The sequence below is a fragment of the Paracandidimonas soli genome (assembly GCF_004342005.1).
Classification (GTDB): domain Bacteria; phylum Pseudomonadota; class Gammaproteobacteria; order Burkholderiales; family Burkholderiaceae_B; genus Paracandidimonas; species Paracandidimonas soli.
Genome location: NZ_SMBX01000007.1, coordinates 112,211 through 168,774 on the forward strand (window position 1 = coordinate 112,211; position 56,564 = coordinate 168,774).

Annotated in this window: 54 protein-coding genes (2 of these 54 running past the window's edge); 21 read left to right on the forward strand and 33 right to left on the reverse strand. The window is 63.1% G+C overall.

The features are described 5' to 3' along the window. The 7 genes in view from EV686_RS13775 to EV686_RS13805 are tightly spaced (at most 5 nt apart) and all read right to left on the reverse strand, a layout consistent with a single transcriptional unit that may run on beyond the window. On the reverse strand, nt 1-300 hold the beginning of the coding sequence (locus EV686_RS13775) for an SRPBCC family protein (RefSeq protein WP_132477530.1). 321 nt of this gene lie to the left of the window's left edge; only the first 300 of its 621 coding nucleotides appear in the window; the start codon lies at nt 298-300; the stop codon falls past the left edge of the window. Next, on the reverse strand, nt 290-1,447 hold the full coding sequence (locus EV686_RS13780; RefSeq protein ID WP_132477531.1) for an FAD-dependent oxidoreductase: 1,158 nt from the start codon (nt 1,445-1,447) through the stop codon (nt 290-292). Before EV686_RS13780 ends, EV686_RS13775 begins: the two co-directional genes overlap by 11 nt. Then, nucleotides 1,444-2,538 (reverse strand): DODA-type extradiol aromatic ring-opening family dioxygenase, encoded by a 1,095-nt coding sequence (locus tag EV686_RS13785; protein ID WP_132477532.1) that lies wholly within the window; start codon nt 2,536-2,538, stop codon nt 1,444-1,446. Before EV686_RS13785 ends, EV686_RS13780 begins: the two co-directional genes overlap by 4 nt. Next, on the reverse strand, nt 2,535-3,035 hold the full coding sequence (locus EV686_RS13790; RefSeq protein ID WP_243650892.1) for a (2Fe-2S)-binding protein: 501 nt from the start codon (nt 3,033-3,035) through the stop codon (nt 2,535-2,537). Before EV686_RS13790 ends, EV686_RS13785 begins: the two co-directional genes overlap by 4 nt. Next, nucleotides 3,019-3,894: an FAD binding domain-containing protein gene (locus tag EV686_RS18990; protein WP_132477533.1), complete on the reverse strand. Its 876-nt coding sequence runs from the start codon at nt 3,892-3,894 to the stop codon at nt 3,019-3,021. Before EV686_RS18990 ends, EV686_RS13790 begins: the two co-directional genes overlap by 17 nt. Further along, nucleotides 3,891-6,245: a xanthine dehydrogenase family protein molybdopterin-binding subunit gene (locus EV686_RS13800; protein ID WP_165972614.1), complete on the reverse strand. Its 2,355-nt coding sequence runs from the start codon at nt 6,243-6,245 to the stop codon at nt 3,891-3,893. The genes EV686_RS18990 and EV686_RS13800 overlap by 4 nt, the downstream gene beginning before the upstream one ends. Nucleotides 6,246-6,250: 5 nt before the next feature. Next, the gene (locus EV686_RS13805; protein ID WP_132477535.1) at nt 6,251-7,246 is read right to left on the reverse strand and encodes a Bug family tripartite tricarboxylate transporter substrate binding protein; all 996 of its coding nucleotides are present in this window, start codon (nt 7,244-7,246) and stop codon (nt 6,251-6,253) included. 217 nt (nt 7,247-7,463) lie between these two features. Between EV686_RS13805 and EV686_RS13810 the strand changes: the two genes are divergently transcribed. Further along, nucleotides 7,464-8,195 carry a GntR family transcriptional regulator gene (locus tag EV686_RS13810; protein ID WP_132477536.1) on the forward strand — a complete coding sequence of 244 codons (732 nt, stop codon included), beginning with the start codon at nt 7,464-7,466 and terminating at the stop codon, nt 8,193-8,195. A gap of 113 nt (nt 8,196-8,308) precedes the next feature. On the opposite strand, the gene EV686_RS13815 is transcribed toward EV686_RS13810, so the two are convergent. From EV686_RS13815 to EV686_RS13825, 3 genes are read right to left on the reverse strand one after another with little or no spacing between them, the layout of a single operon-like run. Beyond that, on the reverse strand, nt 8,309-8,686 hold the full coding sequence (locus EV686_RS13815) for a RidA family protein (protein ID WP_165972615.1): 378 nt from the start codon (nt 8,684-8,686) through the stop codon (nt 8,309-8,311). Between the two features lie 32 nt (nt 8,687-8,718). Beyond that, nucleotides 8,719-9,687, reverse strand: coding sequence for a tripartite tricarboxylate transporter substrate binding protein (locus tag EV686_RS13820; RefSeq protein WP_132477538.1), 969 nt, complete (start codon nt 9,685-9,687; stop codon nt 8,719-8,721). Between the two features lie 8 nt (nt 9,688-9,695). Continuing rightward, nucleotides 9,696-10,619, reverse strand: a complete 924-nt coding sequence (locus EV686_RS13825; protein ID WP_132477539.1) for a fumarylacetoacetate hydrolase family protein — start codon at nt 10,617-10,619, stop codon at nt 9,696-9,698. Nucleotides 10,620-10,831: 212 nt separating this feature from the next. Here EV686_RS13825 and EV686_RS13830 point away from each other — a divergent pair, with 212 nt between their 5' ends. Continuing rightward, nucleotides 10,832-12,130 (forward strand): NAD(P)/FAD-dependent oxidoreductase, encoded by a 1,299-nt coding sequence (locus EV686_RS13830; RefSeq protein ID WP_132477540.1) that lies wholly within the window; start codon nt 10,832-10,834, stop codon nt 12,128-12,130. A gap of 24 nt (nt 12,131-12,154) precedes the next feature. On the opposite strand, the gene EV686_RS13835 is transcribed toward EV686_RS13830, so the two are convergent. The 3 genes from EV686_RS13835 to EV686_RS13845 all read right to left on the reverse strand — a co-directional run bounded on the left by EV686_RS13835 (nt 12,155) and on the right by EV686_RS13845 (nt 14,884). Beyond that, nucleotides 12,155-13,003: a VOC family protein gene (locus tag EV686_RS13835; protein WP_132477541.1), complete on the reverse strand. Its 849-nt coding sequence runs from the start codon at nt 13,001-13,003 to the stop codon at nt 12,155-12,157. Nucleotides 13,004-13,100: 97 nt separating this feature from the next. Further along, entirely contained in the window at nt 13,101-13,880 is a 780-nt protein-coding gene (locus EV686_RS13840) for an aspartate dehydrogenase (protein WP_132477542.1), read from the reverse strand. Next, on the reverse strand, nt 13,877-14,884 hold the full coding sequence (locus EV686_RS13845; RefSeq protein WP_132477543.1) for a Bug family tripartite tricarboxylate transporter substrate binding protein: 1,008 nt from the start codon (nt 14,882-14,884) through the stop codon (nt 13,877-13,879). The genes EV686_RS13840 and EV686_RS13845 overlap by 4 nt, the downstream gene beginning before the upstream one ends. Before the next feature lie 170 nt (nt 14,885-15,054). Here EV686_RS13845 and EV686_RS13850 point away from each other — a divergent pair, with 170 nt between their 5' ends. Continuing rightward, the gene (locus tag EV686_RS13850; protein ID WP_132477544.1) at nt 15,055-15,714 is read left to right on the forward strand and encodes a GntR family transcriptional regulator; all 660 of its coding nucleotides are present in this window, start codon (nt 15,055-15,057) and stop codon (nt 15,712-15,714) included. Nucleotides 15,715-15,763: 49 nt separating this feature from the next. Here EV686_RS13850 and EV686_RS13855 read toward each other — a convergent pair whose 3' ends face one another. Next, nucleotides 15,764-16,672 carry a LysR family transcriptional regulator gene (locus EV686_RS13855; RefSeq protein ID WP_132477545.1) on the reverse strand — a complete coding sequence of 303 codons (909 nt, stop codon included), beginning with the start codon at nt 16,670-16,672 and terminating at the stop codon, nt 15,764-15,766. A 147-nt stretch (nt 16,673-16,819) separates the two neighbouring features. On the opposite strand from EV686_RS13855, the gene EV686_RS13860 reads away from it, so the two are divergent. The 8 genes from EV686_RS13860 to araD all read left to right on the forward strand — a co-directional run bounded on the left by EV686_RS13860 (nt 16,820) and on the right by araD (nt 24,417). Then, on the forward strand, nt 16,820-17,584 hold the full coding sequence (locus EV686_RS13860) for an RraA family protein (RefSeq protein ID WP_132477546.1): 765 nt from the start codon (nt 16,820-16,822) through the stop codon (nt 17,582-17,584). A 194-nt stretch (nt 17,585-17,778) separates the two neighbouring features. Beyond that, nucleotides 17,779-18,759, forward strand: coding sequence for a Bug family tripartite tricarboxylate transporter substrate binding protein (locus EV686_RS13865; RefSeq protein WP_243650893.1), 981 nt, complete (start codon nt 17,779-17,781; stop codon nt 18,757-18,759). A 120-nt stretch (nt 18,760-18,879) separates the two neighbouring features. Further along, nucleotides 18,880-19,086: a tautomerase family protein gene (locus EV686_RS13870; RefSeq protein WP_132477547.1), complete on the forward strand. Its 207-nt coding sequence runs from the start codon at nt 18,880-18,882 to the stop codon at nt 19,084-19,086. Next, on the forward strand, nt 19,083-19,895 hold the full coding sequence (mhpD, locus tag EV686_RS13875) for a 2-keto-4-pentenoate hydratase (protein ID WP_132477548.1): 813 nt from the start codon (nt 19,083-19,085) through the stop codon (nt 19,893-19,895). The genes EV686_RS13870 and mhpD overlap by 4 nt, the downstream gene beginning before the upstream one ends. After that, nucleotides 19,892-20,659, forward strand: coding sequence for a 2-keto-4-pentenoate hydratase (locus tag EV686_RS13880; RefSeq protein ID WP_132477549.1), 768 nt, complete (start codon nt 19,892-19,894; stop codon nt 20,657-20,659). The genes mhpD and EV686_RS13880 overlap by 4 nt, the downstream gene beginning before the upstream one ends. 26 nt (nt 20,660-20,685) lie before the next feature. After that, nucleotides 20,686-21,639: an acetaldehyde dehydrogenase (acetylating) gene (locus EV686_RS13885; protein WP_132477550.1), complete on the forward strand. Its 954-nt coding sequence runs from the start codon at nt 20,686-20,688 to the stop codon at nt 21,637-21,639. Further along, nucleotides 21,636-22,658, forward strand: coding sequence for a 4-hydroxy-2-oxovalerate aldolase (gene dmpG, locus EV686_RS13890; protein WP_132477551.1), 1,023 nt, complete (start codon nt 21,636-21,638; stop codon nt 22,656-22,658). The genes EV686_RS13885 and dmpG overlap by 4 nt, the downstream gene beginning before the upstream one ends. Before the next feature lie 31 nt (nt 22,659-22,689). Continuing rightward, on the forward strand, nt 22,690-24,417 hold the full coding sequence (gene araD / locus EV686_RS13895) for an L-arabinonate dehydratase (protein ID WP_132477552.1): 1,728 nt from the start codon (nt 22,690-22,692) through the stop codon (nt 24,415-24,417). Between the two features lie 88 nt (nt 24,418-24,505). On the opposite strand, the gene EV686_RS13900 is transcribed toward araD, so the two are convergent. The 14 genes from EV686_RS13900 to EV686_RS13965 all read right to left on the reverse strand — a co-directional run bounded on the left by EV686_RS13900 (nt 24,506) and on the right by EV686_RS13965 (nt 40,533). Next, entirely contained in the window at nt 24,506-25,462 is a 957-nt protein-coding gene (locus EV686_RS13900) for an NAD-dependent epimerase/dehydratase family protein (protein ID WP_132477553.1), read from the reverse strand. A 9-nt stretch (nt 25,463-25,471) separates the two neighbouring features. After that, nucleotides 25,472-25,882 carry a cupin domain-containing protein gene (locus tag EV686_RS13905; protein ID WP_132477554.1) on the reverse strand — a complete coding sequence of 137 codons (411 nt, stop codon included), beginning with the start codon at nt 25,880-25,882 and terminating at the stop codon, nt 25,472-25,474. Nucleotides 25,883-25,927: 45 nt separating this feature from the next. Next, nucleotides 25,928-26,785: an SDR family oxidoreductase gene (locus EV686_RS13910; RefSeq protein WP_132477555.1), complete on the reverse strand. Its 858-nt coding sequence runs from the start codon at nt 26,783-26,785 to the stop codon at nt 25,928-25,930. After that, nucleotides 26,769-27,902 carry an NADH:flavin oxidoreductase/NADH oxidase gene (locus EV686_RS13915; protein ID WP_132477556.1) on the reverse strand — a complete coding sequence of 378 codons (1,134 nt, stop codon included), beginning with the start codon at nt 27,900-27,902 and terminating at the stop codon, nt 26,769-26,771. The genes EV686_RS13910 and EV686_RS13915 overlap by 17 nt, the downstream gene beginning before the upstream one ends. Nucleotides 27,903-27,912: 10 nt before the next feature. Continuing rightward, nucleotides 27,913-28,878 (reverse strand): Bug family tripartite tricarboxylate transporter substrate binding protein, encoded by a 966-nt coding sequence (locus EV686_RS13920; RefSeq protein WP_132477557.1) that lies wholly within the window; start codon nt 28,876-28,878, stop codon nt 27,913-27,915. A 44-nt stretch (nt 28,879-28,922) separates the two neighbouring features. Next, complete coding sequence (locus EV686_RS13925; protein ID WP_132477558.1) at nt 28,923-31,040, reverse strand: acetate--CoA ligase family protein; 2,118 nt, start codon at nt 31,038-31,040, stop codon at nt 28,923-28,925. Nucleotides 31,041-31,044: 4 nt separating this feature from the next. Next, entirely contained in the window at nt 31,045-32,583 is a 1,539-nt protein-coding gene (locus tag EV686_RS13930; protein ID WP_132477559.1) for an acetyl-CoA acetyltransferase, read from the reverse strand. Next, a complete protein-coding gene (locus EV686_RS13935) occupies nt 32,580-33,299 on the reverse strand; it encodes an SDR family NAD(P)-dependent oxidoreductase (RefSeq protein WP_132477560.1) in 720 nt (239 codons plus the stop codon). Before EV686_RS13935 ends, EV686_RS13930 begins: the two co-directional genes overlap by 4 nt. A gap of 95 nt (nt 33,300-33,394) precedes the next feature. Beyond that, nucleotides 33,395-33,802, reverse strand: a complete 408-nt coding sequence (locus EV686_RS13940; protein ID WP_132477561.1) for a Zn-ribbon domain-containing OB-fold protein — start codon at nt 33,800-33,802, stop codon at nt 33,395-33,397. Further along, nucleotides 33,799-34,977: a thiolase family protein gene (locus EV686_RS13945; RefSeq protein ID WP_132477562.1), complete on the reverse strand. Its 1,179-nt coding sequence runs from the start codon at nt 34,975-34,977 to the stop codon at nt 33,799-33,801. The genes EV686_RS13940 and EV686_RS13945 overlap by 4 nt, the downstream gene beginning before the upstream one ends. 12 nt (nt 34,978-34,989) lie before the next feature. Then, the gene (locus EV686_RS13950; RefSeq protein ID WP_165972616.1) at nt 34,990-35,979 is read right to left on the reverse strand and encodes a Bug family tripartite tricarboxylate transporter substrate binding protein; all 990 of its coding nucleotides are present in this window, start codon (nt 35,977-35,979) and stop codon (nt 34,990-34,992) included. Nucleotides 35,980-36,015: 36 nt separating this feature from the next. After that, nucleotides 36,016-37,278, reverse strand: coding sequence for a CaiB/BaiF CoA transferase family protein (locus EV686_RS13955; RefSeq protein ID WP_132477564.1), 1,263 nt, complete (start codon nt 37,276-37,278; stop codon nt 36,016-36,018). A 1-nt stretch (nt 37,279) separates the two neighbouring features. Further along, a complete protein-coding gene (locus EV686_RS13960) occupies nt 37,280-39,067 on the reverse strand; it encodes a thiamine pyrophosphate-binding protein (protein WP_132477565.1) in 1,788 nt (595 codons plus the stop codon). Further along, complete coding sequence (locus EV686_RS13965) at nt 39,067-40,533, reverse strand: aldehyde dehydrogenase family protein (RefSeq protein ID WP_207901782.1); 1,467 nt, start codon at nt 40,531-40,533, stop codon at nt 39,067-39,069. The genes EV686_RS13960 and EV686_RS13965 overlap by 1 nt, the downstream gene beginning before the upstream one ends. Before the next feature lie 143 nt (nt 40,534-40,676). Between EV686_RS13965 and EV686_RS13970 the strand changes: the two genes are divergently transcribed. Together EV686_RS13970 and EV686_RS13975 are read left to right on the forward strand one after the other, a co-directional pair. Continuing rightward, entirely contained in the window at nt 40,677-41,678 is a 1,002-nt protein-coding gene (locus EV686_RS13970) for a LysR substrate-binding domain-containing protein (RefSeq protein ID WP_132477567.1), read from the forward strand. Between the two features lie 47 nt (nt 41,679-41,725). Beyond that, nucleotides 41,726-43,453, forward strand: coding sequence for an FAD-dependent oxidoreductase (locus EV686_RS13975; RefSeq protein WP_243650896.1), 1,728 nt, complete (start codon nt 41,726-41,728; stop codon nt 43,451-43,453). A gap of 55 nt (nt 43,454-43,508) precedes the next feature. Here the strand turns inward: EV686_RS13975 and EV686_RS13980 are convergent, their stop codons facing one another. Further along, a complete protein-coding gene (locus EV686_RS13980) occupies nt 43,509-44,495 on the reverse strand; it encodes a Bug family tripartite tricarboxylate transporter substrate binding protein (protein WP_132477569.1) in 987 nt (328 codons plus the stop codon). 163 nt (nt 44,496-44,658) lie between these two features. Further along, complete coding sequence (locus EV686_RS13985; protein WP_132477570.1) at nt 44,659-45,738, reverse strand: tartrate dehydrogenase; 1,080 nt, start codon at nt 45,736-45,738, stop codon at nt 44,659-44,661. Nucleotides 45,739-45,843: 105 nt separating this feature from the next. Here EV686_RS13985 and EV686_RS13990 point away from each other — a divergent pair, with 105 nt between their 5' ends. Next, nucleotides 45,844-46,767: a LysR substrate-binding domain-containing protein gene (locus EV686_RS13990; RefSeq protein WP_132477571.1), complete on the forward strand. Its 924-nt coding sequence runs from the start codon at nt 45,844-45,846 to the stop codon at nt 46,765-46,767. A gap of 14 nt (nt 46,768-46,781) precedes the next feature. Here EV686_RS13990 and EV686_RS13995 read toward each other — a convergent pair whose 3' ends face one another. Continuing rightward, entirely contained in the window at nt 46,782-46,997 is a 216-nt protein-coding gene (locus EV686_RS13995; RefSeq protein WP_132477607.1) for an IclR family transcriptional regulator, read from the reverse strand. 138 nt (nt 46,998-47,135) lie between these two features. Between EV686_RS13995 and EV686_RS14000 the strand changes: the two genes are divergently transcribed. From EV686_RS14000 to EV686_RS14010, 3 genes are all read left to right on the forward strand, one after another. Beyond that, a complete protein-coding gene (locus EV686_RS14000; RefSeq protein WP_279389472.1) occupies nt 47,136-48,254 on the forward strand; it encodes an alpha-hydroxy acid oxidase in 1,119 nt (372 codons plus the stop codon). A 123-nt stretch (nt 48,255-48,377) separates the two neighbouring features. Next, entirely contained in the window at nt 48,378-49,547 is a 1,170-nt protein-coding gene (locus EV686_RS14005; RefSeq protein ID WP_165972618.1) for a UxaA family hydrolase, read from the forward strand. 76 nt (nt 49,548-49,623) lie between these two features. Continuing rightward, the gene (locus EV686_RS14010) at nt 49,624-51,147 is read left to right on the forward strand and encodes a UxaA family hydrolase (RefSeq protein WP_132477609.1); all 1,524 of its coding nucleotides are present in this window, start codon (nt 49,624-49,626) and stop codon (nt 51,145-51,147) included. Between the two features lie 60 nt (nt 51,148-51,207). Here the strand turns inward: EV686_RS14010 and EV686_RS14015 are convergent, their stop codons facing one another. After that, the gene (locus tag EV686_RS14015) at nt 51,208-51,822 is read right to left on the reverse strand and encodes an SMP-30/gluconolactonase/LRE family protein (RefSeq protein ID WP_165972620.1); all 615 of its coding nucleotides are present in this window, start codon (nt 51,820-51,822) and stop codon (nt 51,208-51,210) included. Between the two features lie 12 nt (nt 51,823-51,834). On the opposite strand from EV686_RS14015, the gene EV686_RS18635 reads away from it, so the two are divergent. Beyond that, nucleotides 51,835-52,521 carry a cupin domain-containing protein gene (locus tag EV686_RS18635; protein WP_165972621.1) on the forward strand — a complete coding sequence of 229 codons (687 nt, stop codon included), beginning with the start codon at nt 51,835-51,837 and terminating at the stop codon, nt 52,519-52,521. Nucleotides 52,522-52,618: 97 nt separating this feature from the next. On the opposite strand, the gene EV686_RS14025 is transcribed toward EV686_RS18635, so the two are convergent. Then, complete coding sequence (locus EV686_RS14025) at nt 52,619-53,209, reverse strand: phosphatase PAP2 family protein (RefSeq protein WP_132477575.1); 591 nt, start codon at nt 53,207-53,209, stop codon at nt 52,619-52,621. A gap of 262 nt (nt 53,210-53,471) precedes the next feature. Here EV686_RS14025 and mbhE point away from each other — a divergent pair, with 262 nt between their 5' ends. The 3 genes in view from mbhE to EV686_RS14040 are tightly spaced (each overlapping or abutting the next) and all read left to right on the forward strand, a layout consistent with a single transcriptional unit that may run on beyond the window. Then, nucleotides 53,472-55,829, forward strand: a complete 2,358-nt coding sequence (gene mbhE / locus EV686_RS14030) for a hydrogen gas-evolving membrane-bound hydrogenase subunit E (RefSeq protein WP_132477576.1) — start codon at nt 53,472-53,474, stop codon at nt 55,827-55,829. Beyond that, on the forward strand, nt 55,826-56,224 hold the full coding sequence (locus tag EV686_RS14035; protein ID WP_132477577.1) for an MnhB domain-containing protein: 399 nt from the start codon (nt 55,826-55,828) through the stop codon (nt 56,222-56,224). Before mbhE ends, EV686_RS14035 begins: the two co-directional genes overlap by 4 nt. After that, nucleotides 56,225-56,564, forward strand: partial view of an NADH-quinone oxidoreductase subunit K gene (locus EV686_RS14040; RefSeq protein WP_132477578.1) — the 5' portion only. It continues 50 nt past the right edge of the window; only the first 340 of its 390 coding nucleotides appear in the window; the start codon lies at nt 56,225-56,227; its stop codon lies beyond the right edge, outside the window.

Sequence of the window (56,564 nt, forward strand, 5' to 3'; positions counted from 1 at the left end):
GGGCACATCCGACAAGGAAACGCGTACCGTGCCGCTGCCCGATCCCGCCGCCCCCGCGCTGCCCGAACCGGCCAGCACATAGGACTCCAGCTCCCGCACATCCCGTATCTGCAGCTGCGTATCGAAGTTGGCCTTGATGGGTCCGACGGAAACCGTCAGGCCGACTTCCAGCTCTCCCGGCGAGACGACCTTTACCTCCCGGCAGCCCGGAATGCTTCTGCGCAGGAAATCCGGATCGTTCAATGCCTTCCAGACCTCGCCGCGCGAAGCGGCCAGGATCTTGCTTCCTTCAACCAGCATGGCCCCCACCTCCCCCGATTTCGATGCCCGCCGTGCGCAGGCCCCGGTCCGCGATCCGCATGCGGTCGTTGAGCGACTTCACATGGCCGAACGACCAGGTGATCAGCGGACGCATGAAGTCCAGCTTCGTCGGCCACTGCCGGGTGAACGAGTCGTAGCGCCGGGACCATGCCTGCGTCGCATCGGAGATGAAGCGCACATTGCGCTCCCATTCGGACAGCGCGCGCTCAACATCCGGCTCCTTGCGCAAGTGGTGCGCCAGCGCGTAGGCATTGATCAGCGTCAGTCCGGCGCCCTGCCCCAGCGTCGGCGGCAGGCCGTGCGCGGCATCGCCGATGATGGCGACGCGCCCTCGCGACCAATGCTCGCAATGCACGATGCCGTAATTGAACTGCGTCGCATCGGGAACCGCGCCCAGTTCGCGCATCAGGCCCGCCAGCAGCGGGAACCTGCGGCTCCAGTCCTCGACGTCCAGCGGCATGACCCTGGCGGCGCGGTCGGACTCCGGCGCCACCATGTATACATACGTCTGCCCGTCGCCGCTGGGCGTCACCCCGATGCGGCGGTTGCCGGACCAGTGCTCCACGGTCTTGGGCTCGCGCGTGAATTCCCGCGAGTCGATCAGGAAGCGGTCGATGATCGTCGGCAGCAGCTTGAAGCCGGACTTCATGTCCAGCGAAGAGCGAATCGCCGAATTGACGCCGTCCGCCCCCACGATCAGGTCCGCCTGGCACTGCTCGCCGTTGGCCATCTTCAGCACGCCCTGCGGTGTCGCGCCGGCCACCTGGGAGTTCAGCACGACTTCCGCGCCGAAGCCCTTGGCCGCCTCCAGCAGCGCTTCCACCACGACCTGCCGGGGAAACACATGGACCCGCGACAGGCCCTCCAGCTGCCTTTCCTGCCGCACGGAGCCATCGGCGAACTGGATCTGCGCCTTTTCCAGCTTCGTCCCGAGCGGAATCATGCGTTCGAAGATGCCAAGGTCCTCCAGGACTTCGATGCTGTTGTTCTTGATATAGATGCCGGCGCCGACTTCCCTGACCGCATCGTCGCGCTCATGGATACGTACTTTCCAGCCATCCCGCGCCAGCATGGCGCCCATGGCCAGCCCGCCGATACCTCCGCCTGCGATTTCCACCGATTTCATGTTTTGCTCCTGGATAACAATTCCGTATGCCGTTTGGCGCCCGCCGTCAGCAGCGCGTGGATGCCGAACCCATCGCGCAAGCGCTCCTCGTCCAGCACCAGCAATGCCGCGCGCTCGCCATCGCTCAACTCAAACCTGTCGCAGAAGCTCTCCGGAGAGGCCAGATAGGCCCTGGCGGCTTCCGGATTCGTCCTGATCTGGAACACGGCCTCGACAAGTTGCGCGTGCGCCGCGGGCAGCCTCGGATAAATGGGCTGATACGCTTCCTGCGGCGCTTCCGCATCCCATGCCAGCAAAGCATAGGTGTGATGCCAGCTCGGCTCGAACAACTGGTAGAAGGGCTTGCGGTCTCCGATCGCGCCGGCCAGGATCTGCACGGCGCGCAGCTCCACGTTGCCGGTCCTGTCCATTTCGCTGGCGCCTATGCCCGCCAGGAACTGCAGATCGCCTCCGCACATCCGCTCGAACAGGCCGCGATCCGTTTCGACATCGGGATTGGAGTAGTGGCTCGTCCCGGGATAATGCGACAGGCCACCGCTGGCGATCAGCAAGGCCCTGCGCCCCAGCTTGCACAATGCGCGTTCCAGCGCCTGCCCGAAGGCAAAGCACCGCTGCCCGTCCGGCTGCGGCGGTATATAGGAATTCACGAACAGCGCCAGCATCGGCGTGTCGCGGTCGAATCCCATGAATGCGTAGGGGATGGTGAACGCCGTCGGGATCTTGGCCGACAGGGTGAACGCCAGGTCGAAGCCCTGCGTCGACATTTCCGGGACCAGGTCGTACGCCAGGTCGCTGTCCAGCGCCCAATGTCCACGATGCTTGTGCATGCCGTCGGCCGACAGCGCGGCATGCACGCAGAACGGCGGCACGCTGTGCGTGACGAAGTGATCGCCATGGTCATTGGAAAGCACGATCACGCAATCGAACGCCTTCTCCTTGAACGCCTGCCCGATTTCCACCATCGCCTGCTTTACCCGCTCGACCTGCGCGCGATCCTCGGTTTCCGGGACCGACAGCAGCTGCGGCGCATGCGGCAGCGCGACCGCCGCCACGATGCCGGCTGCCTTGCCCGCCTGTTTCGCTGTGCTCATACCGAAGCCTCCTCAACGATTCGATGTTGCTCTTGTTGTTGCGCCACATCCAGGATGGCATCGACGATGCCCTGATAACCCGTGCAACGACAGATATTTCCCGCCATGGCATTGCGCACCGCCGCCTCATCCAGCGCAGCGCCGCTCTCCAGTAGTTCATAGGCGGCCACGAACACCCCCGGCGTGCAATAGCCGCACTGCAGCGCATGGTGCCTGCTGAACGCCTGCCTCAGGCTGTCCGACAAGGCATCATGCAGCCCTTCCAGCGTGACCACGCTGGCGCCTTCGCACGACCTGGCCATGGTCAGGCACGAACGCACGCACACGCCATCGACCAGGACATTGCATGCCCCGCACACGCCATGCTCGCAAGCCGGATGCACCGATTTCGCGCCGGCACGGCGGGCCAGGTCGGCCAGGGATTCCCGATCTTCCGGGCCCAGGCCGCACGGCTCGCCATTGAGATGAATGACCGCGACCTCAGTTTCCATTTCCATGTCTCCTCTCCCCGTCCATCGCCATCCATACGGCATCGAGCAGGTTGTGCGCATGCCGCAGCGCCTGCACCCGCCGCATGTCCGGCACGGCCTCCATCAATTCGTCCGCCGCCGGGGCCAGCAGTCCGTCCCGCAGTTCGGCCTGGCTGCCGGCATCGGCGCGGCTCAGTTGCTCCGAAACGCGCGCCAGCTTCAGCGGCCTGTCGTCGATCGCCCCCAGCCAGCACTCCCATCCGGAGTCATAATTCAGCGCCACCGCAGAGCACATGGCGTATTCGCCGGCCCTGTGGCTCAGTTTGCTGCGCCCCCACGACACAGGATCCACCTTTTCCCGGCCTACCCTGACCCTGACGGCGAACTCGTCGACCGCACAGGTCGTTTCCAGCGGCCCCGCCACCAGCTCCTGCATGCTCACGCGCCGGACGCCTCGCAGGCTTTGCAGTTCCACTTCGCCGTCCAATGCAAAGAACACCAACGGCCAATCTCCCTTCGGATCCGCATGCATCAGGCTGCCCAGCACGGTTCCCCTGGCCCTGACAGGACGGAAAGCGATCTCGGCGGCATGTCGCCGCAGCAATGCCAGGACGGAAGGCTCATTTCCGGCGGCAGGCAGGCGCTCCATGTCGCAATGCGTCACCAGCGCATCGATCGCCAGTCCATCGTCCAGCGCGCACGAGCGCAAGGAATCGACGCCGCCGATATCGACCAGCACATGCGGCGACAGCACGCGGTAGCGCAGCATGGGCAGCAGGCTTTGCCCGCCCGCCAGCACCCTGCCATCGCTACCCAGGCTTCCCAGCTGGCCCAGCACCTCTTCCACGCTGCGCGGACGACGCAATTCCAACGGCGCTATCTTCATGCCGGCTCTCCCGCTGCAAGGATTTTCTCCAGCAGATCGTCGGGCCTGATCGGCACGCTGTCGACCTGGACTCCCAGGCCGTACAGCGCGTTCCTGACCGCATTGGCGATGCTTGCCGCGGGCGCGACCGCCCCGCCCTCTCCCATGCCCTTCATGCCGAACTCCGAGAACGGAGACGGCGTGTTCATATGGATGATTTCGATGCGGGGCACTTCCAGCGTGCTGGGAATGGTGTAGTCGCCGAACGTCACCGACAGCGGCTGGCCGTCTTCGGAATAACGCAGCTCTTCGTACAGCGCCTGGCCTATCCCCTGCGCCACGCCGCCGCGCACCTGGCCGTCGACGATCATCGGGTTGACGACAGTGCCGCAATCCTCGACCACCGCATAGTCCAACACCGACACGACGCCCGTGTACAGATCGACGCGCACATGCGCCGCATGCACGCCATAGGAGAATGTTCCCGTCTCCACCTCCGGCCGATAGGCCGCCTCCTCGGACATGCCCGGCGGAATATCCACCGGCAGCCGATGCAGCTGGACCAGGGATATCTGCGCGATTTCCGCATAGCTCAGCGATGCGTTGTCCGGGCCGGCGAACACGGTCCCCTGCCGGCTGACCTCCGACACATCGCAGGACATGGCGCCGGCGCCGACGCGCTGCGCCTTGGCCACCAGCTTCCTGCAGGCGGCCGCGACCGCGCCGCCCGCCATCACCATAGAGCGCGACGCAACCGATCCCATGCCGTAGGGCGCCTTGTCGGTGTCCCCCTGACGCACGCGGATGGCATGCAGCGGAATCCCCGTCAGCTCCGAGGCGATCTGCGCAAGCGAAGTTTCGTGCCCCTGCCCGTGTCCCAGCGTACCCACGTCCAGCACCAGGCTGCCGTCGAGAGCGAGCGTTGCGCGCGCCGTCTCATGGCCATAGACCAGCGGAGAACCCCGCTTGTGCCATTCGACAGTGCCGTGCGCCGCCTGCTCGACATACATGGCATAGCCTATCCCCTCCCTGAACCTGCCCGTCCCGTCCCCGGCGATCGGCCAATGGCGCTCGGCATGCTCGCGCGCCTTCTGCAGGGCCTGGCCGTAATCGCCCGAGTCGTAGTACAGGCCGGTCGCACTCGTATAGGGAAACGCGGTGGATGGAATAATGTTCTTCTGCCGCACATCCATGGGATGCATGCCGAGCGCATGCGCCACTTCGTCCACGATGCGCTCCATGGCGAAGCACCCTGCCGGGCGCCCCACGCCGCGGTAGGGCCCTACCGGCGTCTTGTTGCTGAAGATGCTGATCGCCTCGAACCGGTAGTTCCGGATGTCGTACGGCCCCAGCATGACGTTGGTCGCCATATTGGCCTCGATCGCGCCCGTCGACGTCCGGCTGGAGTAGGCGCCGGAATCCACGATGACCTTCGCAGCGACGCCATGGATGCGGCCCGACGCGTCAAAGCAGGCCGTGATTTCATGCTCATGCTGCCGGCTGTGATTGGAGCCGACGAAATGCTCGTACCGGTCCTCCGCCCACCGATGCGGCTTGCCGGTCGCCAGCGTCATCGCCGCGACGATCAGCTCTTCCGGATAGAAATTGCTCTTGGCGCCGAAGCCGCCGCCGACGTCCGGCACGATGACGCGGATATCGGACTCCTGCATGCCATGCAGTTGCTCGGCCAGGAACGAGCGCAGCAAGTGCGGACGCTGATGCGATGCGTAGACGATCAGTTGCCCCGTCTTCGGATCCATCATCGCCAGGCAGCCGCGTCCCTCCATGGGGCTTGCCAGAACGCGCTCCATGCGGAATCGCTTCGTCACGCGCCGCAACGCAGGATCATCGAAGCATGCGGCATCGCCTATCGTCCGCCCGAACTGCATGACGACATTGGATGCCAGCATCTCGTGCAGCGGCTGCGTCGGCGAGTGGAACTCCCGCCACGCATCCATGACCGCGGGCAAGGGCGAGATATTTGCCTGCAGCGCCTCTGCGATATCCTCCGCCTCGGCCCGGCTTGCGGCGGCTACCGCCGCAAGCAGTTCGCCAACGTACCGGACCTTGGCGCCGGCCAGCAAAGGCAGCGGCGCGAAGTTGAACTCCTTGCGCAGGAGACGGGATTCGATGGGCCTGGCCACCCCATCGATGCGCGCAGCCGTCCAGACGCAATCCGCATTCACCCAAGACGGCACTTCAATGCCATTCAGCACGCCATGCGCGACAGGGCTGCGCAAGAATGCAACCTCGCGGCAGCCCACGCACTCGATATCCGCGACAAACCTGGCCGCCGCATGCAGATGCCTGTGATCCTCCACCCTGGGCTGCGGAGTGCCGATCACGGAAAAATTGTGCGTCGTCGCTGCCATGGCGCTTATTCCACCTTGATGTCGGCTGAACGGATAATGTCGCCCCATTGTTTCGCATCGTTGTCCATGCGCTTGCGCATGTCGTCCGCGGAGCCGCCCAGCGGCACCAGCCCGATGGCCACGAGGCGTTCCTTGATTTCCGGACGGGCGAGCACGGCGTTGACATGTTCATTCAGCAGGTTGACGACGCTGTCCGGGGTATCCGCCGGAGCCATCAGCACGAACCAGCTGGACAAGTCGACGTCCGGCAGCCCGGCTTCCTTGAACGTGGGTACATCCGGCAATGCGGGGAAGCGCGCAGGCGACGCCACCGCCAGCATGCTCAGCCGGCCGGCGTCGATCTGCGGCTTGGCTGGTCCGTAATTCTCCATGCTGAAATCCACTTCTCCCGAAGCGACGGCGACCACCGAGGGTCCGCTGCCTCGCTGCGGGATATGCGCCGCATCGATACCCGCCTTGTCCTTCAGCCATTCCGCCGCCAGGTGCAATGTGCTGCCCATGCCGGCCGATGAGTAGTTCAGCGCGCCATTGTTCTTCTTGGCGACCCCCAGGAATTCCTGGGCGCTCTTGACGTTGAGCTTCGAACCCACCGTCAGGAACGCGGGCACGTCCACCAGCCCGACGACGGGGCGAAGCTGGGTCGCCGCGTCATAGGGCAGGTTCTTGTAAAGGAACGGGTTGTTGACCAGCGATGTCGTGCCCAGCAGCAAGGTATAGCCGTCCGGCTGCGCGCGGACGACACTGCTCGTGCCGATCTGGGAATTGGCTCCCGCGCGGTTTTCCACGATGACCGTCTGCTTCAGGCGTTCGCCCAGTTGCTCGCCGATCAGGCGAGCCGTCATGTCCGAGGCCCCACCCGGAGCAAACGGCACCACAATGGTGATCGGCGAGGCCGGATATCCCTTCGTTTCGGCGGATGCCGTGCCGCTCATGCCCAGGCCGACGGCCACTGAGCACGCCGCCAGAATAGCCGCACGCCGCGTTTTCCTGATTTCTCGCATTTGTTGTTCCTCCTAGCTTCCGTTTTCCTGATCGTTCTATTGGGGTTTATTGTGCATTGGCGCCTTGCCATCAACACACGTGATATAGAATAAATTATTAAGTATACTTAATCAAGAATTTCTTATCCTAGATCAAGGATTCCTTATTCTTTCTGCCTTTTCCGCGTCTCGTTTGCTACACTGACTGGCGGTATAAACCCTCAACTATAGCCACTGCATGTCTACGTCCAATCTGCACCGCTTGCCTTCCATGGCGCCCGACATCTCCCTATCGGCACAGCTCCAGGCGGTCATCATGGAGGGCATCCAGGTCGGCACCCTTGCCCCGGGCGAGCGCCTGCTCGTCGATGAAGTCGCCGCCTATTTCGGCGTCAGCAAGATCCCGGTCCGGGAGGCCTTCAAGGCGCTGGAAACCAGCGGATGGCTGGAATCCCGCCCCAGGCGCGGCACCTTCGTCAAGGTGCTCTCCACCAAAGAGCTCAAGTCGATCTTCGAGCTGCGCCGCATCATTGAACCGCCCAGCGTCGCCCTGGCGGCCAAGCGCCGCACGCCGGAACAGCTCAAACAGCTGGAGCAACTGGTCGCCGACGGCCAGAAAGCGCTCAAGTCCAACGACCCCATCGCCATTTCCCGCCTCAACAGCGAATTCCACTCGGTGCTGGCAACCGCCGTCGACAACGAACTGCTCAGCAACCTGGTCACCGACCTGGAATTCCGCCTGCGCCGCTACTTCATCGCGGTGGATTGGCGGCAGCGCAGCGAATCCATTTCCCAGCACACCGGCATCGTCGACGCCATCCGGGCGCAGGACGCCGAGCTCGCCGAAGAATTGACGGTGGCGCACCTTGCGCATACGGAATCGCTGGCGTTCGCCTCCATCGACCTGACAGAAAAGCTCAACCGCCAGGCCGACTCCTACCCGGGCGGTCTCGCCGCCGCCATGCGCTAAAGGAAAAACGCCCCAAAGGTTGGATCGGAGTCCAACTTTTGGGGCTGTTCATTTCACCTTGGGCTTTTGCGGGAAAACCGGCGTTAAAAGGCCGCCGGCCTTATGCAGTCACATCAGGCTTCCGCAATGCACTCGATCTCGAGCAGGAACGACGGGTTCCCCAGATCGCAGGCGATCGTGGTGCGCGCCGGGAACTGGCCTTCCTTGAAGTACATGCGGTAGATCTCGTTCATCTTCGCGAAATCCTGCGCGTTCGTCAGGATCACATTGGCCTTGACGACCTTGTCCAGGCTGCTTCCCGCCTCTTCCAGCAAGGCCTTGATATTAGCGACGACCTGGTGCATCTGGGTCTCGAAGTCCTCGGCGATCTGGCGGTCGCCATAGAAGCCAGGCTGCCCCGACACGAAAATGAATCCATTGCTTTTCACCGCAGGCGAGAGCGGCGCCTTGGGCGGCGTCACTTTGTCTGAAGTAATAATCTGCTTTGCCATACCTTCCTCCATAGAATCTAGAATCGAATCGATCAGTTAGCTCCGGCGCCGGAGCTCTTCACAAGCGCCTGCGCGCTCTGCATTTCCGCGGCCAGATATTCCGCAAAATCTTCCGGCGTCATCCCGACCGCCTGCAATCCCCTGCCGTCGAGCAGTTCCCTCACCTCGGGAAGCTTCAGGACCCGCTCGAAATCGCGCCCGAGCTGCTTCACGACGCCGTCGGGCGTCTTCGCGGGGACCACCGCCCCGAACCAGGAATTCGAATTGAAGTCCGCCATGCCCTGCTCCGCGAACGTGGGAACGTCCGGCAGCTTGTCCGCCCGCTGCGAGTCCGCCACGGCAATCGCCTTGAGCTCGCCCGACTGTATGTACGGCAGCACGTCCGGCAGATTGGCGAACATCATCTGGACGTGGCCGCCCAGCAAGTCCGTCAGCGCGGGCGCCTGGCCTTTGTAGGGGACGTGCACCACATCGATCTCGGCCTCGGCTTTCAGCCGCTCCACAGCGAGGTGGGGTGAAGTCCCCGAGCCGAAGGAGGCGAACGTCAGCTTGCCCGGCGCGGCTTTCGCCTTGTCCAGCACCTCCTTCAGCGTGCCGACGCCCACGCCCGGATGCGCAACCAGGACGTGCGGCGCGTAGGCCAGCAGGCTGACGGGAGCGAAGTCCCTGGCCGTGTCGTAGCGCATGTTTTCCTGCAACGCCGGGTTGATGGCGAAACTGTTGGCCACCATGCCGATGGTATGGCCGTCGGGCGCGGACCGCGCCACGTATTCCGTACCGATCATTGTGCCGGCGCCGGGCTTGTTGTCCACGACGACGGCCTGCTTCCAGTCTTTCGACAGGTTCTGCGCCAGCAGGCGCGTCAGGACGTCGAGCGTGCCGCCGGCCGGGAAGGGGACGACGATGGTCACCTGCTTCTGTGGGAAATTGCCGCTGTCGGCCGCGGCGGCGCCAGAGAAAATGGCGGCGGCCAGCAAGCCGATCATCATGCTGTATTTCATGCTCGCCTCTATTCGGTAATGGTGGTCACGAGTTCGCCGATGCCTTCGATGCGGGCGCAGATCCTGTCGCCCGGCTCGAGCGACCTGGGCGGATTCAGGGCCATTCCCACGCCCGACGGCGTGCCCGTCGCAATGATGTCGCCTTCCTGCAGCGTAAACCCTATCGATACTTGGGCGATGATGCTGGGTATGTCGAACAGCAGGTCCGACGTATTGGCTGACTGCCTGACCTCGCCATTGACGGTCAGCTCCAGATCGAGGTTGCCGGGCTGCGAGATCTCGTCCCGCGTCGCCACCACCGGCCCCATGGGGCACGTACCGTCCAGCGACTTGCCCTTGAACCACTGCCCGTGCTGTACCTGCAGGTCCCGCGCCGAGATGTCGTTGACGACGGTGTAGCCGAAGACATGCTCCATGGCATTTGCCGGATCGATGTCCTTGCCGGTCTTGCCGATGACGATGCCGAGCTCGATCTCGTAGTCCAGTAATTTGGTATGCGCCGCATGGCGGCTGACCGCCTGCTTGTGCGCGGTCAGCGTCGTCGGGGGCTTGGTGAACAGCTCGATGGCCTTGGGGAAATCATCCGCCGCGCGGCCGCGCGCCAGGTTGCCCTCGATGATGTGCGCCTTGTAGTTGCGGCCGACGCAGATCACGTTCTTGGGCGGCCTGGGAATCGGTGGCAGGTAGCGCACCTTGTCTTCGTCGAGGCAGAGCTGCGCCTGCTTGCCGGCGGCATCGGCTATTTCCTGCAGCGCCGCCCTGCCGGGATCGCCCAGCGCAATCGCTTCCATGACATCCCTGGGCGCCGGGCGGTCTTGCAGCGCATGCGGCGCCGCCTGCCAGGCTGCCGTGACATCCAGCACTCGGCCATCCGCCAGCAGCATGCCCAGCCTGCTCTTGTCATCCGCACCGGCAAAGGTAAGTAGCTTCACGAGATCTCCTGTATTCCTGTTTTCGTTTTCATGCCGTCAGGACGAGTCCTCGCGGCGCGCTTTCATAGATAAAGTATACTATATACGATAAGCACATGGATTGAAAGCCGGCTTGCATCCAAGTGTTGAGCGCCTACAAATTTATAATATTCATTCATGATCGTATACTATAATTCCAATCATCGAATGAGTGCGCCAAGAGGCAACCGCGAATGCATCAACCTCATCTACTGGGCGAGCCCCTACGGCTGCCCGACTCCCTCTGGGCTGCCACCGCCATTCCCGCGCCTGGCATCAGCCAGCTCACAGACGAACGATCAGCCGATGTCCTGATCATCGGGGCCGGCTTCACCGGCCTTGCGGCCGCCATCGAACTCGGGCAGGCCGGCAAGCGCGTCGCCGTTGTCGATGCCGCGGAACCCGGCTGGGGCGCGTCGGGCCGCAACAACGGCCAGGTCATCGCAGGGCTGAAGCAGGATCCCGATGTCATCGAGGCCTTGTATCCCGGAGACACGGGCCGCAAGCTGGTACGCTTCGGCAGCGAGGCGCCATCCGTCGTGTTCCGGCTGATCCAGGAATTCGGCATCGACTGCGCGGCGAGCAGCAAGGGCTGGATCCAGCCCGCGTTCACCCGGTCGGGCCTGCGCGCCGTCGAGCATCGCTGCCGCGCATGGCAAGAGCGTGGCGTGGAAGCCCGCATGCTGGAACAGGACGAGCTTGCCAGCCTGCTCGGCACCCGGCACTATCAGCGCGGATGGCTGGATCCGCGCGGCGGCTCCATTCAGCCCCTGAGCTACGCGCGCGGACTCGCACAGGCAGCACTATCGCAGGGCGCAAGCATTTTCAGCAACACGCAGATCACCCGGCTGGAGCAACGGAGCGGGCGCTGGCATGCCGAGTCGGACATGGGCGGCATCGAAGCGCCCAATGTCATCGTCGCAACCGGCGCCTACAACAGGCATCTCGTGCCGGACCTGCACACATCCATCGTGCCCGTGCGCACGGCGCAAGTCGCAACCCGCCCCCTGCCCGAAGACATGCGCCGTCAGATATTGCCGCAGGGTCATATATCGAGCGACACCCGGCAACTGCTGACATCGTTCCGGCTCTCTCCCGATGGACGGCTGGTCATGGGCGGCTCGGGCGCAACGGCCGGACTGTCGCATGCGCATATCGTGCCGTTTCTGCACAAGGCGGGGAATACGCTGTTCCGCCACCTCGGCAAGCTCGAATGGGAATATCAATGGAGCGGGTACTTCGCCGTCACCACGGATCACCTGCCGCATGTCCATGAACCCGCCCCCGGCATGCATATTTCCCTGGGCTGCAATGGCCGTGGCATCGCAATCTCCACGGCGCTGGGCATCGAACTGGCGCAACGCGTGCTCGGCGCGCAGTCACTGTCCGTGCCCGTCAGCGATATCCGGTCGATCCCCTTCCATACATTCCGGCACCTGGGCGTTGCCGTCGCCACACGCTACAAGCGGCTGCAGGACACGCTGGGGATATAGACCCGGTCCGCATGCCGCCGGTGCTCAAGCCTGCCGGAAATACAGGTGCGCCCCGCAGGCGTCTTCCGGCTCGACCTTGAGCAGTCCTTCGCCCCGCTCCTGGAAGCGGATGCCGTTTTCCCTCAGCAATGCCGCGGTCGCGCGCGCATCCCGCACCAGCAGCGTGGCGGACGCCAGGTAATCCCGGCCAAGCTGCGGCTGCGCATCGCCCCGGCGCTGCGCCTCGGCCTCGCCGATCAGTTCGATATCCGCTCCTTCGCCGAAGTTGAGCAGGATGCGGTCCGGTTCCCTGCGCACATTGTCGGCGCCGATCAATCGCACATAGGCCGCGGCCGCCGCGTCGAAATCGGACACGACGCCCGCCAGCCTGCCGAATGCGATCACGCCGTTGGGATGATCCATCCAGCCCGGCTGGCGCAGGGTATCCGCCGTCAGGTGCTGGCAGAGATTGGCATGCGTCAGGCCGGGATAAAGATCATGGCCGAGAATGACCGTCCTGAAATGCAGGTCCAGAGTGCGGTCTTCGAGCACCAGCTTGCGATTGAGATGCTTCGGCGGCTGGATGTCGAGACCGCTGTCCAGGCCCGCCTGATAGCTGTCCTGCGCCGACTCCACATTGAAGGCCACGCTATAGAAGCCCTGGCCCTTCTGCAGGAAACTATCCACACCGGCCAGGAACTTGTCCGGATCGCCGATGCCGCGGATTTCCAGATAATCGTGGGGAAACATGATGCACAGGTTTTCCGTCCCCCATTCCTGGTGCCTGCCGATGGGCGGCACGACGAACCCCAGGCGCTTGAACTGCTCCCTGGTCCGCTCCAGATCGCGTACCGCAATGACTGGGTGATCCACTCTTCCAACATTCGCCGTCATACCTGCTCCATCTTCATGCGTCCCCGATCAAGGAGTACCGAGGACAATATAAAACGCTATGCTGCACACAAGCGCGGTCTTCCTTCCCGGCACCGCCTCATCTCTGCAGGACGGTGAAGTTCGATCCCAGCGCGCTCTGCGCAAGGCTGCCGGCCACGATGCGCGAGGAAGGCGAAGACTCCGACAGGCGCAGTCCGCTGATCCTGACGTGGAACTCTCCGAAAGCCCCGCGCACGAACAGCTCGTGGACGTTGGCCGTCAATGCCGGATCCACATGCATTTCCACGCGCGTCTGCTCGAACCCGACGCCCGCCAGCGCAATCGTGCCTGCAAGATTGACGTTCTTGGGAAAGAGCCGTACCGCTTCGCGCGCCGTGCCCTCGAATACCAGGCCGTGTTCAGGCAGAACGCCGTCATAATGCGCCTTGAGCGTGCTGGGCGGCATCGTCCCCCGGTACACCACCGAGTCGATGCCCACATGCCTTGCGGCCGCCAAGCCGTCGATGCCGACGATCGCTCCCGTCGGTATCCGGATCCGGGCGCCCGAGGCGTGCGCAGCCGCCAGCAGCTCCCGCCGCCATGCATCATCGACCAGCGCGCCGACGGACGCCGGCACCAGGTCAACGCCCGCGCGCACGATGGACAAGGCATGCTGGCGCATGGCCTGCTGTCCCGCGCACTCGATCACCACGTCCGGCTTGCGCGCCAGCAGCTCATCCAGTTCCGCGACGAATCTGCCGTCGCCATTGAAACGCGACACATCCCGGACGACATAGCCCACGATCTCCGCAAGCTCCTCGTGCTGCGCGAGATGCGACGTCAAGGCCTGTCCGAGCGCTCCATACCCGACGATGCCGAAGCGAAGCCTGCGGCTCATTGCTTGATGTCTCCGAAGCTTTCGACCAGCGTGCGCTGCTGTTTTGTCTCTTCTTCGAGGAATCCGGCGAAATCCGCAACGCTATTGGGCTCATAGGTGTTGACCCCCAGGGAATCGAGCCGCTGCACGACCTCCGAGCTTTGCATGACCTTGTTGACCGCGGCATTCAGCGCCTGAACGACTGCGTCCGGCGTCTTGGCGGGCGCAAAGAAACCCAGCCACGAATCGAAGACATATCCCTTGACGCCCGCCTCGTCCACCGTCGGCACATCGGGCAGCGACTGGATCCTGTCCTTGGCCGTTACCGCCAGTGCGCGGAGCTTGCCGCCCTTCACCTGCGTGACCGCCGAGCCAGCGCCGGAGAACATCATCTGCACATGGCCTCCCGCCACGTCCGTCTCTGCCAGACTGCTTCCCTTATAGGGGATATGGCGCATCTTCACCCCGGCCATGTGCGCCAGCAGCTCCATGGCAAGATGGTTGCTGGACCCGACTCCGCCCGATGCGTAATCCACTTCGCCCGGCTTCGCCTTGGCTGCATTCAGGATGTCCTGGAGCGACTGGTACGGCGACTGGGGCGGAACCAGCAGCACGTTCGGCAATGCCGCCACCTTTGCGATCGGAGCGAAATCCCGGCCTGGATCATAGGCGACGTCAGGCACGATGAGCGCATTGGTCACGTGGCCCGGCGCGGCAACCAGCAAGGTATTTCCATCCGGCGCGGACTGCGCCACCGAAACGGTACCGATCACGCCATTGGCGCCGGGCTTGTTTTCCACGATGAAGTTGCGCTTGAGCTCGCCGGACAGCTGGACCGCCAGGATGCGGCCTATGACATCGGTATAGCCGCCCGGCGAAAAGGCAACCACGATCCGCACCGGCCTCGTATCCTTTTGCCACTTTTCCAGATCGGACGCCGCGGCTGCCGCACCCGGCATGCCCAGCAGCAAACCCGCCACTGCGCTCATATGCGTCAATAGACTCCTGCGAGAGATCTTTTTCATCTTATGGTTCCTCCTGGGTGGGGGGTGTTAATTTTCATTCAATAAAATACGATGATAATAGATAGTATACTTTTTTAATACAACAGATACATAATGATTACCCTAGGAAGAGACTACCCATTTCATAAATCGTATACTTGACCTCTCGCCTTCAAGTTTTCGAATCCCGTATGCCCACCACCCTCAAGAAGAAAGGCACCGCAGCAGATCGCGCCTATGCGGAATTGCGCAAACGCATTCTGGAGGGCTCCCTGGCGGAAGGCGCGCCGATCCGGCAGGACGAGCTGGCTGCGGAACTCGGCATCAGCAAGATCCCCGTGCGCGAAGCGCTCATGCGGCTGCAGGCCGAGCAACTGGTGACATTCACCCCCAATGCGGGCGCCACGGTTTCCGTCCTGACCGTATCCGACTATGTGGAAATGCTGGACATGCGCCTGGCAATCGAATGCCGGGCCCTTGAACTGGCCGTGCCCAATATGGCAGCCTCGGACATCGCTCTGGCGCGCACGCTCCTGAATGCATACAACGAAGCCATGACGTCGGAGGAATGGAGCGAGCTCAACGCCAGCTTCCACAACTGCCTGTACGCACCCGCGAACCGGCCCCGACTGAACCTGCTGATCAGGCAGGTCCAGGAGCAAATGGGAAAGTTCATGCGCCGGCGCGTCAGCGCCATTGCGGAGCACGAACGCTCGCACATGGACCACATCGCCATTCTCAATGCCTGCGAAGCCAGGGACGTGAAAAAAGCCGTTGCGCTACTGCGGCAGCACATCGAAAACACGCAGAGGGAAGTCCAGGCCTACTTCAGGTCGCAGCAGGCCCGGTAAAAGACCGTCAGGAGGCCGCACAAGCCGGAAAGCGACGGAAATCCGTCCATCAACATGCGGCGCGATCCGCATCCGCAGACTCGATGGTGCGGATCAACGTCAGCATTTCATTCAGCAAGATAGAACGGTCACCCTCTCTATAAAGGCAGTTGAGCTCGATATCCGGTAGCCAGGGCGAATATAGCGGACGATAGACGACATTAGGCAGGCCGAGCCGGGCGGCCGGCGCGGTGGTGATGCATACGCCGAAGCCGGCGGAAACCAGCGACAGGCTGGTCAGCACGTCCTCCACCTCCTGCACGACGTGCAGGCGCCGCTCCTCCCGGCGGAAGGCTTCAGCCACTTTCTGCGCCAGCCCCGACACCGGCAGGTTGGGATAGACGATCATGGGCTGATCCTCCAGCTCCGCCAGGCTCAGCGTTTCATGCGTGCAAAGCGCATGGTTCTTCGGCAAGGCGACCAGCATCCGCTCACGGGCGACCACCTCGACCCGAATGCCGGGCGTGATGGGAACCAGGCGATTGAAGCCGATGTCGATGCGCCGCTCCAGCAGTGCCTCGATCTGCTGCGGCTTGTTCATGGTGTGCAGCCCGAGTTGTACGTCGGGACGCTGGGCATGGAAACTCGTCAGGATCCTGGGTATCACATCCAGCACGCTGGATGTGAACAACCCGATGTCCAGGCGGCCGGCAAGCCCCTGGGCGCTGCGCTGGACGCGCTCCTGGGTGCGCTGCGCCACGGCCAGGAGGTTGGGCGCCTCCTCCAGCAACACTTTCCCAACCTCGGTCAGCTCCACCCCCTTGGGCGTGCGGTGAAAGAGCTGCGCCCCAACGGACTGCTCGAGCGCACGGATCTGCCGCGTCAGCGGCGGCTGCGAGATATGCAGGCGCTCGGCCGCGCGGCCGAAGTTCTTGTCCTGGGCCAGCGCAAGAAAATAGCGCAATTGACGCAGGTTCATGAGCGTTCCTCCCCCGAGGCAGTCGTAATACCTGAAAGGTATTGAGTGACGGTAATTTGGTATTGGACTGATAGTACTGTATCTCCCATCATATGCCTGTTGGTCCATGCAAGCCTATAAAGAGTGGCCAATACGGAGACATAGACTATGGATGCCCATACCCCCAGTAACCAGATCAAACTGCCCGACGGCCTGCTGCAACGGATGTCGCGGATGTCCACCGGATCGCTGTCGATCCAGCTGTTCAAGCGCGGCATCCGCAACTGCTTCCTCGCCAGCCTCAAGCCGCTCAATCCGGCGGCGGCGCGCTTCGCCGGAACCGCCTTCACGATGCGCCTGATCCCCGCGCGCGAAGACATCGACAACTACGAGAACCTGGTGCCCTACCCCTCCGAACGCAACCTGCAATGGAAGGCGGTCGACGCCATCGGGAAAGACGAGGTGCTGGTGGTGGACAGCCGCAACGACTGCAATGCGGCATCGGGCGGCGGCATCCTGCTGACGCACATGATGACCAAAGGCGTAGCCGGCATCGTCACCGACGGCGCGCTGCGCGACGGCGTCGAGATCGCGGCCATGCCGTTTCCCGCCTATGCGCGCGGCATCAATGCAACCACGCGCCTGGCCGGCCACCACGTGGCGGACCTGCAATCGCCGATCGCCTGCGCTGGAGTGCCGGTGTACCCGGGCGACGTGCTGGTGGGAGACGGCGACGGCGTCGTGGTGGTCCCGCGCTATCTCGCCCAGGAAGTGGCGGATGCGGCCGAACAGCAGGATGCCATGGAGCAATGGCTGCAGCAGCGCATCGCGGACGGAGCGCCGCTATACGGCACCTATCCGCCCAACGAAGAAACCCGAGCGCAATACGAAGCCTGGCGGCAATCGCAGAAGCAGGATACGTCGTCAAGCTGACCACGCGCCAAAACGAAGTTTCGACGTAAGTCAAAGCGCAAGCCTCGTCGTTCACGACGAGGTCAAGCGAGGCAGTGTTTTTACGGCGCCGAAGGCGCCCCCATATTGTGGCGAGAAAGCTCCCGACTTCAGGCGGGAGTGACTCACCATCCTCGGCGGCAGGGCCGCCAATCAAAAACATAAGGAGACAAGCCATGAAACACCTTTCCCGCTGGGGAGCCCTTTTGTGCCTCACCATGGGCGCCGCGCTGCCGGCCACGGCATCGGCGGCGGATGTCGCGGATTCCTATCCGCAGCGCCCGGTCACCATCACGGTCGGATACGCGCCGGGCGGAGGCACCGATATCGTCGCCCGCCTGATGGCCAAGGAACTGGCCAAGACGCTGGGCCAGCCATTCGTCGTCGAGAACAAGCCCGGCGCCGCCAACAACATCGCCGTGGACGCCGTCTCGCGCGCCAAGCCCGACGGCTATACGCTGCTGCTCAGTGCGGTGACCAGCGCCGTCAACCAGTCGCTCTACAAGGACCTGAAGTTCGATTTCTCGAAGGACTTCGCACACATTGCCAAGATTTCCGAAGGCGGCTTCTATCTGGTCGTGCCGCCCAACTCGCCCGCGAACAGCCCCAAGGAGCTGGCCGACATGTTCCGCCAGGAGCCCGGCAAGCACACATTCGCCTCGTCCGGCGTAGGCACTTCCATCCACGCGACCGGCGAAATGTTCATTGCCCAAAGCAAGATCAAGGGAATCCATGTGCCTTATCGCGGCAGCTCGTTGGCGCTGACCGGCCTGATGGGCGGCGAGACGGACTATATGTTCGACAACACGGCGCTGCCGCTCATCCAGGGCGGCAAGGTGAAGGCCCTGGCTGTCTCGACCAAGGAGCGCTCTCCCCACTTGCCAGACCTGCCCACGATGCAGGAAGCCGGCTACCCCGAATTCGAGTCCACCTGGTGGTATGGCATTTCGGCGCCCGCAGGCACCCCGAAGCCGATCGTGGACAAGCTCAATGCCGCATTGATGAAGGCATTGCAGGAACCCGAGGTGCGGGTGGCGCTGGAGCGGATCGGCAAAGTGCCGGAGCCCAACACGCCTGAAGACTACGCCACATTCATCGACAACGAACTGGTGCGCTGGAGATCGGTTGTCCAGGCTGCGGGCATGACGGCGCAGTAAGCGCGCCGGCGTATCCCCGACGCATCGCAGCATACCGGGGCCCGGCCATCCGCGCAGGCCGGGCGCTGGCTTCCTGTTCCATTGCCGACTCATTCCCTGTTCATTTTTCGAGGAGCCTTCATGCCCCTGATTCAAATCACCCTGATCGAAGGCCGCGACGGCGAAACGATCACGCAATGCGCCAAAGCAGTGGCGCGCACTGTCCACAACAGCCTGGGCGCTCCGTTGGAAAGCATCCGCGTGGTGGTCAATCAAGTGCCCGCTTCGCAATGGATCGTCGGCGAGCGCAGCAAGGCCGAGATCGATGCCGGCAAGGAGCGTACATGAGCCTGACGCCTGACATCATTGCACAGGCTGCCAAGGCGCTGCGCGACGCTGCCGCCAGCGGCCGCTTCATCGCACCGCTGCGCGAGCAATATCCGCAGATCACCGCAGAGGACGCCTACACCATCCAGGCCCTCAACATCCAGGAACGCATCCAGCAGGGCAGGCGCATCGTCGGCCGCAAGATCGGCCTGACTTCACGCGCCGTCCAGACACAGCTGGGCGTGGACCAGCCCGACTTCGGCGCGCTGCTCGACGACATGGAGTTCGGTGACAGCGAGCCCATCCCGGCAGCCATCCTGCACCAGCCCAAGGTGGAAGCCGAGATCGCATTCGTGCTGGGACGCGACCTGCGCAGCGAGCGGCCCGGCTATGCCGAAGTGATTGGTGCGATCGACTACGCACTGCCCGCCATCGAAGTCGTGGGCAGCCGCATCGCGAACTGGGACATCCGCTTCGTCGACACGGTGGCGGACAACGCCTCCGCCGGCGCCTATGTGCTGGGAGGCACGCCGTATTCGCTGCGCGGCCTGGATCTCCGCCTGGCCGGCATGGCCATGTCGCGCGCGGGCGACCTGGTTTCCACCGGCGCCGGCGCGGCCTGCCTGGGCCACCCGCTCAACGCCGTCGTCTGGCTGGCGCGCACCATGGCGCAGTTGGGCAGCCCGCTGCGCGCCGGCGAAGTCATACTGTCCGGAGCGCTCGGTCCCATGGCTCCTGCGCAGCCCGGCGACTGGTTCGAAGCCCAGATCGAAGGCCTGGGCTCGGTACGCGCGGCATTCGATATCGCGACGCAGGAGGCGCAATCATGAGCAAACTGGAAAACTACGCCCAGGTACTGGACGAAGCGGCGCTGGGCAGCCAGGCGATCGCGCCTATCGATTCTGAAAATACGCTGAGCCTGGACGATGCCTATCGCATCCAGTCGTTGTCGATCGGCCGGCGCCTGGCGCGCGGCGAACGCCGCGTCGGCGTCAAGATGGGCTTCACCAGCCGGGCCAAGATGGCGCAGATGGGCCTGTCCGACATGATCTGGGGCCGGCTGACCGACGCCATGCTGCTGGAGGAAGGCGGCGAGGTGGATTCGGGACGCTTCGTGCACCCCCGCGTCGAGCCTGAAATCGCTTTTCTGCTCAAGCAGCCGCTGGCCGGCAACGTCTCCGCCCCCGAAGCGCTGGCCGCCGTGGAAGCCATTGCGCCGGCGCTGGAAATCATCGATTCCCGCTACCGCGACTTCAAATTCAACCTGCCCGAAGTCATTGCCGACAACGCCTCCTCCAGCGCCTTTGCGCTGGGCGCATGGCATACGCCGCAATGCGACTTCGGCAACCTGGGACTGGTCATGCGCATCGACGGACGTCCGGTGCAGGTGGGATCGACCGCCGCCCTGCTTGGTCATCCGCTGCGTTCGCTGGTCGCCGCTGCACGCCTGTCCGCCGCGGTCGGAGAGCCGCTCCAGGCCGGCTGGATCGTGCTGGCCGGCGGCGCCACGCCGGCCGAATGGCTGAAGCCGGGTCAGCACGTCTCGGTACAGATGCAACAGCTGGGAAGCGCCGGATTTCAACTGCGCGCGTGAACAGCGGGCGGCAAGGAGAGGAACTCATGAGCAAGAAACGCAAAGCCGCGATCATCGGCAGCGGCAACATTGGCACGGACTTGATGATCAAGATCCTGCGCCACGGCAAGCACCTGGAAATGGCGGCCATGGTCGGCATCGATCCGGACTCGGACGGCCTGGCACGCGCCGCCCGCATGGGCGTGCCCACCACGCATGAAGGCGTGCAGGGGCTGATCGGCATGAACGGCTTTGAAGACATCGACTTCGTCTTCGACGCCACCAGCGCCTCCGCCCATATCCGCAACGATGCCGCGCTGCGCAAGGCCAGGCCTGGCATCCGGCTGATCGACCTGACGCCGGCTGCCATCGGCCCGTACTGCATCCCCGTGGTCAACGGCGATACGCACCTGGATGCGCCCAACGTCAACATGGTCACCTGCGGCGGCCAGGCCACCATCCCGATCGTAGCCGCCGTCTCCCAGGTGGCCAAGGTGCACTACGCCGAGATCGTCGCCTCCATTGCCAGCAAGAGCGCCGGCCCAGGCACCCGCGCCAACATCGACGAATTCACCGAAACCACCTCCAGGGCCATCGAAGCCGTCGGCGGCGCGGCCAGGGGCAAGGCCATTATCGTCTTGAATCCCGCCGAACCTCCGCTGATCATGCGCGACACCGTGTTCATCCTCAGCGAAGCGGTCGAGCCCGCGCAAGTCGAAGCCTCTATCGAGGCCATGGTCGCCAGGGTGCAGTCCTATGTGCCGGGCTACCGCCTCAAGCAGAAAGTGCAGTTCGACGAAGTCTCCCCCGACGCACCGCTGAACATCCCGGGCCACGGGCGCTTCTCGGGCCTCAAGACTTCCGTCTTCCTGGAGATCGAAGGCGCCGCCCACTACCTGCCGGCCTATGCCGGCAACCTGGACATCATGACTTCGGCAGCGCTGGCCACGGCCGAGCGCATGGCCCGGGAACTATCGGCACAGAGCAAGGAATCGGCATGAGCACGCAGAAACTGTATATCTCCGATGTCACGCTGCGCGATGGCAGCCACGCAATCCGCCACCAGTACACGGTGGAGCAGGTACGCCAGATCGCCCGTGCGCTGGACGAAGCCAAGGTCGACAGCATCGAAGTCGCCCACGGCGACGGCCTGCAGGGCTCCAGCTTCAACTACGGCTTCGGCGCGCACTCCGATCTCGAATGGATCGAAGCTGCGGCCGATGTGATCGAGCATGCGAAGATCGCCACGCTGCTGCTGCCCGGCATCGGCACCGTGCACGACCTGAAGGCCGCCTACGACGCCGGCGCACGCATCGTGCGTGTCGCAACCCACTGCACCGAGGCGGACGTATCCAGGCAGCACATCGAATACGCCCGCGAACTGGGCATGGATACCGTAGGCTTTCTCATGATGAGCCACATGACCACGCCCGAGCACCTGGCGCAGCAGGCCAAGCTGATGGAAAGCTATGGCGCCACCTGCATCTACATCGTGGACTCCGGCGGCGCCATGAACATGAACGACATCCGTGCACGCATGCACGCCTTCAAGGCAACGCTGCTGCCCGAAACGGAAATCGGCATCCACGCGCACCACAACCTCAGCCTGGGCGTGGCCAACTCCATCGCGGCCGTCGAGGAAGGCTGCCATCGCGTCGATGCCAGCCTGGCCGGCATGGGCGCCGGCGCGGGCAATGCGCCGCTGGAAGTCTTCATCGCCGCGGCCGAGAAGATGGGCTGGAACCATGGCACCGATCTGTTCAAGCTGATGAATGCAGCCGACGACATCGTGCGCCCGCTGCAGACGCGTCCGGTCAGGGTCGACAGGGAAACGCTGGCGCTGGGCTATGCCGGCGTGTATTCGAGCTTCCTGCTGCACAGCGAAACGGCGGCTCGCAAGTACGGGCTGGAGCCGGTGGACATCCTGGTCGAACTCGGCAAGCGCCGCATGGTCGGCGGCCAGGAAGACATGATCGTCGACGTCGCCCTGGACTTGCTGGCGCGGCGGGCAGGCAACTGAAATTACGCAACGCAACCCAGGAAGACACATCATGACCCGCTCTTACGAGGACCTGCGCAGCGCCCGCTGGTTCGCGCCCGACGATTTCCGCAGTTTCGGCCACCGCTCCCGCGTGCTGCAGATGGGCTACAACTACGACGACTGGATGGGCAAGCCGGTCATCGCCATCATCAATACCTGGAGCGACGCCAACCAGTGCCATACTCACTTCAAGCAACGCGTCGAGGATGTCAAGCGCGGCATCCTGCAGGCCGGCGGCTTTCCGCTGGAGCTGCCCGCCATCAGCCTGTCCGAGAGCATGGTCAAGCCGACCACCATGCTCTATCGCAACTTTCTCGCCATGGAAACCGAGGAACTGCTGCGCAGCCACCCTGTTGACGGCGCCGTGCTCATGGGCGGATGCGACAAGACGACTCCCGGCCTGACCATGGGCGCGCTCTCCATGGGCCTGCCGTTCATCTACCTGCCCGCAGGCCCGATGCTGCGCGGCAACTGGAAAGGCCAGGTGCTCGGCTCCGGTTCGGACGCCTTCAAGTACTGGGATGAACGCCGCGCCGGACGCCTGTCGGACCAGGCCTGGTCCGAAATGGAAGCCGGCATCGCGCGCAGCCACGGCACCTGCATGACCATGGGTACCGCCGCCACGATGATGGGCATCGCCGAAGCCGTCGGCCTCTCATTGCCCGGCGCATCCAGCATCCCCGCGCCCGACGCCAACCACCCGCGCATGAGCACCGCCTGTGGACGGCGCATCGTCGAAATGGTCTGGGAAGGCCTCACCCCCGCCAGGATGCTCAGCCGCGCCAATTTCGAGAACGGCATCGCCTGCGCCATGGCCATGGGCTGCTCCACCAATGCCATCATCCACCTCATCGCCATGTCGCGCCGCGCCGGCCATCCAGTCAGCCTCGATGACTTCGACGCCGCCAGCCGCAAAGTCCCCGTCATCGCCAACATACGCCCCAGCGGCACCCAATACCTGATGGAGGACTTCTATTACGCCGGCGGCCTGCGCGCGATGCTGCAGCGCATCCGCCGCCACCTGCACACCGAAGCGCTTACGGTCAACGGAAAAACCCTGGGCGAGAATATCGATGGCGCAGAGGTTTATCACGACGACGTCATCCGCCCGCTGGACCAGCCCATCTATGCCGAAGGCGCGCTGGCCGTGCTGCGCGGCAATCTCGCGCCCGACGGCGTCGTCATCAAGCCCAGCGCCTGTGCGCCGCATCTGCTGCGGCATACCGGACGCGCACTGGTCTTCGACGACTATCCCAGCCTCAAGCAGGCCGTCACCGATCCCGACCTGGACGTCACCGGCGACGACATCCTCGTGCTGCGCAACGCCGGCCCCAGGGGCGCCGGCATGCCAGAATGGGGCATGCTCCCCATTCCCACCAAGCTGCTCAAGCAAGGCGTTTCGGACATGCTGCGACTTTCAGACGCGCGCATGAGCGGCACGAGCTACGGCGGCTGCCTGCTGCATTGCTCCCCAGAAGCGGCCGTGGGCGGACCGCTGGCCCTGGTCAGGACCGGCGACCTCATCACCGTCGACGTGCCTGCGCGCACGATCCATCTGGAAATCAGCGACGAAGAGATGGCGGCCCGGAAAGCCGCCTGGAAGCCGGCCGCGCCACGCTACGAGCGCGGCTACGGCTGGATGTTCGGACAGCACATCAAGCAGGCCGACGAAGGCTGCGACTTCGATTTCCTGGAGAGCACCTTCGGCGCGCCCGTGCCCGAGCCGGATATTTTCTGATGGGCACAGGCTTGCGCTTGCACTTCAGCCGGCTCGTCCGGCACGGCCAGTCGCAGTGCAAGCGCCTGATTGCAGGCGCTGCGGACGATCAGGCGCTTCGCAGCGACTCGCGCGCGAGACTCAGGGTATGCTCGATGCCTTTCCGGAGATCGTACTTGGGAGCGTAGCCCAGCTCCTTGCGCGCTCGGGAGATGTCCAGGGCTCCCTTCTTGGCCGTGGGAAACTTGTCGCCATGCAGGTACCAGCCCGGAGAGGTCGACACATCGGCTCCCGGAACCAGCTCGCGAACGATGCGCGCCACATCATCGATGGAGGGAGCCTGCCCGGTGGCGATGTGGTAGGCATCGAAACGGTGCTTGGGTTTGTCCAGCGCCAGCAGGACGCCCGCGACGGTATCGTCTATATACACTTGGTCCACGGCCAGATCGCCGCCCGCCTTCAGATGATAGGACTGGCCAGCCAGCGCCGCATCGATGAACACTTTGGGTACGCGGGCCCTGGGCAGATCGGGGCCATACACCCAGCACGTGCGTGTATTGATGCACTCTATCCCGTACCGGTCCGCATAGATTCGACCGTAGTGCTCCGCTGCGAGCTTGGTCAGGCCGTAGACGCTGGTGGGCTTCTGGGGATGCGTCTCGTCGATGATGTGGGCAGTGAAGTCTCCGTAGGTCTCTTCGGTACTGATGTTCACCACGCGTTTGACATCGTGGAAGCGCATGGCCTCGAAAAGATTGACCGAGCCCTCGACATTGACTCGCATTGCCTTTACAGGGATGTCGGCCGCATGCACGACACCGACGATCGCCGCCGCATGGACCACGGCCTGGGGCTCATGCTTGCGGAAGGCCTCCATCACCTGCGACCATTCTCCCAGATCCGCTTCTACTGAAGCGAACCTGGGATAGTGCTGCCGCAACGCCGACAATTGCGGCGACATGTGTATGTCCAGACCAATGACCTCATCGCCGCGCGCCAGCAGCGCCTTGACGATACCGAGCCCCAGCCAGCCCGACGCGCCCGTTACGAGAATACGCTTCGCCATGTCGCCTTCCTATTCGTCGCTCGGAGGCGTGGTGATGACGAGAAACACCAAAGGCTCCGTCCCCGTGCAATGCAGTTCGTGCACGACGCCCGGCGGGATGAAAGCAACATCTTTCGCCCTCACCACGCGGCGCTCGCCGTCGGTGATCAACACGCCCTCCCCGCTCAGCATATGGTAGATCTGCTCCTGGACCTTGTGGACATGGCTTTCCACATAGGCTCCCGGCTCGTAACACGAAATCCTGTGGTCGAAGAACTTGCTTCCCGTCAGGTCCGGAGTAACGATGGCCTTCGACAAGGCCTGGTGATAATGTCCTGGATACTCCGTCCAGAACAATTCCGCCAGATTGCGTGTTACCGCCGCGGCATAGGGCACGGCTGCATCGTTTTCTTGGGCTTGCTTGTTTGGATTGTCTTTCATGGCTTGTCTACCTTGTTGACGAATGGAATTGGATTCGAAAACCGATCAGGCCGGCTTTCCTTGTATGTCGATGGGCGGCTCGGCCGTCCAGGTGGAATCATTGGCCAACTGCGGCCAGCCTATGGGATCGGCGGCATCCATGGGCGCGGATGCATTCCAGCGAGTTGCGGTCACGCGGCGGCCATGCATGCCTCCAGAAGCCTCGGATGCCAGCCAGCAGACGGGTGGAGCCACCAGTGCGGGAGATATCAGGGCATCTTGCCTCGCCTTTTCTTCTCGTCTTGCCATAGGCGTATCCACCGGCCCGCCCGGATTCAGGACATTGACGGTGATCGGAGTGCCCCGCAGATCCGCCGCCATTACCGCCGAGGCCGACTCCAGGGCGGCCTTCGACATGGCGTAGGGCAGGAACCCGGGGCGCAGCATGGCTGTCAGGCTAGTGCCGACGTTGACTATCCTGCCCCAGTGCCGGTTGAACATCGGCAGTAGCGCCAAGGCGAGCGCAATGGGTGCATGCGCATTGATGTCCATGAATCTCTGCAGTATCGATGCATCGATCTCGTCCAGTCTCAACGAACGCTTGTAGTAGTCCGGCCGGATGCTGCCCATGCCTACGCCCGCATTATTGATTAGCGCAGTCAAGCCGCCGAAGTGCCGCAGGACCGCCTCCACAACCGCATCTCTTCCCGACTGAAGCGCCAGATCCGCCTCCACTTGCACCAGGGCTCCCGGCCAGGCCTGCGAGGCTTCGGCAAATACGGCGGGCCGGCGCGCCACTGCCAGGACATGGTGCCCCTGCTCCAGCAAGGACCGTACCAACTCGCGGCCGATGCCTCCCGCCGCGCCAGTCACCACGGTAACGGGGCGTCCTGCAACGCCTGCGGGATCAGGCCGCCGGTCCATAGCCTGCCTTGCTTCGCCGCTGCAGCCACCACTGGTACTGGGGCGGCATCATTTCGAAATCCGGATCTTCGGCTAGCTGCGCCGCGGCATGGTGCGCCCAGAACGGGTTGAACAACAATTCGCGTCCGATGGCGACCAAGTCGGCGTCTCCTCGCTCAATGATTGCGTTTGCGTGGCTGGGCTCGATGATCAAGCCGACCGCGGCAGTCGCAATATCGACTGATTTGCGTATCTGCCTGGCGTAGGACACCTGGAACCCCATGGGCCGCTTGATGGCGGCGGCCGTGGGAGAACGAGTGCCTATCCCGCCCGACGAGCAATCGATCACATCCACGCCCCGCTTTTTCAGCTCGGCGCACAGGCGCGCAGAGTCGGACAGTGTCCAGCCGCCTTCGTCCACGGCGGAAATACGGAAGAACAAAGGCTTTCCCTCGGGCCAGGCGCGACGCACGGCAGCAGCAATCTCCAGCGCGAAACGCATGCGGTTCTCAAGGCTGCCGCCCCAACGGTCGCTGCGTCGATTGCAGGCCTCGGACAGAAACTGGTGAATCAGATATCCGTGCGCGCCATGCAGTTCAAGCACATCGAAACCAATGCTGTCGGCGCGACGTGCTGCCTGGGCGAAGGCGTCGATCACGGTTTCAATATCGCTCTCGGACATTTCGCGCGGCGTCGGCCAGCCCTCCATATACGCAATAGGACTGGGGCCTATCACCTCCCAATGCTGCTGGCCTTCGATAGGCACGCTCCTGTCCAGGGTGCCATATCCTTCCCAGGGCCGGAGCGTGCCTGCCTTGCGGCCCGCATGGTTGAGCTGGATGCCGGCAGCAGCGCCCTGGGCATGGATGAAGTCCACAATCCGCGATAACGGCGCCATCTGTTCATCTTTCCAAAGGCCCATGTCGCCCACCGTGCCCAGGCCGCGCCGCTCGACCTTGGTCGCCTCCGTGAATATCAGACCGACTCCTCCCGCAGCGAATTTGGCGAAATGCGCGAAGTGCCAGTCGGTGACGCTGCCGTCCAGGGCAGCGTACTGGGCCATGGGGGACAGCATGATGCGGTTTTTCAGTACTATGCCCCGCAAGGCAAGCGGCGAAAATAATTCGGTAGCAGACATTCTTGCACTCCTATTCGAGCTTGATGCCGGTGTCACGGATGAATTGTGCCCATCGGTCGTATTCGGCACGGTGGAAAGCAGCGAAATCGGCTACGCTTCCTCCCATGACTTCGGCTCCTATACCGGAGAATTTCTGTCCCACGTCGGGAGCCTTCAATGCAGTGTTGATGGCATCGTTCAGCTTCTGGACGACGTCGGGCGGCGTGCCCGCAGGCGCCCAGATGGCGAACCAGGGCACTACTTCGAAACCTGGCAGTGTCTCGGCCACCGCGGGAACATCGGGCAAGAGAGGGGAACGGGACTTGCTGCTGATAGCCAGGGGACGGATTGCGTTTGCCTTGATTTGCGTCATCGACGTTCCGATCGTATCGAATATCATCGACACCTGGTTGCCCAGCAACGCCATCATGGCCGGCCCTCCGCCGTTGTACTGAATATCCCTGATATCCACCTTCGCTTCTTGTTTCAGGAGTTCGATCAGCAACTGGGGCGAAGCGCCTATGCCGGTACTGGCGTGCGTCAGCTCCCCTGGATTCGCGCGCGCCGTACCCAGCAACTGCGCCAACGATTGGATGGAAGACGAGGCATTCACGGACAACACGCTGGGTACTGCGGCGACAGTGCATACGGGAGTAAAGTCTTTCAGTGAGTTATAGGGCAACTCCTTGAACAGGGCGTCATTGACGGCATGAGTGCCGAAAGTCCCCAGGATCAGGGTATAGCCATCCGGAGCTTCACGCGCCACGGCTGCCGATCCTACCGTCCCGCCGGCTCCGGCCCGGTTCTGGATCACTACGGGAACCCCCAGCAGCTCGGACATCTTTTGCCCCAACGGGCGGGCGAATACATCCGTCATCCCTCCAGGCGGATATGGCACCACCAGGCGTATCGGCTTGTCGGGCCAGGCCGCTTGCGCGATGAAGGGTGCGCAAAGCGCGGCTGCCGCTACAGCTTTCAGTATGTTCATGAATCTCATGACTGTCTCCTCGTTATGGATCTTTTGTCTGTGTTGCGTCGGATTCAGCCGGTGCGATACACCACCGCGTCCACTGCGACGCACCCGTCTCCCACCGGCCTCAGGATGACGGGATTTAGATCGATGCTGTCGATGTACTGCAAGGGATCGGCCATCAGGTCCTGCACCCGCATGACACTGTCCACGAAGGCCTCCACGTCCAGTTCGGGTTCGCCCCGTACGCCTTGCAGCAATGGCGCCATGCGCAGCGATGCAAGGCCCGACTTGACGTCTTCGCGAGAGAATGGCGGCAGCAGCATGGCGACATCCGGCAGCGCTTCCACGTATTTGCCTCCGGCGCCGAATACCACGACAGGTCCGAATAGCGGATCGCGGTGCGCGCCAATCATCATTTCGTGGATCCCCTTGGCCATCCGGGCCACAATCGCACGTACCGGCAGGAGCCCATGACTTTGCATTGCGGCCGAGACATCACGCCATGCTTGCCTGACGGATGTCTCATCGCGCAGATCCAGATGCACCAGTCCCAGTTCAGTCTTGTGCGCTACGCTGGCTGAGCAACCTTTCAGTACAACGGGCCCACCCATGGCCTGAAATGCGTGCACCGCTGACTCCTCCGAGTCGCATTCCTGATGCGGTATCGTGCAGATCTTTGCTTTTGCCAACAGAGCAAGACTGCCCGCCTCGTCCAGCATGCTTGCTTCACCCGCAAGCGTTTCGCATACGCCCACGTAAGGAATGCAACCCGCGGCGATCCGCCGATTCATACTCTCGACCAGGCCCCAGTGAGCGACGAAACGGCCCAGCGCTTGCACAGCGTCTGTTTCCGTCTCGAACGTAGGCACGCCCTGGGCGCGAAATGCGTCCCTGACGCTGGGCTGCGCCGCGGAGCACAGGAACGGGCGCTGCGTTTCCTCAATGCAAGCCGCCGCATCGCGGGAGTAGCGCGGCACGTCGTATCCAGCGCCCGAGACCGGCAGCCCGGTCAGGAAAGCATCAATACCGGGTTCGGCCGCAAGCGCCTTCAGCGTACGTCCGAACAGGCTGCTGTCAGTCAGCATTGCGCCGGTCAGATCGATAGGGTTGTTGGGCAATGCGATTGGCGGCAGAGCTTCGCGCAGCTTGGCCACTGTGCCATCGGAAAAATTCGCCAGAGACAGGCCGGTAGATGCGATTGCATCCGCCGCCATCACACAGGTGGCGCCCGAAGTACTGATGGCAACCACCCGCTTCCCGCGAGGGCGCCATCCCTTCAGGTATAGCTCGACACCGTCCACCATTTCGCGCATGTCCTTGGCGCGCAGGATGCCGTGCTGCCGGAAAAAGGCATCGACCACCCTGTCTTCGCTGGCCAGTGCACCGGTATGCGACTGCGCGGCCGCCTGGCCGGCGGCCGTGCGCCCGCTCTTTATCGCCATGATGAACAATCCGCGCTCTCGTGCGACAGCCGCCGCCTGAGCCAGTCTGTGCGGATCTGGAAGGCCTTCCAGATACAACAGCAATACTTTCAGGGCTGGATCCTCAGCCACGATTGTTGCCATCTCGCACGCAGTGACATCGCAGTCGTTGCCTGTGGCATGGCTATGGCGTATCCCGATACCGCGCTGGCGCAGCAAACCGTACGGAACCACGCTCATTGCGCCGCTTTGGCTGATGATGCCGACCGGTCCGTCCATTGGCGGCACTTCGACGAACATCGTCGAAAAGCTGGCAATGGCTCCAGTGCCGAAATTGGCAATGCCTTGGGAGTTCGGTCCGATGATGCGCATGCCATGAGCCTGCGCTCTTGCGACCATCTCGCGCTCTTTCTGCTTGCCGTTCACAGGATCGCTCTCTGTCAGCCCCCCAGTCATCACCACTGCGATCTTGACGCCGGCTTGGCCACAGGCGTCGATGGCGTCGAATGCGGCCTGGCCAGCGACGGCGATAATCGCGAGGTCGGGTGTTTCCGGCAGATCCTCCAGCGCTGCCCATGTAGGCAAACCCTGGGTTTCCGTGCGTTTCGGATTGATGGGGTAGATCTTCCCCCGGAAGCCGAACTGCGTCAGGAAGCGCAGCGGGCGCCCCCCTACTTTGTTGGGGTTTTCCGATGCGCCGATGATGGCGATCGATCGGGGATCGAGCGCAGTACGCAAGAGTGCCGTGCAATGAGATATATCCATGTTGTCAGTCGGGCGTGAAAAGATTGAGGCCGCCCCGCTGTGTCACGGTGCCGGCGCGGCCAAGGCTTTCACGCGCTTGAAGATCGTTGAGCGTGGCGAGATCGTCGGGTGTATTGGCTATGAAGCGTTCGTTTGTCGCGGCCAGGCGTCCCAGAACAATGGCAAAAGAGGGACCGCTCCGATCATGCATCACGGTATAGGTTTCGATGACTGCGCGGCCCGCTGGCTGGCGGGCGACGGGCGCCGCCGGCAGGCGATCCAGCTCGGCCTGCAGCATTGCCGGCGCAGCCCTTTCCCACGGTTGCCGAGGAGGCGTAGTGGAATAGATTCCGTAGGAATGCTTGGTGACCCAATTGCCGTTTGCCGTGATCAGTCCTCGCTTGCCAGGCGCGGCGCGCAGCCTGCGCATCATTTCGCAAATGGACAGAACGACATAACTGTTGCCGGGACCGCCAAAATAGACGAGACCTCCTGTCACTGTCAGGTTTCGATGGTCGTCTTCCTTGATCCCCAGCTCCTTGCAGGCAATCTCGACTGCCGATGGAAAGCAGCTATAGATATCCAGAATGTCGATATCCCCAATGCCGCACCCAGCCATGTCCAGAGCCTGCCGGGACGCCGCCCGCATTGCGGGGGATGAGTGCAGATCGTAGCGTTCGGATGTGTACCAAGTGTCGTGCGCGTCAGCGCAACCATGCAGGTAAACCCACTTTTCCCGAGGAATGCCGCACTCCTGGGCAACCTGGACCGATGTGACGATGAATGCGGCAGCCTGGTCTATAAAGGCATTCGAGACCATGAAGCGCGAGTAGGGAAATCCGATCCAGCGGTTTTCCTCATCGACAGCGGACAACCTTTCGGCCGACCAGCCTGCGCGGCGCGTGGCCAGCGGATTCTGGCGAGCCACGTCGGCGAACCGCGCCATCAGTCTTGCCATGCTTTGCATATGCTCGTCGACCGAAGCCTTTCGCTGGCCGCGTATTGCATTCTCGAAAAGAGGATACATGGCAATGGCCGCCCGCATGCCATGGCGGTCTTCTTCATCGTTCCAGCCTCGGCGTGGATCACCGATCAGTTCTGGTGCCCCTCCCGGGTCTTCGTGCCAGGAAATGTCGGACTGGGCGCGCTCCAGCGCATGTTGCGTCCGCAGGGCTTCTCCGCCCGCCACCAGCGCCGCGCGCATTTCGCCACGCGAGATAGCCTCGGCGAAGTCGTTCACGAGGTATTGCGGCATATTGCCGCCGTTCCATGTATAGATATACCGCTTGGCATTCAGGCCAAGCCGATCCGCCAGGCTCTTGGGCGGATTGCTCGACCCGCCCAGCCGGGTGGCGAATCGATGCGACGTATCCGCATACGAGCGCAGCATTGCCACCGTATCGATGGAGCCGATAATGTCGGTCGACTGCGTATCGGCCAGTGCCAGGCGCGCGGCCTGGGCGATCAGATCGTACGGGGATCGCCCCAACGATGCCGGCGTATCAGTGTCGGTCAGGTCTCCAACCCCAACGATAATGGGCGCGCGCGGGTTCAAGGCGCTCATATCAGCCCGCCATTGGGCTGCACGATCTGTCCGTGCACCCACGATGCCTTGTCCGACACCAGGAATGCCACGACTTGAGCTATTTCACCCGGCGAGCCGATGCGATTGAACGGACTCATGGCAGCCGATCGCTGCCTGGCCTCATCGGTCTTTCCGGCGCGGAACAAATCGGTGTCCACCGGGCCAGGCGCTACGGCATTGACTCGCACGCCGCGAGGCGCCAGTTCCTTGGCCATGGCGCGCACCAGGCATTCGACTGCCGCCTTGGATGCACTGTACGGTCCGAGGCCCGCCGCGGCATGGCGCACCAGCGAGGTGGTCAGCGCCACTACCGATCCACCATCGACGACTTGCTGCCCGGCGTGACGCAGGATATTGAACGCACCTACGATGTTGATTTCGACCAGCTTGCGGAAGTTGTCGCTATCGAACTGATGGACGGGAGCGGGCGGTACGTTGATGCCGGCATTGGCCACTACGCAGTGCGGCTGCGTACCGAAGTCTCGCGTCACGTCGGAGAATACCTTGGCCACCTGAGCGTCATCGGCGATATCCACCTGATAGGACATCACCCGACTACCGCCTTCCAAGGGCTGTGCCGGTTTGCTGGATACATAGGTAAATGCCACATCGAAGCCGTCATTGGCCAATGCCTGGACGCAGGCGGCGCCGATGCCACGGGATCCGCCAAACACCAAGGCCAGTTTCTTGTTCATGTCGAGTCCTCTTTCAATTTTTCCGCGACCGGGAATGGCGCGCTGATGCTCATGATGGGTACCGCTCCTGATCGGGCGGCATGTAAAGCTCGCCCTCAGGCAGGGCCGGAGGCTGCTTCGAACCAGAACGGGTGGTCCTCGCCATTTTTCTCCGGCCAGGCAATGCGCATACGCATGCCCAGCTGCCATCCGTCTTCTCCCGCACCGCCCAGGGGAGCGAAAATACGCGGGCCTTCGTCCAGCTTGATCAGGCCCTCCCAGTAAGGGATCCGGTCGGCAAAGCCCGCTGCTGCAAAATGCGTGCGCGTGGCGGCGATCAGGACTCCGTATCCCGATGCTTTGCGCCATTGCAATTGCTCCGTCGTATGCAAGCTGATCGGCCGCGGATAGAATTGGTAGCGGTCGGCCCCGGCATCGTACTGAAGCAGCAGTTCGCGTCGCGCAATGGCTTCCCAGAAGGGCCGCGATGTGTCGGTGATGATCAGAGGTGCTTTATTGCTCATGCTCCTGCCTCCAGGGCGAGTGCGCTGCTGCACCCCCAGTTGCGGGCGTACTGAAGGACGCCGATGCCTGTCACCAGGGCGTTCTGGGCCGAGCGCAATTGACGCGGCCCGGCGCGGCCCAGCAATTGGGCAACGGCCTCGTACAGATTCACTCCACCGCCAGCCAGGCCAGGCTGGCCCGCCGATATTTGGCCGCCTCCCGTATTGATCGGCAAAGTCCCCCGCAACCCGATATCGGTATCCAGAATGAAGGATTCCGCCTGGCCGGTCCCGCAGAACCCGATTTGCTCCAGCTGCAGGATCAGCGCTATGTAGAAATCGTCGTATGGATGAAACGACTGCACGTCTGAAGGACGCCAACCCGCCGCCTTCAGGCAGGCAGGGCCGACTTCGGAAAACCCGGTCACGGTGATGTCGTCAATCTCGCCGCGTGGATCGAAATTCAATCGCTCGCGATAGGCCACCGGATGCACGAACTGCTTCATCCCCAGCGAGCGGGCCATCTTGGTTGACATCACCATGAAGGCATTGGCTCCGTCGCACCGCATGACGCAGTCCAGCAGCCTCAATGGCTCAGAAATCATGCGCGAGGCAAGGTATTCGTCTTCGGACAGAGGAGTACGCAATGCCTCGCATGCCAGATCGTTGAGCAGGGCGCCGGCCCGTTGGGTGACTGCCAGCTTGGCCATGCCGCGCTCGGGCAATCCATATCGGGCTGCATAGGCGGATGACAGCAATCCGAACGATACCGGCAGCCCATAGCCGAACGGGTCGCAGAATTCCTGCCGATAGCCGCTTTGCACCGTCGTAAAGCGGGTGGACGGGGCATCAGCAGCCAAGCAGACCGCGACCTCGCACAACCCCGAATGTATAGCGGCTGCGGCGCGAGCAATATTCCCAGCCACAGAGCATCCGCCGATATCGGAGACCTGCGCCCATTTCACGGACAGACCCAATGTTTCGCAAACCACGCTGGTCCAGAATGCGTTGCCCGCCTCGGCATTGGCCAGGGTGCTGGCAAAGCCGTCGATTCGATCTCGCTCAACGCCGGTCTGCTCGATCAGCGCGGCCAGGGCCTCGCCGCCGAGTTCCAGCGCTGTCTTTCCGCTGCGCTTGGCCAATTTGGTTTGCACGCAGCCGACGATAGCGATGTCTCTATCTTGCAGCCATTCCATGTCGTTCCACCTTTAGCCATTACGCAGGTTGAGTTTCTTTATGATCGGACGCCACATGTCTATATCGCTCCGGATAAGCGCATCGAATTCCTGCGGCGTACCCGTCTTGACGGTCAGGCCCAGCCCTTCGACGCGAGCCGCCAGTGCGGGATCGCCAAGTACCTTGGCAATGTCGGCGTTCAGTTGCTGTACCACCGCGGCATCCATGCTTGCCGGCCCCAGGATGCCGAACCAGTTTCCGGTGGCGTAGTCGGACACACCGCTTTCGGCGACGGTGGGCACATCCTTCAATAGCGAGGAGCGAGTACCACCGGTGACGGCCAGCGCCGTTACTCGACCGGCTTCAATTTGCGCCCGGGCGCCGGGCACGGTATTAATGCTCAATGGGATCTGGCCACCGGCCAGCGCAACGATGGACTCCTGGTCTCCCTTGTAATGCACCGGCGTCATTGGCACCCCGGTCATGGACGACAACAGCTCCCCGGCCAGGTGCACGGATGTCCCCACACCGGCCGTGCCGTAGGACAAGCCGTTCGGATCGGCCTTGCCTGCTTCCAACGCCTGCTTCAGCGTCGTGTAGCCACTGGCTTTGCTGGCAAGCACCACGTTCGATATATCCGCTACCTGGCTGATGGGCGTGAAATCCGCCAGCGTGTCATAGGGCAGCTTCTGGTAGACCAGATCATTGATGGAGTGCGCGCTGGTCACGATGATCAGGGTCCTGCCATCCGGCTTGGACTGAGCCGCTTCGCGCGAGGCGATTGTCCCTGCCGCACCGGGGCGATTCTCCACGACAACCGGAGCCTTCCACAGCTCACCCAGTTTTTCCGCCAGCTGCCGCGCCATGATGTCCGTGGCGCCGCCCGCGGCATACGGAACCAGCAAACGCGTGGCGCCTCGATCGCCCTGTGCGCTTGCACTGGCGGGGGCCAGGAAAGAACCCGCAAAAAACGCTGCGGATATCGCCACAAGAGCCCGTTTTTTCATGTTTGTCGTCTTCACTTTCATATCTCCTTCGCACCGCTCGACCGGTGAGCTTTAGTTCTGTTCTGGGTTTCGGGAAAGCCTGGATACCTCTTCTATGTCAGCATCCTCCATATTGAGTAAGGACGACAGCACCTCATAGGTATGCTGTCCATTGGTTGGTGGCGCCGTATATACATCCAATGGCGTAGCCGACATCCGCATCGGGGAAACCATCAATGGCACTTGCGTGCCGCAGGCATGCATGGCATGGGTCACGATGCCACGCGCTTCGATTTGCGGATCGGCGAATGCATCGCTCATTTCGTTGATCGGCCCTGCAACGAGGTTGGCTTGCTCCAGGATGGCCAGCCATTCGGCCTTGGTGCGAGTGCGGAAGATATTCTCGAGATCCTGGATCAAGGCTTCGCGATGAACGACCCTGGTGCCGTTGCTGCGGTACCGCGGGTCTTCGGCGAGCGCTTCAGCGCCGATTACGCTGCACAGCTTCTTGAACTGCGTATCGTTGCCCGCCACCATTACGATGTAGCCGTCGCTGCAGCGGAAGGCATTGGACGGAGACACCGATGGCGCGCCATTGCCAAAGCGTGCGGGGTTCTCGCCCGATACCAGATAGTGCATGGCCTGGTGTGACATGGCGGCCAGCTGAGCATCGAACATCGATATATCGATGTGCTGTCCCTGCGCTTCTGTCTGGCCGCCGATGTCACGCGCGTACAGCGCTGAAAGAATCGCCGTTGCGGCATACATGCCCGCAAGCATGTCCGACAGCACCATTCCCACTTTGACCGGACCGCCTCCCGGATGCTGATCGGGGTGACCGGTCACGCTCATGACTCCGCACATCGCCTGGAGCAGTGTGTCGTAGCCCAAGCGATGGCGATTCGGGCCGGTCTGTCCGAACGCGGTAATGGAACAGTAGACGATGCGCGGATTTATCTTCGAGATTGCAGGGTAATCCAGACCGTATTTCGCAAGATTGTCGACCTTGAAGTTCTCGATGAATACATCCGAGACAGCCGCCAACCGGCGAATGGCTTCCTGGCCTTGAGGCAAGGAAAGATCCACGGCAATGGACTTCTTGTTGCGGTTCGTACTCAGGTAATAAGACGATTCTTCAGTTGCCATGCCCTGAGGATCGGCCAGGAACGGCGGCCCAAGCCGGCGCATGTCGTCGCCTCGCCCAGGCTGCTCGACCTTGATGATCTCCGCGCCCAAGTCGCCCAGGATCTGGGTGCTCCACGGCCCCGAAAAGACTCTGCTCAGGTCCAGAATACGAATGCCCTTCAGCGGGCGCTTATCCACGATATCTTCCATGTCATGCTTTCCAGGGTTTTCCGAATGCGGGTTCCGTGTAGGGAATGGGCGGCAATTGCCAGGTCCCGGTGGAAATCGGCCGCACATCCGAATCGATATGAACATCGATGACACAAGGACGACGATTTCTCACTGCCTGTTCCACCACCGCCGCCAGATCCTCGCTGCGGGTGACCGTGTATCCATCGGCGCCGCAGGCCCGCGCCCAGACGGCGAAGTCGGGGTTGTAGCGTTCGCCGCCCGGCCCCTGGGCCCCTTTGTAGAAGCCGGTGCCGATCTCGCGCCCATCGAACAGGCCATATTGCAGGTCCCGGATGGCGCCCCAGGCAAAGTTGTTCCAGATGATCCAGACGCAGGGGAGCTCGTACTCCACCGCCGTTGCCACGACATACGGAGCCATCATGAAACCGCCGTCACCAATGACGGCGACGCACGGCCGTTCCGGCGCAGCCAATTGGGCTCCCAGCACGCTGCACACGCCAAAGCCCATGGAGGAATAGCCCCAGCTGTTCAGCATGCTCGCAGGACGCTTCGGCTCCCAGAACTGCATGAACCAGTTGTGGTGCACCCCCGAATCCAGGGTCAGGATGACATCGTCCGGCAGCGTCTTCTGGAGCGTCCCCACGACATACTCTGGGCGAATGGGCGTCGTGATGGCATTGAAGTTGGGCTCCACGAATTTGCGCCATTCCTCGCGCCAGCCGGCAATCTCGCTGCGCCACTCCTGGAAGTTGCCATGCCGTATATCCTTACGCCGCTCAAGGCTGCCCAGCAATTGCCGGCAGAACGTCTTGGCGTCGGCGATCAGGCCCAGGCTGGGCGCGTAATTGCGCCCCAGCTCGGCCGGATCGATATCCACCTGCAACAACCTGGTCGCAGGGAAATTCCACGAATAGCCCTGATGCCAGGTGGAAGAAGAGCGGTCATCGAACCGCGTTCCCACGCAAATGACGAGATCGGCATGACGACCGGCCTGATTGGCCGGATAAGCCCCGTTGCGCCCGATGAAACCCAGCGTCAACGGATCGTCCGCCGGCACGCAGCCCATGCCGTTGGGGGAGGTGATGACCGGAATGCCTAGCCTGGCCTGCAACTCTGTCAGCTCGGGGCCGGCCTCGGACAGCGTCGTACCCTGGCCGATGAAGAACACCGGGCGCCTGGCCGAAGCAATCATGTCCAGCGCCGCATCGAGGTCGGCATCGCTGACGGCCGGCCGGTGGGCGCCCATCACATGGCCGCGCGGCGGCATCTCGATCTCGCCCTCTTCCTGGAATACGTTGTACGGCACATCGAGATTCACGGGACCGGGGCGCCCCGTCACCATCGTATCGAAGGCCTGGCGCATGGCAAGCGGCAGCATGTCGACGCGCGACGGCTGGAAGCTGCGCTTCACCACAGGCCGCAGCACCTGGGCGAAATCCGCCTGGTTGTGCTTGTACAGTTCCTGGAAGGGTGCGCGATTGGCTTGCGACGTCGGCACATTGGCCGTGATCGCCAGGAATGCGGAGGAGTCCGACAAGGCAGTCACCAGCGGCATGACCATATTGGCCGAACCCGGCCCGGTGGAGGTCAGAGTCGCCACGGGAGCGTGCTTCACACGGAAGTAGCCATCCGCCATATGGCCGGCGCACTGCTCGTGCCTGGGCGAGACCAGCTTGATCTCGTCCTTGCGCGCATGCAGCGCGTCGAGAATACCTACGTTGCCATGGCCGCAGATGCCAAAAACATAAGGCACTTTTTGTTCGATAAGGTAATCGACGATGAACTCGCCGCCTTTCATCTTTGTCATCACTTGCCTCCTGGATGCGTATCCGGAATAAACGTCACCACACGCTCTTCGCTCATTTCACGCATGGCATAGTAAGGGCCTTCGCGCCCGAAGCCGCTGGCCTTCGATCCCCCGTAGGGCATCATGTCGACGCGGGAGCTGGAGGTTTCGTTGATATGAACGCCGCCCACCTGAAGCTCCCGCGCAAAGCGGAAGGCATCGTCGAGGCGATTGGTAAACACGCCTGTCGCGAGTCCGTAGGGCGTGCCGTTGATTCGCTGGATCGCTTCTTCGATGCTGGAAAACGGCGCCAGCGACATGACGGGGCCGAATACCTCCTGGCAGCCGAGCCGCATGCAGGCATCCAGCTTTTCAAGCAGCGTCGGCGCAATGACATTCCCTTCCCGGCTTCCGCCAGCCAGGCATACCGCCCCGCCCTGCACTGCTTCCCGTATCCAGGCCTCGATGCGATCCGCCGATTCCGTGCTGATCACAGGCCCTACGAAGGTTTCCGGCCTGGATGGGTCTCCTGCAGCCAGACCTTGCACTTGCTTCGTCAACCGATCACGGGTGGCTTGATAGATGCTCTCATGCACGAGAAGAACCTGGATGGACGTGCAGACCTGGCCGGCTTTGCGGTAGGCGGCATTTATGATTTTGTCCATGGCGAAATCAAGGTCGGCGTCCTCACATAGCACGCCAAACGCTATCGAACCAAGTTCCATCTGGGTCCGGCGCAAACCGGCGCGCTGCTGGATAGCCAGGCCCGCCTCGGTGCTGCCGGTAAATGCATAGAACTGGACAAGCGGTTCGTCCAACAAAGCATGCACAACGTCTGCGCCGCCATGAAGGACGGAAATCATGCCTTTGGGCAGTCCGGCCTCAATCAGGATATCGGCCAGTTCGCAGGCGATCACGGGCGTGCGCGGCGATGGCTTGAGAATCACGGCATTGCCGGCGGCCAGCGCCGGAGCCACCTTGTGCGCCACGGTATTCAACGGAGCATTGAACGGCGTGATCGCGCAAACGACTCCCAGCGGAATCCGCATGGTCCAGCAGATACGCCCAGCCTGGCGAGGCGCCCCTTCGATGGGGATCGCTTCCCCGACGAAGCGCCTGGCTTCTTCCGCCGACAAGCGAAAGGTCTGTTCGCAGCGCCCGATCTCGCCGGCTGCATCACTCATGGTGAAGCCGGCTTCCATGCATAAGAGATTCTGCAGCACTTCCTTGCGCTGCGCGAAAATATCGGCGGCACGGTCGAGAATCCGGCCCCGCTCATAAGGGCCAAGGCTGTTCGCGACGAAAGCGGCGTGCGCAGTCTCCACTGCCATGGCCACCTGTGTACGAGATGGGGTTTCGACTTCAGCGAACACCACTCCACGGTACTTATTCACTACCGAGATCACCCCGGACTCCCCTGGAATCCAGTCCCCACCAATAAGCACACCCTTGCGGATCAAGGTCTCAGGCAATTCTGCGACTTCCATTTTCATAGCCTCATAGCTTCACATAGTGCATACACACGAAGCTTAAGCCTTCACCGCACAGGATGGATAATACTGTTTTCCGTTGGGATATATAAGTAGAATGGATGGCCTACATTGAGCCGGGTTCACTTCTGGATGGAAACATGGAATTTCGTCAACTGAAGTACTTCATCGAAATCATCGACAGCGGCAGCCTTACCAAAGCATCGCGCCGACTGTACATTGCCCAATCCGCCCTCAGCCAACAGGTATCCAAGCTCGAGGACGAGGTCGGCAAGCCGCTGCTGCACCGGACAGCGAAAGGCGTCGCTCCTACCGAAAGCGGGCAGGCGCTCTACAACCATGCGCGCCTGATGCTGCGCCATCACGACCAGGCCATCTCCATCGCCCGCCAGGAATCGCCGCATATCCAGGGCATGGTGTCGCTCGGGCTCGCCGCCACCACCCGCAGCGCGCTGGGTCTTCCCCTGGTGCGCTGGATACGGCAGAAATATCCGCAAGTCGTCCTGAATGTCGTGGAAGGCATGAGTGGACACCTGGCGCAGATGATGCGACTGCGCCAGCTGGACCTCGCCATTCTGTTCAATCCGAATGCATTGCCCGACCTGAAGCCGATTCCGCTGCTGCAGGAAGAACTGTTTGTGCTGGCACCCACCGACTCGCCCCTGATCCCCAAGGACCGTACTCACCTGACCCTGGCGGAAGCCGCCGCGCTGCCGATGATACTGCCCACGGCTTCCCATGGCTTGAGGCGACAGGTCTCGGCCGCCTTCGAACAACGCAATCTGATCATCAACACTATCGCTGAAATCGATTCCCTGTCCCTGTTGATGGATTGCGTCTACGAAGGCATGGGCGTCACCATCAAGCCCATGGCTGCCATCCTCTCCCAGGACGAACGCACCCGTCAATGGCGAGCGATCTCGATCTCGGACGCCCGGCTCGTGCGCGGCAACTACATTTATGCCATTGAGGACGAAACGGACTCGCCATCGGTTTCGGCTGTGGCGCGTGAAATCGCAGAGGTGACGGCATCGCTGATCCACCAGGAAAAATGGAAGGGCGTCGTCCTGCACGACAATGCCATCTATGGACCGGCAATTCAAATCGCAGCATCTTCGCAGAATCAGATGATGGGCATCTGAAAACGCTAGTGGCTGCCGTCGGCACACAAGCCTACACTTGGCCGATGATGCACGCATACGACCTCATTGTGATCGGCGCGGGAGCGGCTGGCCTCGCTGCTGCCTCCACCGCCGCAGCGGAAGGACATCGCGTCCTCTTGCTTGAGCACACGAACCGCGTTGGCGGAACGACCGCCATCTCGGGAGGCATGGTATGGATACCGGCCAATGCGAAAATGCGTGAAGCCGGCATCGAAGACAGCCAGGAAAACGCCTTGCGCTACCTGTCGCAGCTCGTGCCAAGCGCCCCTGACGATCCCCGCATGCAGGCGTACCTGCGCAACGGCGCAGACATCATCCAGTACCTCGAAGACCGCACTGCCCTCAAACTGCAGCCTGTGCGCCGCTATCCCGACTATTACCCTGACCTGGAAGGCGCGACTCCAGGCGGCCGCGTGCTCGAACCCGTTCCCTTCGACGGACGGGAGCTGGGCAGCGATTTCGCGCTGCTTCGCGATCCCCTGCCCGAGTTCATGCTGCTGGGCGGCATGATGATCAGCCGCGAGGACATTCCCAGGCTGCGCCGAATATGGCGCTCGCCCGCTGCCGCGCTGTATGTGCTCAAGCTGATCACCCGCTATGGGCGCCAGCGCCTGCGCGCGCATCGGGGGACGTCGCTCGTGCTCGGCAATGCGTTGGCCGCCCGGCTGTTCAAATCGGCGCGCGACCTGGGAGTGGAGATTGCGCTCAATACCCGCATCGACAGCCTAGTCTCGGATGGCCTGCGCGTCACAGGCATACGGGCCAGCCTCGACGGGCATGCGCAGACGCTCGAGTCACGCACCGGCGTCATTCTGGCCACCGGAGGCCTGTCCCATGACACGGCCCTGCGCGCCAGTTTCGTTCCTCCGCAGGCAGAGCCGATCTCCGCGACCATGGCCTCCGGCGCAGCCAAAGGCGGCGTCCGGCTGGCGCTGGAAGCCGGCGCCGCCCTGAGCCCGCCCTGTCATGATGTCGGAGACGCCCGGGCCTTCTGGGTCCCAGTCTCATCCTGGAAACGCGATGACGGATCGAACGCCATCTTCCCGCACACAGTCACTGACCGCGCCAAGCCCGGCCTCATCGCAGTCAATCGCCATGGCCGCCGATTCGTCAACGAGGCCTTGTCCTACCACGAGTTCGGCCGGGCGCAGTTGGACGCAGGCAATGACGCCATTCCCGCCTGGCTGGTCTGCGACAGCCGCTTCTTATGGAAATACGGACTGGGACGCATAAGGCCATTCGCGCTATCCACACACAAAGAGTGCAGGGACGGCTATCTCAAGAAGGCCGGCACGGTGGCGGAACTGGCAATCGCCATCGGCGTGCCCGCCGACGCGCTGTCCGACACCCTGCAACGCTTCAATGCCGACGCCCGCGAAGGCGTGGACAGTGAATTCCACCGCGGCGGCGACATCTACCAGCGCCACCTGGGCGACGGCGAGCGCCGGCCCAATCCTTGTGTCGCCCCCATCGAGCACGGCCCTTTCTATGCCGTGGCCGTCACTCCCGCCGACCTCGGCATGGCGGCAGGCCTGCTCACTGACGAACACGCCCGCGTACTTCGCAAGGACGGCTCGGCAATCGAGGGGCTTTATGCCTGCGGCAACGACATGCATTCCGTGATGGAGGGCGCCTACCCAGGGCCCGGAATCACGTTGGGGCCAGCAATCGTATTCGGCGTCACGGCCGCGCGCCATGCCCTGGGCCTCGCGGCAATCCAGCGGGCAGCCAAGAGCGATCGAACAAAAACATAACGGCGGCATATACCTTGTGAGTAGATGCCGCCGCTACCACCGCAATACCTGACGATCACTCGATCTTCAGGTTCGCTTCCTTCACCAGTTGCCCAAACTTGGCCGTTTCGTTCTCGATGCGCTGCGCGAACTCCTGGCGCGAGCTGGCCATGACTTCGGCGCCCAGCGCCAGCATGCGCTTGCGGAAATCATCGGAAGTCACGATACCGACGATCTCCTTGTTCAGCCGATCCAGCACCGGCTCGGGCGTTCCCGCTGGAGCCATGATGCCGAACCAGGTTCCGATATCGAAGTCGCCCAGCCCGGATTCCTGCAACGTCGGCAGGTCCGGCAGGGTGCTGGAACGTTTTGCAGTCGTCACCGCCAGGGCGCGCAGCTTGCCCGCCTGGATATGCGGCAGCACCGGCGTCAGGGTATCGAAGGACATGGCGACCTGCCCGCCCAGCAGGTCCGTCGTCAACGGCCCGCTTCCCTTATAGGGCACATGCAGCAGCTTCGCGCCCGTCGCCAGCTGGAACTGCGTTCCGATCAGGTGCTGGGCCGTGCCATTGCCATTCGAGCCATAGGCCAGTTCCGGCGAGCTTTTCTTGGCCAGTTCCACCAGTTCGGCCACTGTTTTCGAAGGCGTCCGCTCCGCGTTGACGACCAGCACGTTCGGCACCATCGCCACGGTGGTGACAGGCGCCAGATCCTTCTGGAAGCTATATGGCAGCGACGGGTATACGATGGTCGCGATCGTGTGATGCACCGCCCCCATCAGCAAGGTATAGCCATCCGGCCTGGCCTTCGCGACATAATCCGCGCCCAGCGTGGCCCCCGCCCCCGGCTTGTTCTCCACCACGACAGGCTGCCCCAGGTTTTTCGACAGCTGTTCGCCCAGAGCTCTTGCCAGGACGTCCGTCGTTCCGCCCGTGGGAAACGGCACGATCAGGCTGATGGGACGCTGCGGCCATTCCTGCGCCACGGCATTGACGCCCAATGCCAGGCCCGTGGCAACGAGCGCGGCCTGGGCCACGCGATGAAAACGCTTGATGCAATGCATGGATGTCTCCTTTGTCTGTTGGACGCGGCCGGCCGGATTCAGCCCGGCCGGCCTGGCCTCCCCCTTGCATGGAAGAGCTGGCTTCTTGTGATTCCCGCATGCGCGGGTTATGGCTGCCGGCTCCGGAAAACGCAGCCCGCACAGGCAGGCTGCCTGATGAGCGTCATGCGGCAACCGCGGCCGCCAGGCGCGCGCGTACGGCTTGCGTCACATCCTGCGTCCTTGCCTTGCCGCCAAGATCCGCCGTGTGCAGCGACGGATCCGCCGTCACGGCCTCGATGGCCTGCATCAATACCTTGGCGGCCTCTTGCTCGCCCAGATGCTCGAGCAGCATGACCACCGACCAGAATGTGCCGATCGGATTCGCCAGCCCCTTGCCCATGATGTCGAACGCGGAGCCATGGATGGGCTCGAACATCGAGGGATAGCGGCGTTCGGGATCGATATTGCCGGTCGGCGCAATGCCCAGGCTGCCGGCCAGCGCCGCGGCCAGATCGCTCAGGATGTCCGCATGCAAATTGGTCGCCACGATCGTATCCAGCGACGCAGGCCGGTTCACCATGCGCGCCGTGGCGGCATCGACCAGCTCCTTGTCCCACGTCACGTCGGGAAACTCTTTCGCGATCTCCACGGCGATTTCGTCCCACATCACCATCGCATGTCGCTGGGCGTTCGACTTGGTGATCACGGTCAGCAGCTTGCGCGGCCTGGATTGCGCAAGCCGGAACGCGAAACGCAGGATGCGCTCCACGCCCGCGCGCGTCATCATGCTGACATCCGTCGCCGCTTCGAGCGGGTGCCCCTGGTGCACGCGGCCGCCGACGCCCGCGTACTCGCCTTCCGAGTTCTCGCGCACGATCACCCAGTCGAGGTCTCCGGGGCCGCAGCGCTTCAGCGGCGCATCGATGCCGGGCAGGATGCGCGTCGGACGGACATTGGCGTACTGGTCCAGCCCCTGGCAGATCTTCAGGCGCAGTCCCCACAACGTGACGTGATCGGGAATATGCGGATCACCGGCGGAACCGAACAGGATGGCGTCCTTGTCACGCAATGCGTCGAGACCGTCTTCGGGCATCATCACCCCGTGCCGGCGGTAGTAGTCGCCGCCCCAGTCGAAATCCTCGAACACGAAGCGGAACCCGGATCCCGAGTCCGCCAGGGCCTCCATGACCTCGCGGCCTGCGGGTATGACTTCCTTGCCGATGCCGTCACCGGGGATCGTGGCGATACGGTATGTCTTCATGTGCGTTCCAGGAGAAAGTGTTCACAGGCACTGATTCTGCATGATTGACACATCGACGGACCGACAATAAAGTTAAACCATCATCAACCTTAAGTTGAAGGCAGCATGGCCGCGCAACTTATTCAGCCGTCCGAACTCGGTTTCTTCAGCACCGTGGCTGCCGCCAGCAGCCTGAGCACCGCTGCGCGGGATCTCGGCGTTTCCACGGCGGCCGTCAGCAAGCGCCTGGCCCAGATGGAGGCGCGCATCGGCATCCCCCTGGTCATCCGCACGACGCGGCGCATGAGCCTGACGCCCGAAGGCGAGCTCTATCTCGAATACGCGCGGCGGATACTGGACGAGCTGGACCAGCTGAACCAGCAATTGAACAACGCCAAGAAAAAGCCGCGCGGCCTGCTGCGCGTCAATGCCACGCTGGGCTTCGGCCGCATGCATGTCGCGCCGGTCATTTCCGCCTATGTCGCGGCCTACCCGGAAGTGGACGTGCAATTGCAGCTATCCGCTGACCCTCCCGCTCTGACGGAAGATGCGTTCGATATCTGCATCCGTTTCGGCGCGCCGCCCGACGCGCGCATCGTTGCGAGAAAGCTCGCGTCCAATCGCCGGCTGCTGTGCGCTTCTCCCGAATACCTGCGCAGGCACGGCCTGCCCGCTACGCCCGCGGACCTGCGCCATCACAACTGCATCGGCATCCGGCAGGGCAGCGATGCCTACGGCGTATGGCGCCTGACCTCCGGCAAAGGCAGGAAAGAGCGCACCGAATCCGTCCACATCCGCGGCAACCTGACCACCAACGATGGCGAAATCGCCGTGAACTGGGCGCTGGAAGGCCACGGCATCCTGATGCGGGCCGAGTGGGACATCCGGCGCCACCTGCAAAGCGGACGCCTGATCCAGGTACTGCCCGGGTACCACACGCCGGAAGCCGATATCTATGCCGTCTATCACCAGCGGCACCAGCAGTCCTCCAGGATACGGCTGTTCACCGGCTTCCTGACAAAGCAGTTCGCGCTGTTCCAGGCGGATTAGCCGGCGGCCCCTGATCACCCTTGCTTGGGAAAATACCCCAGCATGTGGCTCAACCGCTCGGCGTTCGCCTTGAGGGCGGCTCCCATGTTTTTTTCCCACGCGTCATCGAAGCGGTTGCGGGGGATGGTCAGGCAGACGGAGCCGACGACCTTGCCGCCGGCATTGAAGAACGGCGCGCCCAGCCCTATGGATCCCTCCACGCGCTGGCCCTTCGTAAAGGCAGGGATCATTCAGCCCGACTCCCGATCCCGCGCATCTTTCCAGGATGTGGGACGATTCCGGAAAACCGCTATCGCCCCCATGGTCTCCCGGAACGGTCGAGCTCCTACCATAGACGCCTCACGCCCAACCCGGGCGTCCGCAGGCGGCTGCCCAGGCCGCTGTTCGGCTACGTCAGCGGAGCCACGGAAAACAACGTTTCGCTGCGGGCCAACCGGCTCCAGTTCGATGTCCATGCCTGGGTAACGCGCGCCATGGTCAACGTGGCGAAGCGCGACCAGTCCGCCAGCCTGTTCGGCCGCACCTACCAATCCCCGTTCGGCATCGCCCCCATGGGGATCTGCGCGCTGACTGCCTACCGGGGAGACCTGATGCTCTCCCGGGCGGCGGCCGATGCAGGCATTCCCATGGTACTGAGCAGCTCGTCCCTGATCCGCCTGGAAGACGTTGCCGAACAGGCGCCCGGCACATGGTTCCAGAGCTACCTGCCGCGCGGCGAGCAGGAAGCGGCGGGCCTGTTCCAGCGGCTGCGCGATTCCCGCTACGAGGTGCTGGTTATCACCGTTGACTCCGCCGTCGTGCCGAACCGCGAGAACAATCTGCGCAACGGCTTCAAGACGCCGCTGCGGCCGAACCTGTCCCTGCTGTACCAGGGCGTGACCCATCCCCGCTGGGCCTGCGGCACCTTCCTGCGCACTCTGCTGCGCCACGGCATGCCGTATTTCGAAAATGCCTCCGACAAGCGCGGCGCCCCGCTGATCGCGCGTGATGTCACACGCGACTTCTCGGGCCGGGAGCACCTGGACTGGGACACGCTCAAGTTCGTCCGCAAGCAATGGACCGGTCCCCTGGTACTCAAGGGCATCCTGGATCCCGAGGACGCCAGGAAGGCGAGCGCCGCGGGAGTCGACGGCATCATCGTTTCCAACCATGGCGGCCGCCAGCTCGACCATACGGTGGCGCCATTGCAGGTGCTGCCGGAGATCGCCGACGCCGCCAGGAACATGACCGTGATGGCGGACAGTGGTTTCCGCCGCGGCACGGACGTGCTCAAGGCCCTGGCGCTGGGCGCGCAGTTCGTCTTCGTCGGCCGCCCTTTCAATTACGCCGCCGCCCTGGCCGGATACGACGGCGTCGCCCATGCCATTGCCCTGCTGCGCGCCGAAATCCACGCCGACATGGGCCTGCTGGGCATCAACCGGCTCCAGGAGCTGAATCCCGCGCGGCTGCGTCCGGGCCTGGTTCGAAGCGCCTTCCAGGCGTCATAATGAGCCCGGACCCGGGCATCGTCCCACATAGTGGGCAGCGCCCGGGGCAGGCTGCGCATCCGGCTATCCCATGCCGGGTGATATAGCGCCAAAATAGAGATACCCATTATGGAGACTTGCGTTATGAACACCCTGCCTGGCGAACCGCACGCCGAGCCCAGAACTTTCCTTGGATATCCACGCGCCGACGGCCGCGCCGGCACCCGCAACCAGCTCGGCGTCATCATCGTCGGCAACTGTGCCGCCACGGCCGCGCGCCATGTCGCCGACCACTTCACGGCGCAGCGGCTGGCCGCCTACCCCAACGTCGACGGCGTCGTGCCGTTCATCCATGAACTCGGCTGTGGCATGGAAAAAAGCGGCGAGCCCATGGACCTGCTGCGCCGCACCCTGGGCGGCGTCATCCGCAACCCCAATATCGCCGGCATCGTGGTCATGGCGCTGGGCTGTGAGCGCAACAATATCTACGCCTTCCTGGAGCAGGAAGGGCTGGAATCCAACCCCATGCTCAAGACCGTCGTCCTGCAGGAAGTGGGCGGAACCGCAAAAGCCGTCGCGGAAGGCGTGGCGGCGCTCGAGGCCATGCTGCCCGTCGCCAACCAGGTCGCCCGCACGCCCGTTCCCGTCTCCAGGCTCGTGCTCGGCATCCCGGCCACCCCGGGCGGAAATGACGCCGTGCGCGCGGCGCTAGGCGTCGCCACGGACCTGCTGATCGCAGACGGCGCCACCGTCATCGTGTCGGATACGCGCAGCAGCGGGCCCGCGCTGCGCGCCCGTGCCGCCACGCCCAAGGTCGGCGCCGGCATCGAGCAGCGCATCGAATGGTGGGGGCAGTACACCAAGGGGCGCGACACCGGCGCAGCCGCCCCGGCCGCCGCCTGGCAGCAGCTGGGCTCCAGTCCGCTGCAGGCGGTATTCGGCTATGCCCATGCATTGCCGTCCCAGGGCCTGGTCCTGATGGATGCGCCGGGCTATGAAGCCGTCGCGGCCACAGGGCAGATCGCCTCGGGCGCCACCCTGGCCTGCATGATCTCCGCCGACGGCAATCCGTTCAACGCCCCCGGCGTCCCTACCGTCAACGTCGCTCCGGACTCCGGACTGTACGCACGCTACACGGACGACATGGATTTCGACGCCGGCCCTGCCGCCGACGGCGGCAGCAGCCCCGAAGCCATGGGCGAGCGCCTGCTGGCGCACCTGCTGGCGGTTGCATCGGGCGCCCCCACCTGTGGCGAGGCCCTGGGAGCGGGCGAGAACGAATTCGTACCATGGCCGATCGGCGTGTTCGCTTGAAGGAATTGCACACATGACTACCACCGTAGCCCCCAAGGCGCTCAACATCACGTCTTCCGTCGAGCCGACGGAAGCCATGCGCAAGAACCCCGCCATCCGCCTGGATCCCAATGACAACGTCGTCGTGGCGCGCATCGAAATTCCGCCCGGCACGCAAATCACGTCCGAGAACGTCGTTACACTGCAGAAGGTTCCCGCCGGCCACAAGATCGCAACGCGCGACCTGAAGCAGGGCGAGCCCATCCTGAAATACAACACGACGATCGGATTCGCATCGGAAGACACGCCCGCCGGCACCTGGATGCACAGCCACAACATCCGCTTCGACGAGGTCCAGAAGGACTACCGCCACGGCCTGGACTACGTGCCCACTGAAGTTCTGGCGCCGGAACAGCGCGCGCGCTTTCTCGGCTTTTTGCGGGCAGACGGCAGGGTCGCCACGCGCAACTGGGTCGGCGTGTTCGCCGTCACCCACCGCGCGGCAACCGTCGTCCGGCAGATCGCCCGCCACTTCGACAAAGACGCCATGGCGTCCTATCCCCAGGTCGATGGCGTTGCGCCCTTCACCCACGAGCTGGGCAACGGCATGGAACTTAGCGGCGAGCCCATGCAGATGCTGCATCGCACACTCGGCGGCACCATCAAGCATCCGAACATCGCCGGCGCCGTGATCGTCGCCTACGGCGGCGAAGACAACGACATCGATGCGCTGTTCGCCAGCCAGGGGCTGCAGGAAGGGCCGCTGCTGAAGAAGCTGATCATCCGCGACGAAGGCGGCACGCGCCGCGCAATCGAACGCGGCATCGCGCTCGTGCGGGAAATGCTGCCGGCCGCGGACCAACACAAGCGCGAACCCGTATCCGCCGAGCACATCATGATCGGCCTGCAGTGCGGCGGCAGCGACGGCTTCTCCGGCCTGTCCGCCAATCCGGCGCTGGGCGTCGCCATGGAAATCCTGATCAGGAACGGCGGCACCGCCATCCTGTCGGAAACCTCGGAAATCTTCGGCGTGGAGCAGACCCTGACCGCCCGCGCCCGCACGCCGGAAGTCGGCAAGAAGCTGGTGGCGCGCATCGACTGGTGGCTGAAGTACAACGAAGGCCGCGACACTCAGATCAACGGCCAGGTCAGCCCCGGCAACAATGCCGGCGGCCTCGCCAATGTCCTGGAGAAATCGCTGGGCGGCGCCAAGAAAGGCGGCAACGCGCCGCTGATGGAAGTCTACGAATACGCCGAGCCCGTGACGCAGCACGGCCTGGTCTTCATGGACACCCCGGGCTACGATCCGGTCGCCGCGACCGGACAGATCGCCGGCGGCGCCAACATGGTGTGCTTCACCACAGGCCGCGGATCATGCTATGGGTCGCTGCCCGCGCCGACCATGAAGCTCGCCAGCAACACGCCCATGTATGTCCGCATGGAAGCCGACATGGACATCAATTGCGGCGTGGTGATCGACGGCGACGTCTCGCTGGCGGAAATGGGCCAGCGGATCTTCGACCAGATCCTGCGCCATGCCTCGGGCGAGCCCACCAAGAGCGAAGCCCTGGGCGTGGGCGGCAACGAGTTCGTGCCCTGGCCGCTGGGCGTCACAGTCTAGGACGCACCGCCCGGATCATCGCATCGGTGCGGGCGGCATATCCGCTGCCTTATCGTTCTTCTAAAGTGCGATCTCGAACAGCCGCCCCGACAAGGGCGCGGCTTTCAGCATTTCCGGAGCCACGGGCTGGCGGGCGGTCGTCACATAGAGCTTGTCCAAGGACGCTCCGCCGATCGCCACGCCCGTCGGATACGGTACAGGCAGCGGCACGGAACGATCGAAGGCCCCGTCTTCTCCCAGCCTGATGACGCTCCAGCCGCCGCGCAACGCGCTCCAGACCCCGCCCTGCGGATCGATGGCGATCCCGCTCAGGACTCCGGATCCGCGCGGAACGCTAGTCAGCCGGCGCACCCTGTCGGTTCCCGCCTGCAGCATGAGGACGGAGCCGCTGTCCGGCGCAACGGCATACAGCCGCTGCCCGCAAGGACTCCAGACGATGTCCTGCACCGACTCGTCGATATGCCAGCGGCGGCGGAAGCCTCCCTGCTCATCGAACGTGCCGATCACGGACCTGTCCTGCCGGCCTGCCAGAACCGCCCAGAACTCTCCGTTCGGATGCACGCACATCGCTGCGGCCGGCATGGCTCGCCAGCCCTCCAGGGGATGCGCTATCCCGTCCGGCGTGATGCGGAAAGCCTCGTCGCTGCAGACCGCGTAGCCGACCTCGTCCCGCACGCAGAATCCGACATGGCCGTCATCCCCGCAGGCATCCGCGCAATCGCCCAGGCCGGCGAGGAAACGCTGGGCAGCGATGGCGACGCACTGTTCATCGTTCCACCGGGAGACAGCACGCTGGAGGTGCAAGGCAAGGGCATGGTCGTGCGCGTGTTCTCGCATCTTGCGAGCGACCTGGCCGCCATCGCCGCCAACCAGGCCGACTACGCCCGGCCCGTCGGAGATATCGCTCACTACAGGCGCAGGCCCGTACCGGAGGCGGGCCTGAAGCTGCAGTGCCATGCGCTGGCGGACCACATTGTTGCGTCCAACGCCATTTCCAGGGTGTTCCGCTCCACCAACCTGATGCTGAACGTAATGGCCCCGTACGACGCCCCGCGCGACCCCAGGATACTGAAGCCGCACTCACACGCCGACTACGAGCAGATCACGATCTGCATGCAGGGGCGCTTCGCGCACCACCTGAGGACGCCATGGACAGTCGACTCCACGCAGTGGCGCGAGGACGCCCATCTCGAAGTGGACAGCCCGTCGACGCTCGTTATCCCCGCCAGGCTGATCCACACCACGCAAGCGCTGGAGGCGGGCTGCTGGCTGATCGACGTATTCGGACCGCCCCGCGAGGACTTTTCCTCCATTCCGGGCTTCGTCCGCAATGCAGCGGATTATCCGATGGCCGGATCAGCGGCTCAGACATGATTGCGGGCCCGTCCTGAGACGGATACCGGCAACAACAAAGCACTCCGGCGGAATACCAGACCCACGAGGGTCTGGCGTTCTCTCGCATGCGGCCTGTCTACGACGCCACGAGCTTTCTCCCAAAGCGGGAATACCATTGAGCGACCCTGGCGCCCAGCCAGCCTACGATGGCCCCGGCCACCACTTCGACCGGCCAGTTCACCCCGGATATGATGCTTGCCAGGCATCCGAGCACCACATAGAACACCAGCCAACGCCTGACCCGCGCGCCGGCATACTTCCAGGACAAACAAGCGAGCATCAGCGATATCGCGGGAGCGGATGCGGGCAGGCCTTCATGCCAGAGGACAGGGGCCGGTGCCGCCACGAGATCGGGAAATACCATCCATGGACGCGGCATCAAGCTGATGTTCTGGAGCGTATATACAGCGCACCAGACGATACTGAAAGCTACCATCAGACCAACCATGAACTCGCCCATATTTTCGAGTTGCGTCTCGGTTGCCGTATGGCGGATCCTCAAATAACGGACGCAGACTGCAATGGCGACCAGGCCTGCCGCCCAATAGCCATAACCGTAGCTCATCGCCTTCCAGATATCATGCAAATAGGGAAAGCTGAATGCATAAAGCATCTTGAACAGCCATTCGTTCAAGCCAAGCCAGTCGTAGAGCAATTCTTTCATCATTGTTCTCCCTCCGCCGCGCCGCAGCCACCTTATTGGCCGCTGCCATAGTCTCGTGCCGTAGAAACCATTCTGCCTCGCCGCCAGGAGTATCGGCAGGATCGATGAGCGGGTCCTTCAGAAAAATTTCCCGGAAAGTTCACCAATAAAGACACCGCGAACAATTCTGTTTATTTATGCGAACAAATTTCTTGCTCATTGATGCCGCATTTCCATTTGTATGAAATGAACGCTATCGCGCTTACAACGCCAACGGCTTTCACGCATGACGCTTTTCCTGCTTATCCTGCTGCCCTTCCTGGCGACGCCGGCCGTTTTCCTGGCGGCGCGCCACTGGACCCCTGCTGCCACCGCGCTCGTCCCCGCATTGCTGTTCTGCGGATTTGCTTCCTATGGCTCGACGGTGACGCAACTGGACGCCATCGTTCAGTACGTTCAGTGGATACCGTCCCTCGGAATTTCGCTTGCATTGCGCCTGGACGGCCTGGCCCTGATCTTCGCACTGCTGATCACCGGCATCGGCACGGCCATCTTCCTGTATGCCTCGGCCTATCTCCCACGCACCTGGCAGACACCGCGTTTCTTCGCCACCCTGAACGTGTTCATGGTCTCGATGCTCGGAGCCGTCATCTCGGATGATTTGCTGGGATTGATCGTGTTTTGGGAACTGACGAGCCTTTCATCCTTCATGCTGATCGGATATGACCCCACCCGGGCGGAGTGCCGCAGATCGGCCCAGCAAGGCCTGCTCATCACCGTCGCCGGCGGCCTCGCCATGCTCGCCGGCGTGATCCTGCTGGGCGCCCTCACCGGCACGTACCGGATTTCCGAACTTCTCGCGCAAGGCCTTGACGCCCGGCTATCCGCCTCCCTGGGCACCGCCATCGTCCTGCTGATTGCAATCGGCGCATTCTCGAAGTCTGCCCAGTTTCCAATGCACTCCTGGCTGGCCAATGCAATGGTGGCGCCAACCCCCGTATCCGCCTTCCTTCATTCCGCGACCATGGTGAAATTGGGCGTCTATCTGCTGGCGCGCCTGAACCCCGTGCTGTCGGAAATCGGAATCTGGACACCGCTGCTGCTCACGGTCGGCAGTCTCACCATGTTCTGCGCAACGATTCTTGCGCTTCGCGAAACCGACCTGAAGCGCATCCTCGCCTACACCACCATCGTGTCGCTCGGCACGTTGATCACCCTGATCGGCGCCGACCATCCCGCCGCGGCCATGGCGATGGCCGTCTTCCTGGTGGTGCACGCACTGTACAAGGCATGCCTGTTCATGGTTGCCGGCATCATCGATCATTCCGTGGGGACAAGAGACAGCACGATACTGGGCGGACTTGCCAAGGCCATGCCGATCACCGCGGCAATCGCCTGCCTGGCTTCTCTGTCCATGGCCGGCATCCCCCCCTTGTTCGGATTCATCGGCAAAGAGCTGATCTACGAAGCAGCCCTCTCCGCTCCGATTCCCCATGCCGCCTTCGCCATCGCGATACTGGCCAACGCATGCATGGTCGTCGTTGCAGGGATCATCGCACTGCGATGCTTCTTCGGAAGCGCGACCGAAGTCCTCGACCGCTCCGAATCAACGCCCCATGATCCGTCCGTGCTCATGTGGATCGGACCTTTGATTCTTGCCTTGTTGGGCTTGCTCCTCGGCCTCATGCCGGGCTGGATCCAGAGTCTTCTTTCCTCCGCCGCAACCTCGGCGCAAGGGGAGGCCGTCGACCTGCAATTGAGCCTGTGGCACGGATTTACGCCTATGCTGGCGCTAAGCGCAGTCACTCTGGCGATCGGAACCGTCATCTATCTTTGCTGGAATCGCCTCCAGCGCCGTCTGAAAGCCATCAGCCTCATCGACCGATGGGGACCAGATGCATTGTACGACCGGGCGCTGGAGGCTTTGGCAAAGGCTTCCACCTGGCAGACCGCCCTGATACAGACAGGCAGCCTGCGCCACTACATGGCAATGAGCGTCGGTATCGTTGCGGCGGCAACCCTGGCCGCCGCCGTGATGAACGATGCGCTGGCCCTGCCGCCGCTCCTGAAAAGCGGTGCGGGCATGGAACAGCTCATATTGCCCCTCCTGCTCATCGCGGCATCCATCATGGTGCTCCGTTCGCGCAGCTTCGTGCAGGGCATCATCTCCGCGGGCGCCGTAGGCTTCGGCGTCGCGGTCGTGTTCCTGCTTGGAGGAGCGCCGGACCTCGCATTCACCCAGTTCTCGGTCGAAGCCCTCTCCGTTGTCATCCTGCTGGCCGTGATCGGTCATATGCCTTTCCGCGTCTCCGATCCCAGGTCCTCCAGACAGCGCAACCGGGACGCATGCATCGGCGTCATGTTCGGCCTGATGTTCATCGCTGTCCTGTTCAGCGTGGTGGCCTTGCCGTTCAACGAGGCCCTGTCCGACTTCTTCCGCGAAGCGAGCTATCCGCTGGCGCATGGGCGCAATCTGGTCAACGTCATCATCGTCGACTTCCGCGCCCTCGATACGCTTGGCGAGATTACCGTACTGGCCCTCGCAGCCCTGGCGGCTGTGGCGGTTTTCTTCAGCGCCGGCGGCAATAAGCCCGAGGCCCCCAGGACCGGCGCGAAACAAGCCATTATCGGGAAAACGCAATGAATTCCGTAGTGTTCAAGGTCGGTTCGTCCGTCGTGCTTCCATTCGCCCTGCTGCTGTCCCTGTACCTGCTCTGGCGTGGCCATAACGAACCGGGCGGAGGTTTCATCGGCGGCCTGATCGCCGCGGCCGGCTATGCCAGCTATGCCCTGCCGCGCGGATATGCAGCATTGAAGCGAGTGCTGCCCATCGATGCATTGCAGCTCCTGGCATTGGGGCTCGGGGCGGCATTGATATCCGGCTTGCCGGGCCTGCAGGGAAGCCTTGCCTACCTGACACACGCCTGGACGGAAGTAGGCACCATCGCCCTGGGCACGACACTGCTGTTCGATATCGGTGTCTACCTCACCGTGCTGGGCGCCATCCTCACTTTCTTGAGCTTTTTCCTGGAGCAGTGAATGGAGCCACTCTACATTGTCGCGATAGGAGTCATGGCGGGCGTCGCAGCCTATCTTCTGATGTCACGCAATGTATTGCGGATGGTGCTGGGCCTGCTGCTTCTCGGCAACGCGGCCAATCTCACCATCTTCGTGGCCGGCCGGCTGGGTTCGAACGTACCGCCGCTCATCACGGGAGAGCAGACCGCAATCGCCGTCAGCGCCAACCCATTGCCGCAGGCCCTTATTCTGACCGCGATCGTAATTTCGTTCTCGCTCATCGCCTTCACCGTGGTCTTGCTGCATAAGGCGCACCAGCGCCTGCATATCCTCGACACGGAAGAAATGAGAGAAGCCGAGC

Bases quoted from the DNA above. Each gene is read 5' to 3' on its own strand.
- EV686_RS13780 (WP_132477531.1), bottom strand. From the start codon at position 1,447: ATGAAATCGGTGGAAATCGCAGGCGGAGGTATCGGCGGGCTGGCCATG.
- EV686_RS13785 (WP_132477532.1), bottom strand. From the start codon at position 2,538: ATGAGCACAGCGAAACAGGCGGGCAAGGCAGCCGGCATCGTGGCGGCG.
- EV686_RS13790 (WP_243650892.1), bottom strand. From the start codon at position 3,035: ATGGAAATGGAAACTGAGGTCGCGGTCATTCATCTCAATGGCGAGCCG.
- EV686_RS18990 (WP_132477533.1), bottom strand. From the start codon at position 3,894: ATGAAGATAGCGCCGTTGGAATTGCGTCGTCCGCGCAGCGTGGAAGAG.
- EV686_RS13800 (WP_165972614.1), bottom strand. From the start codon at position 6,245: ATGGCAGCGACGACGCACAATTTTTCCGTGATCGGCACTCCGCAGCCC.
- EV686_RS13805 (WP_132477535.1), bottom strand. From the start codon at position 7,246: ATGCGAGAAATCAGGAAAACGCGGCGTGCGGCTATTCTGGCGGCGTGC.
- EV686_RS13810 (WP_132477536.1), top strand. From the start codon at position 7,464: ATGTCTACGTCCAATCTGCACCGCTTGCCTTCCATGGCGCCCGACATC.
- EV686_RS13815 (WP_165972615.1), bottom strand. From the start codon at position 8,686: ATGGCAAAGCAGATTATTACTTCAGACAAAGTGACGCCGCCCAAGGCG.
- EV686_RS13820 (WP_132477538.1), bottom strand. From the start codon at position 9,687: ATGAAATACAGCATGATGATCGGCTTGCTGGCCGCCGCCATTTTCTCT.
- EV686_RS13830 (WP_132477540.1), top strand. From the start codon at position 10,832: ATGCATCAACCTCATCTACTGGGCGAGCCCCTACGGCTGCCCGACTCC.
- EV686_RS13835 (WP_132477541.1), bottom strand. From the start codon at position 13,003: ATGACGGCGAATGTTGGAAGAGTGGATCACCCAGTCATTGCGGTACGC.
- EV686_RS13840 (WP_132477542.1), bottom strand. From the start codon at position 13,880: ATGAGCCGCAGGCTTCGCTTCGGCATCGTCGGGTATGGAGCGCTCGGA.
- EV686_RS13845 (WP_132477543.1), bottom strand. From the start codon at position 14,884: ATGAAAAAGATCTCTCGCAGGAGTCTATTGACGCATATGAGCGCAGTG.
- EV686_RS13850 (WP_132477544.1), top strand. From the start codon at position 15,055: ATGCCCACCACCCTCAAGAAGAAAGGCACCGCAGCAGATCGCGCCTAT.
- EV686_RS13855 (WP_132477545.1), bottom strand. From the start codon at position 16,672: ATGAACCTGCGTCAATTGCGCTATTTTCTTGCGCTGGCCCAGGACAAG.
- EV686_RS13860 (WP_132477546.1), top strand. From the start codon at position 16,820: ATGGATGCCCATACCCCCAGTAACCAGATCAAACTGCCCGACGGCCTG.
- EV686_RS13865 (WP_243650893.1), top strand. From the start codon at position 17,779: ATGAAACACCTTTCCCGCTGGGGAGCCCTTTTGTGCCTCACCATGGGC.
- EV686_RS13870 (WP_132477547.1), top strand. From the start codon at position 18,880: ATGCCCCTGATTCAAATCACCCTGATCGAAGGCCGCGACGGCGAAACG.
- mhpD (WP_132477548.1), top strand. From the start codon at position 19,083: ATGAGCCTGACGCCTGACATCATTGCACAGGCTGCCAAGGCGCTGCGC.
- EV686_RS13880 (WP_132477549.1), top strand. From the start codon at position 19,892: ATGAGCAAACTGGAAAACTACGCCCAGGTACTGGACGAAGCGGCGCTG.
- EV686_RS13885 (WP_132477550.1), top strand. From the start codon at position 20,686: ATGAGCAAGAAACGCAAAGCCGCGATCATCGGCAGCGGCAACATTGGC.
- dmpG (WP_132477551.1), top strand. From the start codon at position 21,636: ATGAGCACGCAGAAACTGTATATCTCCGATGTCACGCTGCGCGATGGC.
- araD (WP_132477552.1), top strand. From the start codon at position 22,690: ATGACCCGCTCTTACGAGGACCTGCGCAGCGCCCGCTGGTTCGCGCCC.
- EV686_RS13900 (WP_132477553.1), bottom strand. From the start codon at position 25,462: ATGGCGAAGCGTATTCTCGTAACGGGCGCGTCGGGCTGGCTGGGGCTC.
- EV686_RS13905 (WP_132477554.1), bottom strand. From the start codon at position 25,882: ATGAAAGACAATCCAAACAAGCAAGCCCAAGAAAACGATGCAGCCGTG.
- EV686_RS13910 (WP_132477555.1), bottom strand. From the start codon at position 26,785: ATGGACCGGCGGCCTGATCCCGCAGGCGTTGCAGGACGCCCCGTTACC.
- EV686_RS13915 (WP_132477556.1), bottom strand. From the start codon at position 27,902: ATGTCTGCTACCGAATTATTTTCGCCGCTTGCCTTGCGGGGCATAGTA.
- EV686_RS13920 (WP_132477557.1), bottom strand. From the start codon at position 28,878: ATGAGATTCATGAACATACTGAAAGCTGTAGCGGCAGCCGCGCTTTGC.
- EV686_RS13925 (WP_132477558.1), bottom strand. From the start codon at position 31,040: ATGGATATATCTCATTGCACGGCACTCTTGCGTACTGCGCTCGATCCC.
- EV686_RS13930 (WP_132477559.1), bottom strand. From the start codon at position 32,583: ATGAGCGCCTTGAACCCGCGCGCGCCCATTATCGTTGGGGTTGGAGAC.
- EV686_RS13935 (WP_132477560.1), bottom strand. From the start codon at position 33,299: ATGAACAAGAAACTGGCCTTGGTGTTTGGCGGATCCCGTGGCATCGGC.
- EV686_RS13940 (WP_132477561.1), bottom strand. From the start codon at position 33,802: ATGAGCAATAAAGCACCTCTGATCATCACCGACACATCGCGGCCCTTC.
- EV686_RS13945 (WP_132477562.1), bottom strand. From the start codon at position 34,977: ATGGAATGGCTGCAAGATAGAGACATCGCTATCGTCGGCTGCGTGCAA.
- EV686_RS13955 (WP_132477564.1), bottom strand. From the start codon at position 37,278: ATGGAAGATATCGTGGATAAGCGCCCGCTGAAGGGCATTCGTATTCTG.
- EV686_RS13960 (WP_132477565.1), bottom strand. From the start codon at position 39,067: ATGACAAAGATGAAAGGCGGCGAGTTCATCGTCGATTACCTTATCGAA.
- EV686_RS13965 (WP_207901782.1), bottom strand. From the start codon at position 40,533: ATGGAAGTCGCAGAATTGCCTGAGACCTTGATCCGCAAGGGTGTGCTT.
- EV686_RS13970 (WP_132477567.1), top strand. From the start codon at position 40,677: ATGGAATTTCGTCAACTGAAGTACTTCATCGAAATCATCGACAGCGGC.
- EV686_RS13975 (WP_243650896.1), top strand. From the start codon at position 41,726: ATGCACGCATACGACCTCATTGTGATCGGCGCGGGAGCGGCTGGCCTC.
- EV686_RS13980 (WP_132477569.1), bottom strand. From the start codon at position 44,495: ATGCATTGCATCAAGCGTTTTCATCGCGTGGCCCAGGCCGCGCTCGTT.
- EV686_RS13985 (WP_132477570.1), bottom strand. From the start codon at position 45,738: ATGAAGACATACCGTATCGCCACGATCCCCGGTGACGGCATCGGCAAG.
- EV686_RS13990 (WP_132477571.1), top strand. From the start codon at position 45,844: ATGGCCGCGCAACTTATTCAGCCGTCCGAACTCGGTTTCTTCAGCACC.
- EV686_RS13995 (WP_132477607.1), bottom strand. From the start codon at position 46,997: ATGATCCCTGCCTTTACGAAGGGCCAGCGCGTGGAGGGATCCATAGGG.
- EV686_RS14005 (WP_165972618.1), top strand. From the start codon at position 48,378: ATGAACACCCTGCCTGGCGAACCGCACGCCGAGCCCAGAACTTTCCTT.
- EV686_RS14010 (WP_132477609.1), top strand. From the start codon at position 49,624: ATGCGCAAGAACCCCGCCATCCGCCTGGATCCCAATGACAACGTCGTC.
- EV686_RS18635 (WP_165972621.1), top strand. From the start codon at position 51,835: ATGGCCGTCATCCCCGCAGGCATCCGCGCAATCGCCCAGGCCGGCGAG.
- EV686_RS14025 (WP_132477575.1), bottom strand. From the start codon at position 53,209: ATGATGAAAGAATTGCTCTACGACTGGCTTGGCTTGAACGAATGGCTG.
- mbhE (WP_132477576.1), top strand. From the start codon at position 53,472: ATGACGCTTTTCCTGCTTATCCTGCTGCCCTTCCTGGCGACGCCGGCC.
- EV686_RS14035 (WP_132477577.1), top strand. From the start codon at position 55,826: ATGAATTCCGTAGTGTTCAAGGTCGGTTCGTCCGTCGTGCTTCCATTC.